This window comes from Paraburkholderia sp. 35.1, assembly GCF_050436525.1.
GTDB classification, from domain to species: Bacteria; Pseudomonadota; Gammaproteobacteria; order Burkholderiales; family Burkholderiaceae; genus Paraburkholderia; species Paraburkholderia tuberum.
On the sequence record NZ_JBNDMJ010000002.1, the window covers coordinates 1778538 to 1835388 of the forward strand.

General features: G+C 63.4%; 53 protein-coding genes (2 of these 53 only partly in view). 31 read left to right on the forward strand and 22 right to left on the reverse strand.

What is annotated here, in order from left to right:
• Window positions 1–107: the 5' portion of a hypothetical protein gene (locus OKW27_RS14195; RefSeq protein WP_429333854.1), read on the reverse strand. 130 nt of this gene lie to the left of the window's left edge; 107 of the gene's 237 nt are visible here — the first part of the coding sequence; the start codon lies at window positions 105–107; its stop codon lies off the left edge, out of view.
• 194 nt (window positions 108–301) lie between these two features.
• On the opposite strand from OKW27_RS14195, the gene OKW27_RS14200 reads away from it, so the two are divergent.
• From OKW27_RS14200 to OKW27_RS14220, 5 genes are all read left to right on the forward strand, one after another.
• Window positions 302–628 (forward strand): hypothetical protein, encoded by a 327-nt coding sequence (locus OKW27_RS14200; RefSeq protein WP_090810523.1) that lies wholly within the window; start codon window positions 302–304, stop codon window positions 626–628.
• Window positions 629–688: 60 nt separating this feature from the next.
• A complete protein-coding gene (locus OKW27_RS14205) occupies window positions 689–865 on the forward strand; it encodes a hypothetical protein (RefSeq protein WP_184060093.1) in 177 nt (58 codons plus the stop codon).
• A gap of 53 nt (window positions 866–918) precedes the next feature.
• Window positions 919–1464, forward strand: coding sequence for a cupin (locus tag OKW27_RS14210; protein ID WP_429333855.1), 546 nt, complete (start codon window positions 919–921; stop codon window positions 1462–1464).
• A 265-nt stretch (window positions 1465–1729) separates the two neighbouring features.
• The gene (gene tkt, locus OKW27_RS14215; RefSeq protein WP_429333856.1) at window positions 1730–3811 is read left to right on the forward strand and encodes a transketolase; all 2082 of its coding nucleotides are present in this window, start codon (window positions 1730–1732) and stop codon (window positions 3809–3811) included.
• Between the two features lie 162 nt (window positions 3812–3973).
• The gene (locus tag OKW27_RS14220; RefSeq protein WP_018425186.1) at window positions 3974–4432 is read left to right on the forward strand and encodes a ferritin-like domain-containing protein; all 459 of its coding nucleotides are present in this window, start codon (window positions 3974–3976) and stop codon (window positions 4430–4432) included.
• Here OKW27_RS14220 and OKW27_RS14225 read toward each other — a convergent pair.
• Window positions 4429–5493, reverse strand: a complete 1065-nt coding sequence (locus tag OKW27_RS14225; protein WP_429333857.1) for a DMT family transporter — start codon at window positions 5491–5493, stop codon at window positions 4429–4431. The two genes, OKW27_RS14220 and OKW27_RS14225, sit on opposite strands and share 4 nt — an antisense overlap.
• A 422-nt stretch (window positions 5494–5915) precedes the next feature.
• On the opposite strand from OKW27_RS14225, the gene OKW27_RS14230 reads away from it, so the two are divergent.
• Window positions 5916–6620 carry a LuxR C-terminal-related transcriptional regulator gene (locus tag OKW27_RS14230; RefSeq protein WP_429333858.1) on the forward strand — a complete coding sequence of 235 codons (705 nt, stop codon included), beginning with the start codon at window positions 5916–5918 and terminating at the stop codon, window positions 6618–6620.
• A 43-nt stretch (window positions 6621–6663) separates the two neighbouring features.
• Here the strand turns inward: OKW27_RS14230 and OKW27_RS14235 are convergent, their stop codons facing one another.
• Together OKW27_RS14235 and OKW27_RS14240 are read right to left on the reverse strand one after the other, a co-directional pair.
• Window positions 6664–8610 carry a hybrid sensor histidine kinase/response regulator gene (locus OKW27_RS14235; RefSeq protein WP_429333859.1) on the reverse strand — a complete coding sequence of 649 codons (1947 nt, stop codon included), beginning with the start codon at window positions 8608–8610 and terminating at the stop codon, window positions 6664–6666.
• Between the two features lie 69 nt (window positions 8611–8679).
• Window positions 8680–10629 (reverse strand): hybrid sensor histidine kinase/response regulator, encoded by a 1950-nt coding sequence (locus OKW27_RS14240; RefSeq protein ID WP_429333860.1) that lies wholly within the window; start codon window positions 10627–10629, stop codon window positions 8680–8682.
• Window positions 10630–11262: 633 nt separating this feature from the next.
• Here OKW27_RS14240 and OKW27_RS14245 point away from each other — a divergent pair.
• Window positions 11263–11616, forward strand: a complete 354-nt coding sequence (locus OKW27_RS14245; protein ID WP_090809904.1) for a DUF4148 domain-containing protein — start codon at window positions 11263–11265, stop codon at window positions 11614–11616.
• 262 nt (window positions 11617–11878) lie between these two features.
• Here the strand turns inward: OKW27_RS14245 and OKW27_RS14250 are convergent, their stop codons facing one another.
• A complete protein-coding gene (locus tag OKW27_RS14250; protein ID WP_429333861.1) occupies window positions 11879–12712 on the reverse strand; it encodes an oxidoreductase in 834 nt (277 codons plus the stop codon).
• 154 nt (window positions 12713–12866) lie between these two features.
• Between OKW27_RS14250 and OKW27_RS14255 the strand changes: the two genes are divergently transcribed.
• Entirely contained in the window at window positions 12867–13778 is a 912-nt protein-coding gene (locus tag OKW27_RS14255; RefSeq protein ID WP_260321133.1) for an AraC family transcriptional regulator, read from the forward strand.
• Window positions 13779–13938: 160 nt separating this feature from the next.
• Here OKW27_RS14255 and OKW27_RS14260 read toward each other — a convergent pair whose 3' ends face one another.
• From OKW27_RS14260 to OKW27_RS14280, 5 genes are all read right to left on the reverse strand, one after another.
• A complete protein-coding gene (locus OKW27_RS14260) occupies window positions 13939–14226 on the reverse strand; it encodes a hypothetical protein (RefSeq protein WP_090809909.1) in 288 nt (95 codons plus the stop codon).
• A gap of 228 nt (window positions 14227–14454) precedes the next feature.
• Window positions 14455–14883, reverse strand: coding sequence for a VOC family protein (locus OKW27_RS14265; RefSeq protein ID WP_429333862.1), 429 nt, complete (start codon window positions 14881–14883; stop codon window positions 14455–14457).
• Window positions 14884–15133: 250 nt separating this feature from the next.
• On the reverse strand, window positions 15134–16234 hold the full coding sequence (zapE, locus tag OKW27_RS14270; protein WP_429333863.1) for a cell division protein ZapE: 1101 nt from the start codon (window positions 16232–16234) through the stop codon (window positions 15134–15136).
• Window positions 16235–16485: 251 nt separating this feature from the next.
• On the reverse strand, window positions 16486–18321 hold the full coding sequence (locus OKW27_RS14275) for a thiamine pyrophosphate-requiring protein (RefSeq protein ID WP_090809915.1): 1836 nt from the start codon (window positions 18319–18321) through the stop codon (window positions 16486–16488).
• Window positions 18322–18417: 96 nt separating this feature from the next.
• Window positions 18418–19320: a YihY/virulence factor BrkB family protein gene (locus tag OKW27_RS14280; protein ID WP_090809917.1), complete on the reverse strand. Its 903-nt coding sequence runs from the start codon at window positions 19318–19320 to the stop codon at window positions 18418–18420.
• Window positions 19321–19479: 159 nt separating this feature from the next.
• Here OKW27_RS14280 and OKW27_RS14285 point away from each other — a divergent pair, with 159 nt between their 5' ends.
• The 8 genes from OKW27_RS14285 (at window position 19480) to OKW27_RS14320 (ending at window position 28683) form a co-directional block, all read left to right on the forward strand.
• Window positions 19480–20562: a ligase-associated DNA damage response exonuclease gene (locus OKW27_RS14285; protein WP_090809919.1), complete on the forward strand. Its 1083-nt coding sequence runs from the start codon at window positions 19480–19482 to the stop codon at window positions 20560–20562.
• Between the two features lie 10 nt (window positions 20563–20572).
• On the forward strand, window positions 20573–22246 hold the full coding sequence (locus OKW27_RS14290) for an ATP-dependent DNA ligase (protein ID WP_429333864.1): 1674 nt from the start codon (window positions 20573–20575) through the stop codon (window positions 22244–22246).
• A 443-nt stretch (window positions 22247–22689) separates the two neighbouring features.
• The gene (locus OKW27_RS14295) at window positions 22690–23166 is read left to right on the forward strand and encodes a response regulator (protein WP_018425151.1); all 477 of its coding nucleotides are present in this window, start codon (window positions 22690–22692) and stop codon (window positions 23164–23166) included.
• Between the two features lie 270 nt (window positions 23167–23436).
• Window positions 23437–24303, forward strand: a complete 867-nt coding sequence (locus tag OKW27_RS14300) for a glucose 1-dehydrogenase (protein ID WP_429333865.1) — start codon at window positions 23437–23439, stop codon at window positions 24301–24303.
• Window positions 24304–24390: 87 nt separating this feature from the next.
• Window positions 24391–24705: a hypothetical protein gene (locus OKW27_RS14305; RefSeq protein WP_429333866.1), complete on the forward strand. Its 315-nt coding sequence runs from the start codon at window positions 24391–24393 to the stop codon at window positions 24703–24705.
• A 155-nt stretch (window positions 24706–24860) separates the two neighbouring features.
• Complete coding sequence (locus tag OKW27_RS14310; protein ID WP_429333867.1) at window positions 24861–25421, forward strand: (2Fe-2S)-binding protein; 561 nt, start codon at window positions 24861–24863, stop codon at window positions 25419–25421.
• Entirely contained in the window at window positions 25418–26425 is a 1008-nt protein-coding gene (locus OKW27_RS14315) for an FAD binding domain-containing protein (RefSeq protein ID WP_429333868.1), read from the forward strand. The genes OKW27_RS14310 and OKW27_RS14315 overlap by 4 nt, the downstream gene beginning before the upstream one ends.
• Window positions 26422–28683 carry a xanthine dehydrogenase family protein molybdopterin-binding subunit gene (locus OKW27_RS14320; protein WP_429333869.1) on the forward strand — a complete coding sequence of 754 codons (2262 nt, stop codon included), beginning with the start codon at window positions 26422–26424 and terminating at the stop codon, window positions 28681–28683. Before OKW27_RS14315 ends, OKW27_RS14320 begins: the two co-directional genes overlap by 4 nt.
• 71 nt (window positions 28684–28754) lie before the next feature.
• On the opposite strand, the gene OKW27_RS14325 is transcribed toward OKW27_RS14320, so the two are convergent.
• A complete protein-coding gene (locus OKW27_RS14325) occupies window positions 28755–29177 on the reverse strand; it encodes a PRC-barrel domain-containing protein (RefSeq protein WP_090809933.1) in 423 nt (140 codons plus the stop codon).
• Window positions 29178–29471: 294 nt separating this feature from the next.
• Here OKW27_RS14325 and glgX point away from each other — a divergent pair, with 294 nt between their 5' ends.
• The 3 genes from glgX to OKW27_RS14340 all read left to right on the forward strand — a co-directional run bounded on the left by glgX (window position 29472) and on the right by OKW27_RS14340 (window position 34088).
• Window positions 29472–31685, forward strand: a complete 2214-nt coding sequence (gene glgX / locus OKW27_RS14330) for a glycogen debranching protein GlgX (protein WP_429333870.1) — start codon at window positions 29472–29474, stop codon at window positions 31683–31685.
• Between the two features lie 151 nt (window positions 31686–31836).
• Window positions 31837–32013, forward strand: coding sequence for a DUF2934 domain-containing protein (locus OKW27_RS14335; protein WP_090809937.1), 177 nt, complete (start codon window positions 31837–31839; stop codon window positions 32011–32013).
• A 95-nt stretch (window positions 32014–32108) separates the two neighbouring features.
• A complete protein-coding gene (locus OKW27_RS14340) occupies window positions 32109–34088 on the forward strand; it encodes an AI-2E family transporter (protein WP_429333871.1) in 1980 nt (659 codons plus the stop codon).
• Window positions 34089–34110: 22 nt separating this feature from the next.
• On the opposite strand, the gene OKW27_RS14345 is transcribed toward OKW27_RS14340, so the two are convergent.
• The 5 genes from OKW27_RS14345 to OKW27_RS14365 form a co-directional block, all read right to left on the reverse strand.
• Window positions 34111–35718 (reverse strand): efflux transporter outer membrane subunit, encoded by a 1608-nt coding sequence (locus OKW27_RS14345; RefSeq protein WP_429334598.1) that lies wholly within the window; start codon window positions 35716–35718, stop codon window positions 34111–34113.
• A gap of 70 nt (window positions 35719–35788) precedes the next feature.
• Window positions 35789–37402 carry a DHA2 family efflux MFS transporter permease subunit gene (locus OKW27_RS14350; protein WP_429333872.1) on the reverse strand — a complete coding sequence of 538 codons (1614 nt, stop codon included), beginning with the start codon at window positions 37400–37402 and terminating at the stop codon, window positions 35789–35791.
• Complete coding sequence (locus OKW27_RS14355; RefSeq protein WP_429333873.1) at window positions 37399–38628, reverse strand: HlyD family secretion protein; 1230 nt, start codon at window positions 38626–38628, stop codon at window positions 37399–37401. Before OKW27_RS14355 ends, OKW27_RS14350 begins: the two co-directional genes overlap by 4 nt.
• A gap of 138 nt (window positions 38629–38766) precedes the next feature.
• Entirely contained in the window at window positions 38767–38940 is a 174-nt protein-coding gene (locus tag OKW27_RS14360) for a hypothetical protein (RefSeq protein ID WP_018425138.1), read from the reverse strand.
• A gap of 39 nt (window positions 38941–38979) precedes the next feature.
• Window positions 38980–40590 (reverse strand): FAD-dependent oxidoreductase, encoded by a 1611-nt coding sequence (locus tag OKW27_RS14365; RefSeq protein WP_429333874.1) that lies wholly within the window; start codon window positions 40588–40590, stop codon window positions 38980–38982.
• A 251-nt stretch (window positions 40591–40841) separates the two neighbouring features.
• Here OKW27_RS14365 and OKW27_RS14370 point away from each other — a divergent pair, with 251 nt between their 5' ends.
• The 3 genes from OKW27_RS14370 (at window position 40842) to OKW27_RS14380 (ending at window position 44024) form a co-directional block, all read left to right on the forward strand.
• Window positions 40842–43001 carry a response regulator gene (locus OKW27_RS14370; protein ID WP_429333875.1) on the forward strand — a complete coding sequence of 720 codons (2160 nt, stop codon included), beginning with the start codon at window positions 40842–40844 and terminating at the stop codon, window positions 42999–43001.
• Window positions 43002–43152: 151 nt separating this feature from the next.
• Window positions 43153–43452 carry a hypothetical protein gene (locus OKW27_RS14375; RefSeq protein ID WP_429333876.1) on the forward strand — a complete coding sequence of 100 codons (300 nt, stop codon included), beginning with the start codon at window positions 43153–43155 and terminating at the stop codon, window positions 43450–43452.
• 179 nt (window positions 43453–43631) lie between these two features.
• Complete coding sequence (locus tag OKW27_RS14380) at window positions 43632–44024, forward strand: hypothetical protein (RefSeq protein ID WP_429333877.1); 393 nt, start codon at window positions 43632–43634, stop codon at window positions 44022–44024.
• A 202-nt stretch (window positions 44025–44226) separates the two neighbouring features.
• Here OKW27_RS14380 and OKW27_RS14385 read toward each other — a convergent pair whose 3' ends face one another.
• The 3 genes from OKW27_RS14385 to OKW27_RS14395 all read right to left on the reverse strand — a co-directional run bounded on the left by OKW27_RS14385 (window position 44227) and on the right by OKW27_RS14395 (window position 46099).
• Window positions 44227–45246: a class I fructose-bisphosphate aldolase gene (locus OKW27_RS14385; protein ID WP_429333878.1), complete on the reverse strand. Its 1020-nt coding sequence runs from the start codon at window positions 45244–45246 to the stop codon at window positions 44227–44229.
• Window positions 45247–45343: 97 nt separating this feature from the next.
• Window positions 45344–45763, reverse strand: coding sequence for a secondary thiamine-phosphate synthase enzyme YjbQ (locus OKW27_RS14390; RefSeq protein WP_090809953.1), 420 nt, complete (start codon window positions 45761–45763; stop codon window positions 45344–45346).
• A 15-nt stretch (window positions 45764–45778) separates the two neighbouring features.
• Window positions 45779–46099 (reverse strand): thioredoxin family protein, encoded by a 321-nt coding sequence (locus OKW27_RS14395; RefSeq protein WP_429333879.1) that lies wholly within the window; start codon window positions 46097–46099, stop codon window positions 45779–45781.
• Window positions 46100–46271: 172 nt separating this feature from the next.
• On the opposite strand from OKW27_RS14395, the gene OKW27_RS14400 reads away from it, so the two are divergent.
• The 7 genes from OKW27_RS14400 (at window position 46272) to OKW27_RS14430 (ending at window position 52568) form a co-directional block, all read left to right on the forward strand.
• Window positions 46272–46568, forward strand: a complete 297-nt coding sequence (locus OKW27_RS14400; RefSeq protein ID WP_187611384.1) for a DUF2628 domain-containing protein — start codon at window positions 46272–46274, stop codon at window positions 46566–46568.
• Between the two features lie 506 nt (window positions 46569–47074).
• Window positions 47075–47794: a peptidoglycan recognition protein family protein gene (locus tag OKW27_RS14405; RefSeq protein WP_429333880.1), complete on the forward strand. Its 720-nt coding sequence runs from the start codon at window positions 47075–47077 to the stop codon at window positions 47792–47794.
• 49 nt (window positions 47795–47843) lie between these two features.
• Window positions 47844–48164 carry a hypothetical protein gene (locus OKW27_RS14410; RefSeq protein WP_429333881.1) on the forward strand — a complete coding sequence of 107 codons (321 nt, stop codon included), beginning with the start codon at window positions 47844–47846 and terminating at the stop codon, window positions 48162–48164.
• 92 nt (window positions 48165–48256) lie between these two features.
• Window positions 48257–48865 (forward strand): hypothetical protein, encoded by a 609-nt coding sequence (locus OKW27_RS14415; RefSeq protein WP_429333882.1) that lies wholly within the window; start codon window positions 48257–48259, stop codon window positions 48863–48865.
• A 335-nt stretch (window positions 48866–49200) separates the two neighbouring features.
• Window positions 49201–50544, forward strand: coding sequence for a sugar efflux transporter (locus OKW27_RS14420; RefSeq protein ID WP_429333883.1), 1344 nt, complete (start codon window positions 49201–49203; stop codon window positions 50542–50544).
• A 216-nt stretch (window positions 50545–50760) separates the two neighbouring features.
• Window positions 50761–51795: a phosphogluconate dehydrogenase (NAD(+)-dependent, decarboxylating) gene (gene gnd / locus OKW27_RS14425; protein ID WP_429333884.1), complete on the forward strand. Its 1035-nt coding sequence runs from the start codon at window positions 50761–50763 to the stop codon at window positions 51793–51795.
• A 74-nt stretch (window positions 51796–51869) separates the two neighbouring features.
• Window positions 51870–52568 carry an HAD family hydrolase gene (locus tag OKW27_RS14430; RefSeq protein WP_429333885.1) on the forward strand — a complete coding sequence of 233 codons (699 nt, stop codon included), beginning with the start codon at window positions 51870–51872 and terminating at the stop codon, window positions 52566–52568.
• Window positions 52569–52619: 51 nt separating this feature from the next.
• On the opposite strand, the gene OKW27_RS14435 is transcribed toward OKW27_RS14430, so the two are convergent.
• Window positions 52620–53150 carry an ankyrin repeat domain-containing protein gene (locus OKW27_RS14435; RefSeq protein WP_090809966.1) on the reverse strand — a complete coding sequence of 177 codons (531 nt, stop codon included), beginning with the start codon at window positions 53148–53150 and terminating at the stop codon, window positions 52620–52622.
• 114 nt (window positions 53151–53264) lie between these two features.
• Window positions 53265–53393 carry a hypothetical protein gene (locus tag OKW27_RS14440; RefSeq protein WP_262419862.1) on the reverse strand — a complete coding sequence of 43 codons (129 nt, stop codon included), beginning with the start codon at window positions 53391–53393 and terminating at the stop codon, window positions 53265–53267.
• Window positions 53394–53613: 220 nt separating this feature from the next.
• Here OKW27_RS14440 and OKW27_RS14445 point away from each other — a divergent pair, with 220 nt between their 5' ends.
• Window positions 53614–56007 carry a phosphoketolase family protein gene (locus OKW27_RS14445; RefSeq protein WP_090809969.1) on the forward strand — a complete coding sequence of 798 codons (2394 nt, stop codon included), beginning with the start codon at window positions 53614–53616 and terminating at the stop codon, window positions 56005–56007.
• A 168-nt stretch (window positions 56008–56175) separates the two neighbouring features.
• Here the strand turns inward: OKW27_RS14445 and OKW27_RS14450 are convergent, their stop codons facing one another.
• Window positions 56176–56430 (reverse strand): BON domain-containing protein, encoded by a 255-nt coding sequence (locus tag OKW27_RS14450; protein ID WP_184035143.1) that lies wholly within the window; start codon window positions 56428–56430, stop codon window positions 56176–56178.
• 195 nt (window positions 56431–56625) lie between these two features.
• Between OKW27_RS14450 and OKW27_RS14455 the strand changes: the two genes are divergently transcribed.
• Window positions 56626–56851 carry the beginning of a YceH family protein gene (locus OKW27_RS14455; protein ID WP_429333886.1) on the forward strand. The gene runs 470 nt beyond the window's last position, so the window shows 226 of its 696 coding nt (coding positions 1–226); the start codon lies at window positions 56626–56628; its stop codon lies beyond the right edge, outside the window.

Sequence of the window (56851 nt, forward strand, 5' to 3'; positions counted from 1 at the left end):
ACGAGGCAGTTCTGGAACGCATCGGCGTCGCTCTTTTGCGCGAACGTGTACAGCGTGCGCTCGACCTGCACCTCGGTATCGGATATGCGAATTGTCGTAATGCTCATGAGGTTCTCCTTCGGGGGCGCTTTTTTACAAAGCGAACGTGCCGCGCTACTGCCTTCGAGCTCGCAATGGCCGTGCCTGTTGCGCTGCGCGCGGACTTCTCCGGCAAGGCTCGAATGTTGCTGCATGAACCAGGTGCCGTTCGAGATGGCGCGTAATGACGCGAATCGACGGCAGAACAAACGAGGAGGGCGCGATGCAAGATCCCCAATCGACCGACACCCCGCAGCAGAGCGCGACGCCGGGCGGCGAGCAGTCCGCGAGGCCAGATAACCGCGCCGCGCCCACGCTGTCCGACGAAGTCAAAGCCCGCAACAAGCCGAGCGGCACGCACTACGTCGAGCCGAGTCCGCTCGGCATCGAACCGGTCGTGCAGACCGGCGTGGACAAAGCGACCAATCCGCCACGGTCGAGCGAGCGGCCGCGCCAGGGCGCCGAAGTGCCGCTCGGCACCGGCGAGCACGCGGAGCCGCCGGGGGGCGGCGGGCGCGAGTCGCATCACAAGCAGCCGGGCGAGCAATGACGCGGCGCGTCGCGTGCCAGCCGTGCATCCAATCCGTCAACATCCAACCGGAGAAAGCGCATGCAACCGGACACTCCAACCCAATCGATGAACCCCGGCGACGAAGCGCCGCCCAACACGCCGGGCGCTGGCGAAGACCTGTGCGGCGCCTGCCACGGCACGGGCAAGGTCGAGGGCGCTCGCTGCGCGGTGTGCGGCGGCACGGGCAAGGTGCTGCAGGGCATCGGCGGAGGCTAGCCGGCTGCTCGTCCGCAGGTTCGCGGCAACCGCATCACAAGCCAGGAGCAACCATGTTCAACGAGTCCAGGCACGGCTTCGACGCCGCGCAGACCGAATACGAAGCGTTCATGCTGGAGTCGCACGACTGGGTGCCGAACAACAGCAAGCTGCCGGTCGTGCTGTACCGGCGCGCGCTGTCGCCCGGCAGCGGCAATCTGCCCGCCGCGTTCGAAATCCTCTTCGAGCGCAATGCATGGCCCGCGCAGTGGCGCAACAGCATCTTCGACTTCCATCACTTTCACGCGACCGCGCACGAGGTGCTCGGCGTGACAGACGCGAGCGCCGAGGTGATCGTCGGCGGGCCGGGCGGACGCGTGGTGACGGTGCACGCGGGCGACGTGCTGCTGCTGCCGGCCGGCACCGGCCATTGTCTGCAATCGTTCGAGCGGCATTTTCAGGTGGTGGCGGGCTATCCGTTAGGACAGCAATGGGACATTCGCCGCGAAGCGCTGACGCCGCAGGAACTCACCGAGATGCTGGCGTTGCCGTTTCCGCCGCTCGATCCGATCGACGGCAAGCACGGTCCCGTCATCGAGTTTTGGCTGCAGTCGGCCTGAACTTCGTCGTTCGCGAAGCAACCGACCTGCCGCGGCGTGGCGTGCAGAGTCGCGCGGTTAGGCGCATCATCTGTGGGCTTTGCCGCGATTTTCCCGCGCGCTTTCGGCGCTGACGCTGGCACGTGGGCGGTTCCACGTGCGGCTTCGCGTCCTTATCGACATGCCCGGACGCGCGCGATTCCATGTCGACACGATGCGCCGATCCATCCGCGCGCTCCGCGGCGCGCGTCGGCCGTCTCCCGAATTGCCGAACAAGGAGCGTCCCATGCAAAACGATTCCGCCCTCGATCAGTTGTGCATCAACACGATCCGCACGCTGTCGATGGACGCCGTGCAGAAAGCCAATTCCGGCCACCCCGGCACGCCGATGGCGCTCGCGCCGGTCGCCTATCACCTGTGGCAACACCACCTGCGTTACGACCCTGACGAGCCGCTGTGGCCGAATCGCGACCGCTTCGTGCTGTCGGCCGGGCATGCGTCGATGCTGCTGTATTCGCTGCTGCATCTGGCCAACGTGAAAGCCGTCGACGAACACGGTAAGCCGACCGGCGCGCCGGCCGTGTCGCTCGACGACATCGAGCATTTCCGCCAGATCGACAGCAATACGCCGGGCCACCCCGAGTACCGGATGACGACCGGCGTCGAGACCACCACGGGACCGCTTGGGCAAGGGCTCGGCAATAGCGTCGGCATGGCGATGGCCGCGCGCTGGTACGAGAGCCACTTCAATCGCGCGGACGCGCCGCTGTTCGACTACCGCGTGTACGCGATTTGCGGCGACGGCGACATGATGGAAGGCATCTCGCACGAAGCGGCCTCGCTCGCGGGGCATCTGAAGCTGTCGAACCTGATCTGGATTTACGACAGCAACCGCGTGACGATCGAAGGCCATACGGACCTCGCGTATAGCGACGATGTGGCAAGCCGCTTTCACGGCTACAACTGGCACACGCTGCACGTCGGCGATGCGAACGACACCGCCGCGCTGGAAAAGGCGCTGGTCGAAGCGAAGAGCGTGACCGACCGGCCGTCGCTGATCGTGGTCCACAGCATCATCGGTTGGGGGGCGCCGAACAAGCAGGACACCGCGTCCGCGCATGGCGAAGCGCTCGGCGTCGAGGAAGTCGCGCTCGCCAAGAAGTTCTACGGCTGGCCCGAGGACAAGTTCTTCTACGTGCCCGAGGGCGTGCACGAGCGCTTCGCGCAGGGCATCGGCGCGCGCGGCAAGGCGGCGCGCGAACAATGGCAGGCGAAGTTCGACAGCTACAAAAAGCAGTATGCGGAGCTCGCGCGCGAATTCGCGCAGATCGAGGCGCACGAATTGCCGCAGGGCTGGGACAGCGACATTCCGAGCTTCAACACGGACCCGAAGGGCATCGCGACACGCGAATCGTCGGGCAAGGTGCTCAATGCGATTGCCGCGCGTGTGCCGTGGATGATCGGCGGCGCGGCGGACCTGTCGCCGTCGACGAAAACCAACCTGAAGTTCGAAGGCGCCGGCAGCTTCCAGGCGAATAACTATGGCGGCCGCAATCTGCACTTCGGCATTCGCGAGCATGCGATGGGCGCGGTGGTCAACGGTCTTGCGCTGTCGAATCTGCGCGCGTACGGCTCGACGTTCCTGATCTTCAGCGACTACATGAAGCCGCCGATCCGCCTGTCCGCGATCATGGAAGTGCCGGCCATCTTTGTGTTCACGCACGATTCGATCGGGCTCGGCGAAGACGGTCCGACACATCAGCCGATCGAGCAGCTCGCGTCGCTGCGCGGGGTGCCCGGCCTCACGGTACTGCGTCCCGGCGACGCGAACGAAGCGGCCGAGGCCTGGCGCGTTGCGCTGACGCAGCCGCATCGACCGGCGTGCATCGTCTTGTCGCGCCAGCCGCTGCCGACGCTCGACCGGAGCCGCTATGCGCCCGCGAGCGGCGTCAGGCACGGCGCGTATGTGCTCGCCGATGCGCCCGACGGCAAGAAGCCCGAGGTGATCCTGATGGCGACCGGCAGCGAGCTATCGATCTGCGCCGACGTGTACGAGAAGCTGAAGAGCGAGGGCATCGCGGCGCGCGTCGTGTCGATGCCGTCGTGGGACATCTTCGAGCGCGAGGACAGCGCGTATCAGGAGTCGGTGCTGCCCGCGGACGTCGAGGCGCGCGTCGCGGTCGAGCAGGCTGCGTCGCTCGGCTGGGATCGGTATACAGGACGGCTCGGTGCGCAGGTCGTCATGCATACGTTCGGCGCGTCGGCGCCGATCGCGGATCTGAAGAAGAAATTCGGTTTCACGCCGGAAGTCGTGTATCAGGCGGCGAAGCAGCAGATCGAGCGGGTGAAGAAGGGGAAGGGCACTTGAGCGTGCGGCGCTCGACGACGTCGTGAACGCTTGATGCGAAAAGCGGTGGGCCGGCGGAATCTATCCGTTTCGATCAGGCGTGCGGCCACGGTTTGCGGCCGCTTGCCGGCCTACTCGGTCGCGAGGCCGGACGCCTCGCCACGCCATGAAAGGAGACTTCAAATGGCCGAGATCAATAAGGAAGACGTTGTTGCGGTGCTGAACCGGATTCTCGAATCCGAGTTGGCCGGCGTCGTCCGATATACGCACTATTCGTTCCTTGTTTTCGGATTCGGACGCATTCCGATCAGGTCGTGGTTGCGCGCGCAGGCCGATGAATCGTTGTTGCACGCACAGCAGGCCGGCGAATGGATCACGACTCTGGGTGCCTATCCGTCGCTTGCGATCGGTCCTCTGCTCGACTCGCACACCTTCGATATCTCTTCGATCCTCCGCGAGTCGTTGCAAGCCGAGAATCTTGCGTTGCAGTTGTATCGCGACCTGCTGGCGCTCGTCGAGGACCGCTCGGTTGCACTCGAGGAGTTCGCCCGTCAGATGATCCACGTCGAGGAGATGCACGCGGGCGAAGTCGACAAGATGCTGCGCCGCCCTGGGGAGATGACGACGTCGGAGGACAGCTAGTGCTGATGCCGATGATGGATATCGGGGAAATGCGCGTGCGAATGTGTAATGGGCAGATGCACGTGAAGGTGCGTGTGCGGCTCCTCACCAGCATAAGGAAACTCATGCGCGTGCTGATGGTGCTCGTCATGGCGATGCTGGTGCGCGTGTTCAAAAAACTCATGGCTGTGCTCATGCTCATGCCGCTCGCGCACATGTAGCCAGATACCCAGCGCCATCAGAGCGGCGGCAATCCAGAAAGACAGATTGGGTAGCGCGGGCCATATGATCAGCGAAAGCATGACACCGAAAAGCGGCGCAACGGAAAAGTACGCGCCTGTACGCGCCGTACCGAGATGGCGAAGTGCAATAACGAACAGCACGAGGCTGATGCCGTAACCGCCAAGCCCGGTCAGCATCGCTGCCGCCATGGTTCCTGCTGACGGAAGCGAAGCGCCCGCCGCGATCGCGATGCCGAGATTCACGGGACCGGCCACCATCCCTTTGAGACACGCGATCACCATCGCGTCGTTTGCCGATACCTTGCGCGTCAGGTTGTTGTCGATTGCCCAGCACAGACACGCGCCGACGATCAGTAACGCACCCACCGGCACGCCTGACTGTCCCGGATGCCACGACAGAAGCACGCCGCCCGCAACGATCGCCACCATCCCGAGAAAAACCTGAATGTCGACATTTTCCTGGAAGACCACCCAGGCAATCACTGCGGTCAACACACCCTCAAGGTTGAGCAATAACGAACTCGTTGCCGCTGGTGTGGTGGACAGGCCCAGCATCAGCAATGCGGGGCCGGCGACGCCACCCATCGCTATCGCCCCGATCAGCCAAGGCAACTCGTCTTTGGTGATACGGTGGTCCGCGGCGGACTGAAGCCCGCGCGATCGAAAGGCACGCCACGCGATGCCGACGCCAAGCCCCAGGCCGCTACCGAGATACAACAGTCCTGCGAGCATGAAGGGGCTGACTGAGCCGAGCAGCCCCTTGGCCAACGGTGTCGCGGCGCCGAACAGCGCCGCGGCGATTAAGGCGGTGAATATCGCGCCGTATCCTGATCTCACCACTCCAACCTCTTGTCCGCAGCAGAAGCGACAGTTTCCAAGGTACATCGGTCGTTCAACACCGCCTGGACGAAATGATAGGGGCATACGTCGACGCACTTCGCACGTGTTCGGAGCATCGAACTGTCGGCACGCCGCAGACATTTCGCCGCGAGGCTGTCCGTGCGCCACCACCACTCGCGAATCGCCTTCATGCCGGCGGCTGCCGCGCAAACCGATTCGATCGCGCAAAGCCGTGTGCCGCCCGGGGCGCGGCACGCGGCGCGAACATGGCACACCCTGTGCCCTAGAGATCGCGGGTCCGCATCACTCTGCAGTTCAAGATCTGCGGCCTCGCTCGATATGCTAAGCTGTCAGGCAGTACTCCGCACAAACGTAGCGCACGATCGATGCTTTTCTCGGATGTGTAAAGAGGAGAAGCGACCATGAAAATCCTATGGGTCGATGACCACGAAATTCTTTGCGTTGCTCTGTCCGAATATGTCCAAACACACGCGTCGGAGCTGAGCGCAGCCCCAATCGACATCACACCCGTCTTTACGCTTGCCAGCGCGCTTGAAGAAGTCAACAAGACACCGCCCCCGGACCTGGTATTCCTGGATCTTAATCTGGATGGTGAGAATCGTGGCGCCGCGACACTTGAGCATTTTCAGGCCGGAAATCCATCCAATGTTCCCGTGGTCATTTGCACAGGACTTGCTCCTGGAAACGATCATGAAGTTGAAATTTTGCGAATGTGCATGCGTGACTACGCCGCTCGAGGAATCCTGTTGAAAGGAGGCGCGCACAAAAAAATGTTCATTGGACTGAGCAGGATCTTAGGAGGTGAACTCTGGATTCCGGAAGAAGTCTTGCTCCGCTTTGCCTGCTCGACACAAGCGCCCTCAGCTAGCCGGAATCAGCATCATCTTGGGCTTTCTCCGCGAGAGTGGGATTTGGCGCGTTGCATTGCACGTGGCCTTTCAGGTAAACAGATCGCAAGAGAACTTGGCGTCTCCGAGGGACATGTCAGACAGGTTTCTTGTGCTATTTACGACAAACTTCAAGTCAGAAACCGCGTTGAAGCTGCACTTCGAGTCAATGCCGAGCTTACCCTTGGAAGGGGGGCAGCAGATACGCGACTGTCGTGAAGATCTCTGCTACACCGCTCTTCATGTTTCCCTGCCATCACTTTTAACCGCCTTCGGTGGACGTTTTTGGCTTATGTTCTGCAAGTGTGGTCAATAAGGTTCGTTCCGAAACCGGTTTCGACAAAAGCTTGATGCCACTGACGGCTACTTTTTTGAGCACAGCTGACGAGGTGTCGCCCGACCACAGGATCGCAGGGATCGAAGCGTCGGTAGCAGCGCGGACCGCCGTAATCGCCGCAATGCCGTTCTCGTTTTCCAGCCGGTAGTCGGAGAGGATGAAGTGCGGACCGCTTGCCAAAGCCTCAATGCGCAACTGCTCGATGACGTCGGATGACGATTCCCCCGCCACGACGTAGCAGCCATGCTCGATCAGGCGCATCGATATTTCTATTCTTAAGTCGCTGTTGTCCTCGATGATCGCCACGACCATATTGGTCAGGTCCGGGTCGCCGTCTTCAACCGTTTGAACCTCGCGCAACTCCGGCGGTATGAGTCCCATGAACGGGACCGTAACCGAAAAACGCGATCCACGTCCTGGTGTCGAGTCCACGTCCAGTTTGTGACCAAGAAGGTTCGCGAGACCCTGGACAATGGACAGACCCAGGCCGAACCCTTTTTCACGATTCCTCTCGGGATTATCGACCTGTACATAGCTTTTGAAGATATCCGCCTGTCGACCTTCAGGGATACCGATCCCGTTGTCCCAGACGCTTATCTTTATGCGGCTGCCTCGCCTCTGGCAACTCACCAGAACATGTCCCTTCTTGCCTCCCCGCTCGGAAGGCGTGTAACGGAGCCCATTGAGCACCATATTCCGGACGATCCTGTCCAACGCATGTCGATCCGTACGGACCAGATAGGGGCGACTATGGAGTCTTAACTTCAGCCCCTTTGCCTCAGCCAGCGGCTGCATATCCACGACTATGCCGCGCAAAAGGGAAGGCAGCGCCACCTCCTGAATTTCTACATTCCAGGTGCCGGACTCGAGGCGGCAGATATCCAGTGCCCCGTTAATCATCCCTTCCATCGCATCCACTTGCCTTTGCGCAATCGAGACGCCTTCGACCAGATCGGTCGATTTAACGCTCCGCTCGATGAAATTTAACTTCAGGCCGAGCGTGGTGAGCGGTTGACGCAGGTCATGGCTTATCGCAGCGATAAGCAGGTTCTTCTCCGCCGTTGCCGCTACAGCCTGAGATCGCGCCTCCTCGAGAATGATCTCTTTAACATATGCGCGCTTCTGAGCGTAAAAAATGAACCACGCGAGGAAACAATAGCCAATCAGTTGAGCCGTATAAAAGCCCAGCATTGCTGGCCGGTAAATAAATAGAGGTGGTCCCAAGCTAAATCCGAACGGGATAGCGCCGAGCACGAATGAACCTAAATTCGCACGAAGACTCGGTGCGAGCAGCAGCAAGGTAAATGTATGGCTGATTAGCGTGTACTCAAGGAAGCCAGAACTGGCCAATTTGACGTAGGGAGCATGGCCCGAGAAATCGGGTGGAGTTAGCCCAAAGCTACCTGCCGCCCACCAGAACGATGTCAGTGTGACGACTGCAGCCCACGTCCAGTGCATCTGCTCGACCGCGTCGACGCTGGCGTGCTTCGGGAGCGCCATGGTTTTTTTCAGCAAGTATGCTGCCATGGGAGTGGCTATCCCCCACAGTCCCAGGACCCAGACGACACGGAACCAACGGTAGCTATCCGACGTTTTGATCCACGATCCATATACGCACAACAGCGAGGCTCCGACCGACACTAGCACGGTCCAACATACCGCTCGACGGGACAGCGATTTCAATAACTCACGTTTGACATAGAGATTCTGCTCGGTACTGAGTGCCGCACCCGGTCCCAGAAAAGGATTCACAAGTTCAGCGAATACGCGGCGCTCGATTGTGTGAGCCGTTTCGCCCGCGCACAGTGATGTTCTGGCCCCGGGCTTTTCGCCCGCGTCGGAATCACGTCGTGTTTGAATACGGGACGCCATAACAGGCCTCCGAGAATCAAGTGCAGCTACGCTCCGTTGCGCTAGCTTTGTGTTCCCCTGCCATCTCTTTCACCCGCCTTCGGTCAATGTTTTTGGCTTATGTTCTGCAAGTATGGTCAATAAGGTCTGGTTAGAATCCGGTCCCGACAAAAGCTTGATGCCACTGACGGCTACTTTTTTGAGCACAGCTGACGAGGGGTCGCCCGACCACAGGATCGCAGGGATCGAGGCGTCGGTAGCAGCGCGGACCGCCGTAATCGCCGCAATGCCGTTCTCGTTTTCCAGCCGGTAGTCGGAGAGGATGAAGTGCGGACCGCTTGCCAAAGCCTCAATGCGCAACTGCTCGATGACGTCGGATGACGATTCCCCCGCCACGACGTAGCAGCCATGCTCGATCAGGCGCATCGATATTTCGATTCTTAAGTCGCTGTTGTCCTCGATGATCGCCACGACCATATTGGTCAGGTCCGGGTCACCGTCTTCAACCGTTTGAACCTCGCGCAACTCCGGCGGTATGAGTCCCATGAACGGGACCGTAACCGAAAAACGCGATCCCCGTGCTGGTGTCGAGTCCACGTCCAGTTTGTGACCAAGAAGGCTCGCGAGCCCCTGGACAATGGACAGACCCAGGCCGAACCCTTTTTCACGATTCCTCTCGGGATTATCGACCTGTACATAGCTTTTGAAGATATCCGCCTGTCGACCTTCAGGGATACCGATCCCGTTGTCCCAGACGCTTATCTTTATGCGGCTGCCTCGCCTCTGGCAACTCACCAGAACATGTCCCTTCTTGCCTCCCCGCTCGGAAGGCGTGTAACGGACCGCATTGATCACCATATTCCGGACGATCCTGTCCAACGCATGTCGATCCGTACGGACCAGATAGGGGCGACTACGGAGTCTTAACTTCAGCCCCTTTGCCTCAGCCAGCGGCTGCATATCCACGACTATGCCGCGTAAAAGGGAAGGCAGCGCCACCTCCTGAATTTCTACATTCCAGGTGCCGGACTCGAGGCGGCAGATATCCAGTGCCCCGTTAATCATCCCTTCCATTGCATCCACTTGCCTTTGCGCAATCGAGACGTCTTCAACCAGATTGGTCGATTTAATGCCCCGCTCGATGAAATCTAACTTCAGGCCGAGCGTGGTGAGCGGTTGACGCAGGTCATGGCTTATTGCGGCGATGAATTGGTTCTTCTCCGCCGTTGCCGCTACAGCCTGAGATCGCGCCTCCTCGAGAACAACCTCTTTTACACATGTGCGTTGCTGATCGTTGCAAATGAACCATGCGACGACACAATAGCCAATTATTTGAGCCGTATACCAGTCAAACATTCCTGGCCGGTTAATAAAGAACAGTGGTGCCATGTTAAATCCGAATGGGATAGTGCCAATCACGAGTGCGCCTAAAGCCGCACGAAGACTGGGTGCGAGCAGCAGCAACGTGAATGCCTGGCAGATCATCGTCAGTTCCAGAAAGCCATACCGGCCGAATCTAAAGTAATAACCATGGAGGACCACGAATTTGGGTGGGATGAGCCCAAAGCTGGCCGCCGCCCACCAGAAAGATGTCAGCATGACCAATGCAGCCCATGCCCAGTGCATCTGCTCGACCGCGTTGACGCTGGCGTGCTTCGGGAGCGTCATGGTCTTTTTCAGCAAGTATGCTGCCAAAGGAGCGGCTATCCCCCACAGTCCCAGGATCCAGACGACACGGAACAAGGGATAAATATCCGATGTTTCGATCCACGATCCAAATACGAACCAGAACGGGCTTCCGACCAGCAGTAGCGCGATCCAATATACCGATCGGCGGGACAGCGATTGCAATAACTCGCGTTTGACGAGGAGATTCTGCTCAGTACTGAGTGCTGCAACCGGTCCCACAAACAGATTCATAAATTCAGCGAATCTGCGGCGCTCGATTGTGTGAGCCGTTTCGCCCGCGCACAGTGATGTTCTGGCCCCGGGCTTTTCGCCCGCGTCGGAATCACGTGGTGTTCGAGTACAGGACGCCATAACAGGCCTCCGGGCATCAGGTGCAGCTACACGCCATTGTGCTAGCGGTCCGCCAGCAAGTCGATGGACAAGTGTTCTGTTTTTTGCCGAACAAAAGTTCGTGAGTCCACGCAGGTGGTCCCTACCGGAGATTTGTGCCCGCTGCCGAGCGTTGGGCGGAAGACCGTCAAAGCTGCTGAACGAGGGTAAGTATGAGGCTGATCTCTCGCGCTGCGCAGTACCAGTAACTCGCGGTTGTCCCGATCAAGCACGGTTCGCCAATTGCGATATTGGGTGCTCGCTCCGTGTGTGCCGCGTCGAACTGCATCCGTAACCAGGCGTGCGCCGTACGCTCAAGAAATCACTCTAACGAATAATCGTAAAGCGACGCCGAACATTTATTCTCCCGAAAAGGAACTTTTAATGCCGAACATCAAATTACCGACGTAACTACAACTGACACGATTACACGGCGCAATAATGCAACATAATTCGATACAAGGAGGGCGTCAATCACCGCACAATGGCCCGCGTTCTTCTCTTGTCGAATGCCCCCCATATCAACCACAACTTCCAGTTTGTCTGCAGAACTGGCTGCAGTGTGCTATTCGGTTTCCCGATTGTTAAGTTAGCCGTGAATCAAGGAGCTCCACGATGAAAACCCTTGCATGCCTTGTCCTCGCCAGCTGTGCGCTTGCCAGCCCAGTCGTCAGCTTCGCTCAGAGCACCGCGCCCGTCACCCGTGCGCAGGTGCGCGCGGATCTGATCCGTCTCGAGCAGGCCGGCTATCACATGGGCGACGGCGACCATACGAAGTATCCCGAGCAAATTCAGGCTGCTGAAGCGAAGATCGCTGCACAGGACAGCCAGCAGGCGGGCAACAGTGACGTTGGCGGTACGACGACCAACGGCACCGCAGCTTCCGGCAGTGTCGAGCATGTGTCGACGCCCTCGCCATCGTCGTGCGTCGGCCCCGCAAGTTATTGCAACCTTTTCTTCGGTAATTGACCGCAGATGGCTCGCCCGACACCGCCCCGACGATCCGGGTAACGTGCCTGGATCGTCTGGGGGCGTCCTCACCGGTGGCGTCCGAATCTTCGGACCCTGCGCAACGAATTCCAGGTGAAATGATGAACCCGCGGGCGATACATCGTCGGCCACATGGTGTTGACCTCGCTGCCAACGGACTTTCAGATCGGGCAAGCACCGCTTCGTTCGCACCCGACGCGGCGGGATACGGTTCTCGACAGCTTCTCAGCCTCGGCGCTCATCAGCCGTCCGTCGAAACGGTGGTAGCCTCCCACGCATCGATTTCCACGTTCAATGCCGACAACTTGTCTCGTACGAGCCCGAGTGCGTCGCTACCGAGCAAAAGACGCGTGGGCGGATGATCCCCTGCCATGGCGGCCAGCATTGCGCGCGCCGCTTTGCTGGGATCTCCCAACTGCTTGCCGCTTTTTTCCTCGCGGGCCTGGCGAATAGGATTGAAAATATCGTCGTAATCCGAAATCGAGCGGGGGGTCCGCGTCATCGAGCGACCTGCCCAGTCAGTGCGAAATGAGCCCGGCGCCACGGCCGTCACCGCAATACCGAAGGGCTTGACCTCTTTGCCAAGCGCCTCGGAGATGCCCTCCAACGCAAACTTACTCCCGCAGTAATAAGCGATTCCCGGCATCGTGATGTAGCCGCCCATCGATGTGATATTCAGAATGTGGCCGCGGCGGCGCTCACGCATGAACGGCAGGACGGCCTTCATCATGGCGACCGCACCAAATACATTCACATCGAACTGTCGGCGCATATCCGAGAGCGGCGATTCCTCCATGATGCCCTCGTGGCCGTAGCCGGCATTGTTGACCAGCACATCGATTGGTCCGACGCCAGTTTCGATTTCCGCCACGACGCCGTCGATCGCGTCGAAGTCGGTCACGTCGAGCACGCGTCCCCAGGCGGCATTCGCGGATACGGACTCGAATTCACGCTTTGCCTGGGCACTTCTCACCGTACCGACGACCTTGTGACCCACCGCCAGCGCTTCCTGTGCGAGCGCGCGGCCAAAGCCGCTGCTGACGCCGGTGATGAGCAGAGTTTTGCTGGTTGCCATTGAAGCTTCTCCCGAATGTCGATTGGAGAGTGCATGCTAATCTGACCAGCGAGGCAAATTAAGCCGAATTCCGCTGATTTTCTTGCATAAAACTATGAACACGATACGCGCTTTGGCCCAGCATCCAGCTCTATCCTCTCGAAGCCAGAAACGCATGATTGTCCTGCTACGCGCGTTGGCGCCCGACGAGGGCTACAACCTGACGGCACTGCCGAGCGTCCGCATCTTGCGGTCGAACCGGGCGCTATCGCGCACGCCCGTTCTGTACGATCCCGGTATCGTGATCGTCTGCCAGGGCCGCAAGCGAGGTTATTTCGGCGACCAGCTCTACCTGTACGACGAGCGTCACTACCTGGCCGTGTCCGTGCCCGTGCCGTTCAGCATGGAGACCGACGCAACCGAGGAGCGCCCACTGCTCGCGCTGTATCTGCACCTCGATTTCGCATTGGCCGCCGAACTTGCGGAGCGGATCGACCGCGAAGGCGTGGGGGAGTGCGCACCAGCACCTCAAAGCATGATGTCGACGCCGATGGATGACGCAATGCAAGCGTCCGTGCTGCGCTTCCTCGAGGCGATGCATCGGCCACTCGAATCCGCTGTGTTGGGCGCCGGGCTGCTGCGTGAACTGTATTTCCGGGTGCTCACCGGCGCCCAGGGAGGCTCGTTGCGCGAGGCTTTGGCGATGCGAGGACAGTTCGGCCAGATAGGGCGCTCGCTTCGCCTGATTCATGCAAGCTATGCGCAGCCCCTCGACGTGAGGCAACTGGCCGACGAAGCGGGTATGAGCATTCCGAGTTTCCACAGCCACTTCAAGGCAATTACGCAGGTGTCGCCGATGCAATATGTGAAGTCGACGCGCCTTCATCAGGCTCGCCTGTTAATGGTGCGCAAGGAACTAACCGCGGAGGCGGCGGGACACGCTGTGGGTTATGCGAGCCCGTCCCAGTTCAGCAGGGAATTCAGGCGTCTGTTTGGCTTGACGCCTGCCGCAGAGGCTAAGCGTATGCGCGAGAGCTTCGCGATCCCGGCAGTATTCGCTGATACGGCTTATGTCTCGTCCCACTGAATTTGCCGCGGTTCGGTTCGATCGGCCAGTCACACCAACTTTTTCTACCGTCGCGATCTGTGTTGCCAGGCGCGGCTATTCGGTCACGCTACGCCCGACGAAATTGAACCGCCTGGTCGCTTTGCGCTCATTTGCGCCCGGTTGCCAGCCTTGATTGCTGTCATTGGCCGGCTGGCGACTTTGTGGTTGGGGTCGCCAGCGAGTTGTTAACCCCGTAAGCGGGGGGGCGGGACGTCGAGCTACTGTTCGCGCTATTCGGCTGGCCCGAGGTCGGCGACCCGGCGCCGCTGTCCGTGTTGGTGGCACCAGGCGTGCCGTAGCCACTCGTTGCAGCGGCCGGCGACTGTGTGGTCGGAGTCGCCAGCGTGTTGTTGCTTTGTGCATATACGCCGCCCGACAGCGTGAGTGCGGCGACGGCCGCGATCAATGTGCTGCTTGCCTTGTTCATGACACGCTTCTCCTTGGTTGGACTGCGATTTCCACGCAAACGATGCTTTCGTACCGTTTCCGTCGCGGTCCCGTAATGCCAAGTTTAGGAAAGCGGTGGCTGATAGTTACGCGCATTATTCACAATGGTGAATATCGATTTTCGGCGCTAACCGGGTAACCTGACGCGCGCTGGTCCCCAATCTGAGGCTATCAGTCACCGCGCGCAAGACGGCCACTGCGGCCGCCATTATTTCTCTTCCCGCATCCACGGCGTAAACGTGATTCCGACCAGCAATCCTTCCGGCCCGATGAAGCGACTGACCGTCTGGCCCCACGGCTCATTCCGGTTCCTGACCAGCATCCGATACCCTTGCGATTCAAGTTCCGCCGTTGCCGCCTGGACGTCGTCGACATCAAACTCGATCCAGGCTTGCGGGATGGGTACGTCGCGAGGCCACGAATCCGTGCCGAAGCACGACTGGGAGGCGTGGGAGAGCGGCCACAAGGCGAAAGAGTTTGCGCCGTTCAGACCCTCCGTATGGAGATAGCCGCCGTTCTCTTCCTTGAAGGGGATACCGAAGGCCCGACCGTAGAGATCGCGGCTTGCCTGGGCTTCAATCACAATCGGGCCAAAACCTGCGATGAACAAGGCCGTGGCTTTTGGGATCTGTTCCATGGCTTCTCCTTTGCCGCGAAAGAGCGGCGCGATGAAGAACGAACATGTTTGCCCACGCCCATCGAACTGATCTGCCGGCGAGTTTTCCGGTACTGCGGGGCATGGCATGGTTGAGTGTAGGCTTGTTTCGGGTGGCCGGCGATGCATCGCCCGGCGCCGTGGCGCGTGCGTCGACGCGAAACGGCGTTGGCACGCTTTACCGTCGCTTTGCAAGAATTGCAGAAATGCGCGCGAGTGCCATGCCCGGCCATCAAGCCTTGGCGTTGATGCCGTCTTGCGCGTTGTCCTCGCCGCCTCGTTCAAGCGTGCTGCGATATGCGCGCGACTGCATCTCGGCAAGCCGGCTCAGCGTACGCGACAGATCATGCGCGCCTTCGAGACCGATCAACGCGGTCTCGATCGGCCGATCGGAGGCGATGAAGAGCGCACGCTTGCGGTCGTAGAAGATGTCGATCAGCCAGACGAGTCGCTGCAGCGTATGCGGCTGCCTCAGCGCTTCCGTATGCAGACGATCGACGATCAAGCCTTGCCATTGCTCGGCGAGATCGAGGTAGTCGAGGTGCGAGCGGCTTGCGACGCACAACTGCTCGAAGTCCGCCCACAGCAGCGCGCGGCCGGCTGCCCGCGCTTCGAGCGGCCGGCCCGCCGCGCTCAGCCTGACCGGCTCGATCGCAGCGTCGCGTTCATGGCTCGTGAAGATATCGCGCAACGCGGCCTCGCTCGATGCGTCGAGCGGCGCGAAAAAGCGCGGCACCTCGGCCGCTTCGCCGCCGAAGCGGTAATCGCGCACGCCGTCGAAATGGATCACCGTGAAGCCGCGTTTGATCTGCGCGATGGTCGGCAGAAAGCGCTCGTGAAACTCGGGGTCGGGCAACAGATCGTCCGGTGCGTAGTTCGACGTCAGCACGATACGCGTGCCCAGCTTGATCGCGGTGTCGAGAAAGCGGCCCATCAGGAACGCGTCGGCGATATCGTGCACATGGAATTCGTCGAAGCACAGCAGCTCGATACCGTCGAGCCATTGCCGCGACACGTCGCCGAGCCGGTCGTCGCCGCGCGGCGCGTGCACGAGCCGGCGGTTCATCTCGCGCAGGAACTCGTGGAAATGCAGGCGCCGTTTGCGGCATGGCGCAAGCTCGAACAGCGTATCGACGACGAGGCTCTTGCCGCGGCCCGGCAGTCCGTGACAGTAGACGCCTTGCGGCCCGAACGCGGCGGTGGACCATGCCTGCCGCGCGCGCTGCTGCGCGCCGACCAACCCGACGAGCGCGCCGATGGCCTCGCGCTGCCGTGCATCGGCAGAGATGCCGCGCGCGGTCAGTGCGCGCGCGATGCGGGTTTCGTCAAGCATGGGCAAGAGCGTCCATGCCTGATGACGCGAATGACGCGAGTGACGCGAATGATGCGACTTGCGCGAATGACGCAGTGTGGGCCGCCGCGAAAACGGCGAGGACGTGTGTGAGCATGAGATAACGGCCGACGTGATGGCCTGCGGCGAAGCAGACCCAATGAGCGCGTGCACGGAGCGCGCGCCATTTTACCAGCCACGTTCTGCGTCGAACGTTGGCGCGCACACGCGTCGTCGAGCCGCTACCGCGTCATTCACTTGTCGTGATGCCCCGGCAGCACGGCACCGAGCACCTGCTTCGCCGTTTCGACCACCACGTTGCCCTGATCGGGGTCGCCCTTCATCAACGTCTCGGCGAACGCTTTGGCCTGCGCGAGCGTGACGTGCGGCGGCAGCGGCGGCACGTTCGGATCGGCCTTCACCTCGATCACGACCGGACGATTCGACGCGAGCGCGTCGTCCCAGGCGGTGGCCATCTGATCGGGATTGTCGACATAGATGCCCTTCAGACCGATCAGCTCCGCGAAGCGGTGATACGGCACGGACGGAATGCTCTGCGAGGCCTCGAACTTCGGATCGCCTTCCATCACGCGCTGCTCCCATGTGACCTGATTCAGGTCGCCATTGTTGAGCACCATGCATATCCAGCGCGGATCGCTCCAGCCTTGCCAGTACTTCGCGACCGTGATCAGCTCGGCCATGTTGTTCATCTGCATCGCGCCGTCACCGACGAGCGCAATCACGGGCCGCTCGGGGTACGCGAACTTCGCGGCGATCGCATAGGGCACGGCCGCGCCCATCGACGCGAGCCCGCCCGACAGCGAGCACATCATGCCGCGCTGCACTTGCAGATCGCGTGCGTACCAGTTCGCAACCGAGCCCGAATCGCTGGTGACGATCGCGTTCGAGGGAATGCGCTTCGACAGCTCCCATACCGAGAGCTGCGGATTCAGGCCATCTTTCGCGGGTTCGTGCGCGCGTTTTTCCAGCGTCTTCCACCAGTCGGACACCCAGCCTTCGATGCGCTCGCGCCACAGCCGATCCTTCTTTTCCTCGAGCAGCGGCAGCAGCGCGCGCAGCGTCTCGGCGCTATCGCCGACGAGGTTCACTTCCATCGGATAACGCAGGCTCAGCATGTCGGCCTTGATGTCGATCTGCACGCCGCGCGCGTCGCCTTCCTTCGGCAGAAATTCCGAGTAGGGGAAGCCCGAGCCGATCATCAGCAAGGTATCGCAATGGGTCATCATGTCGTAGCTCGGCTTCGTGCCGAGCAGGCCGATCGAACCGGTCACCCACGGCAGATCGTCGGGCAGCGCGGCCTTGCCGAGCAGCGCCTTGGCGACGCCGGCGCCGAGTTTCTCGGCGATCGCAATCACTTCGTCGGTCGCGTGCAGCGCGCCCGCGCCGACCAGGATCGCGACCTTGCGGCCCGCGTTCAGCACGTCGGCCGCCTGGCGCAACTGCTCGTCGCTCGGCACGACGCGCGGGCGCGCGTAACCGATGCCCGAATGCAGCGTGCCGTGCTTGCGCCCCGGCGGCTCGTAGGGGATGTCCTGCAGATCGTTCGGCAGTATCAGCGCCGTGACCGCGCGCTCGGCGAGCGCGATGCGCACCGCGCGATCGACCAGGTGGCGGACCTGCGCGGGCATCGTCGCAAAGCCGACGAACGAGCCGGCCACGTCCTTGAACATCGCGGGCAGATCGAGCTCCTGCTGATAGTGTCCGCCGATCGCCGCGCGCGCCTGCTGACCGGTAATCGCCAGCACCGGCATGTGATCCATGCGCGCGTCGTACAGCCCCGTCAGCAGATGCGATGCGCCCGGCCCCGAGGTGGCGATGCACACGCCCAACTCGCCGGTGAATTTCGCATGCGCGGAGGCCATGAACGCGGCCATTTCTTCGTGACGGACCTGGATGAATTCGATCGGGCCCGGCTGATCCGTGCTTTTGTGGCGTTTCTTCGCTTCGCTCTGCGCGCGGTTCAACGCGCCGAACACGCCGTTGATGCCGTCGCCTGGATAGCCGTAGATACGCCGCACGCCCCATGCATGCAGCCGCCCGATGATGAAATCGCCGACGGTTTCAGCCATGATCCTTACTCCTCGATAGCCAGTCGATGCCGCCCTGCGAAATGGGCGGCCGTCGTCGGTATCGGCGAGCAAGGGTTGTTCCTTGCGAATGGCTTGCTACCCGGTCTTGATCCTCGGCTGCGGCGCGTCGAGCGGTTCGTGGCCGAAGCGCTCGTATTGCGATATCACCTGCGCGCCGAACAGCAGCAGTGTCGCGAGCCATTCGAAGCTGAGCAGGATCACGATCGCCATCGTCAACGAGCCATAGACGACGCTGACCTGCGACAGCGTGGCGAAATACCAGACCAGCACGTGCCGCGTGATCTCCCACAACGCGCCGGCCACCACGCCGCCGATCAGCGCGTGTTTGAGCGACGGCCGTCCCACCGGCATCACCAGATACACCGAGGTCAGCACGAAGATTTCGCCGGCGAGCCCGAACAGATACAGCATCACTCGCGAGAAGCCCTGCAACGATACGTGCAGGCCGAACAGTCTGAGTCCTTCGGCGCCGATCGTGTCGAGCGCGCTCGACACGAACGTGACGATCAGCAGTCCCACGCCGAGAAACAGGATGTAGCAGTACGGCAGCAGCGCCGAGATCAGGAAGTGGCGCCGCTTCACGACGACCCGATGCACGAAGATCAGCGACATCGCGTTTTCGAGCACGGTGAACGCGAGCGAGCTGAAGAAGATCATCGTCAGCAGCAGCACCCAGCCGATTACCGCGCGATGCAGCAGGAAGTTCGACAGCTCACGCACGAGCGCGGCCGATTGTCCGGGCACGAGCCAGCGCAGCAGATGCGCAAGCGCGTCGAGCACCAGTTGCTGCGGCACCACGCGCGACAACACGATGACGATCAGGATCAGCAGCGGCACGATGGACAGCAACGCGTAGTACGCGACCGCGCCCGCGAGCAGCAGCCCCTGGTTCGCGCGAAACGCTTTCAGCGTTTGCAGCAGGAAGCGCCAGGGATGTCTGGCGATATACAGCGCTTGCTGGTCGAGCAGGATCGGCATGAGGCCTCGCGGTGCGCGCCGGGCACTGCCGGATGGCAGCCGCTCTCGACACGCCTGTGTGCTTTATATACCGTAAGCAGAAACGGAGCCATCAATGGCGCGGCATATAGTTTGCTTGGCCGCGTTCGCAAGATCGCGTTCCCTTGCCGAGGACAGCCGATGGATCAGCCGCCGCGTCAGACCGACACCGCGCCGCAAGCCAACGATCTGGTGATCGCGCGGCCGGAGGGACTGTATTGCCCGCCCGGCGATTTTTACATCGATCCGTGGCGGCCGGTCGAACGCGCGGTGATCACCCATGCGCATTCCGACCACGCGCGTTTCGGTCATCAGCGCTACCTGGCCGCGCGCGCGGGCGCGAGCGTGCTGCTATCGCGGCTGCCCGGCATCGCGCTGCACACGCTCGACTACGGCGAGCCGCTGACGATTGGCGCGGCGCGCGTGTCGCTGCATCCGGCCGGGCACGTGCTCGGCTCGGCGCAGGTGCGGATCGAATACGCGGGCCGCGTGTGGGTGGCGTCGGGCGACTACAAGCTCGAAGCCGATCCGACCTGCGCCGCGTTCGAACCGGTGCGCTGCGATACGTTCATCACCGAATCGACCTTCGGTCTGCCGATCTATCGCTGGGATACGCCGCAAAGCGTGTTCGATTCGATCGATTCATGGTGGCGTCACAACGCCTCCGAAGGGCGCGCGTCGGTGCTGTTCTGCTATTCATTCGGCAAGGCGCAACGCGTGCTCGCGAGTGTCGATGCGGCGATCGGGCCGATCTTCTGCCACGGCGCGCTCGAGCCGCTCAATCGCGCGTATCGCGACGCGGGCGTGCGTCTGCCGGCGCTCGGTCTGGTCGGCGAGATTGCAGCGAAAGACAAGGGCGTATTCAAACAGGCGCTGATCGTCGCGCCGCCGTCCGCGCAGAACAGCGCGTGGCTCAAGCGCTTCGGCGACTACAGCGATGCGTTCGCGTCGGGCTGGATGCGCCTGCGCGGCGCGCGTCGCCGGCGCGGCGTCGATCGTGGCTTCGTGCTGTCGGATCACGCGGACTGGCCGGGTTTGCAAACGGCGATACGCGAGAGCGGCGCCTCCCGCGTGATCGTCACGCATGGCTCGATCGAACCGATGGTGCGCTGGCTCAACGAGCAGGGCCTGCACGCCAGCGCGTTCGAAACGCAATACGGCGACGATACCGTCGAAGCCGACGCGGCCGGCGCCGACGAAGCGCCGGCGACGAGCGAATCATGACGGGCACCGTATGAAACGCTTCGCGGCTCTCTACACCGCGCTCGATGCGACCACGTCGACGCACGACAAGCTCGCGGCGCTGACGAGTTATTTCTCGGTGGCCGACCCCGAAGACGCGGCATGGGCGTCGTATTTCCTCGCGGGCGGCAAGCCGCGTCAACTCGTGCCGACGCGTTTGCTGACCGAAATCGCGCGCGAGCGCGCCGGCTTGCCCGAGTGGCTGTTCGAGGAGTCGTATCACGCGGTGGGCGATCTGGCCGAGACCATCGCGCATATCCTGCCGCCCGCGTCGCGCAACTCCGAGCTGGGTCTCACGCAATGGATCGAGCAACGCATGCTGCCGCTGCGCGGCCTGCCGCCCGACGAGTTGCGCAGGCGTCTGCTCGGCTACTGGGACGAACTCGACTGGGGCGGTCGTTTCCTGCTGACCAAGCTGATCGGCGGCGGCTTTCGTGTCGGCGTCGCGCGGCAACTGGTGGTGCGTGCGCTCGCTGAAGTGGCCGGCGTCGATCACAAGCGGATCGCGCAACGAATGGTCGGCTGGACCGATTCGCAACAGAAGCCCGATGCGGCGCGCTATCTGCGTCTGATCGCGCCGGAGACCGACGACGATCCGCAAGCGCACGCGCCTGAACACGATAGCGACCTCGGCCTGCCGTATCCGTTCTTTCTCGCGCATCCCTTGCAGACCGATCCGGCGACGCTCGGCGATCCCGCGCACTGGCTGATCGAGTGGAAGTGGGACGGCATACGCGCGCAACTCGTCAAACGCGGCGGCCGCGTGTGGTTGTGGTCGCGCGGCGAGGATCTGATTACCGATCGTTTTCCCGAAGTCGCGGCATTGGGCGAGTCATTACCCGATGGCTACGTGATCGATGGCGAGATTCTCGCGTGGGAGCCCGGCGCGGCAGCGCCATTGCCGTTCGCGCGGCTGCAACCGCGCATCGCGCGCAAGACGCTGACGCGCAAGATACTCGCGGATTCGCCCGCCGCGCTGCTCGCATACGATCTGCTCGAAGCACACGGACGGGACCAGCGCATGAACCCGCTCGCTGAACGGCGTGCACGCCTCGATGCGCTGGCCAGCTCCGTCGATGGCACGCTCGCGCGTGGTCTGCTGCGCGTATCGCCGCTCGTCCTTGCAGCGGACTGGACCGCGCTCGCGGCGTTGCGCGACGAGAGCCGCGCGCGCGGCGTCGAAGGCTTGATGCTCAAGGAGCGCGAGTCGATGTACGGCGTCGGTCGTACCAAGGCGTCGGGCACGTGGTGGAAATGGAAGATCGAGCCTTATGCGGTGGACGCTGTACTTGTTTACGCGCAGCGCGGTCATGGCCGTCGCGCGAGTCTTTACACGGACTACACTTTCGCGGTGTGGGACGAGGCCGACGGCGTGCGCATGTTGGTGCCGTTCGCGAAGGCCTATTCAGGGCTCACGGATGAAGAGATGCGTCGGGTCGATGCGATCGTGCGCAAGACCACCGTCGATAAATTCGGCCCCGTGCGCAGCGTGACGCCGACGCTCGTGTTCGAGATCGGCTTCGAAGGGATACAAGCGAGTTCGCGTCACAAGTCCGGCGTGGCCGTGCGTTTTCCACGCATGCTGCGCTGGCGCACGGACAAACACATCGACGACGCCGATACGCTCGCGATGCTGAAAGGGTTTATCGATAATCGTGCGGGATAACCCGCAGAGCACAAACCCCTAACATGTCGAGCATTTTTTTATCGGCATCGTCGCTTATTCTTTTGATAAGACCGCGTCATCGATTCGCGCCATAAGTGCGATTGCGGCTTGCATTGCGTGGACCCCTCAATCCGTTGAAATACCGATATCGTGCGACGCCTCTGAACGAGACGGATCGCACAAGGACAGTGCGTCGATCGATGTTGCGCAGCGCGCACATCGCAGGCGCCGTCATTCAAACGCCGTGATGAATGGGCACGCTGAATCCCGCATTCCAGGTGATTGCAACGTCGGAATGCGCGACCAGGCGTGCTGGCCGCGGCATCGTCCGAGCGAAGCGGAAATAACAAAAAACCGGTCGTAGTCCGGCGGACGCAACGGGATCGAATCTTGCACGGGTGGCGCGGATGCCCTTCAGGGCCAATGTAAAAGGGCGAGAAAAAATGACTGTGTTCAACGACAACGTGGACAGCAGCGACGACGTGCTCGTATGGCGACCAATCCGCTATGCGATGGCCGCGCATCGTCGCGTGCTGGTAGTCGACGATTACCGGGAAGCGGCCGATGCGCTGCAAATGCTACTGATGGCCGACGGCTTCGAATGCCGCGCGCTCGACGATCCGTTTGCCGTGTGCGAGACCGCGCGCGAATGGCAGCCGTTCGCGGTGGTGCTCGACATCAAGATGCCTGGACTCGACGGGCTCGAACTCGCGCGGCGGCTGCGCGCGCATCCGCAGACTTCACACATGCTGCTGGTCGCGTGTACCGCGTTTGCGTCGCGCGACGATCGCGCGCTCGCGAAGGCCGCCGGCTTCGACGCGCATTGCGCCAAACCGTTGACACCCGAGCGTCTGCTGCGCGTGCTCGAATCGGCGGCGGCGTTGCATGCGGCGGAGCCATCATCTGAATCACGTTGTTAGCGAAAACTCACTGACAGTTCTGTTATTTCTGCACGGTCGTCGGCAGAAAATCGCACTCGTCGCTCTGCGAATCCGTTTGTCATCAATCTGCCATCTGTCCGCCACCGTTCTGTCCAACGCAGTTTCTTAAGCCATGCGTGCCCCTGCGCTGCCCGGCGCACAGGAGTTTCCTCTCGCTATTGCATGCAGGCCCACTCGTTGCTGAAAGACCGATGACGCGGCGCGTTCGTGCGCGCCGCCCATGGTCATTCGCACCGAGGGAGATCCGACATGAGCGACACGCAACGTCCGGCACCGCCGTTTCCTGAACAGCAGCAGGATCAGAGGCCCGGCCGGACGGCCGACATGAACCCGCAACCGGATCACGGCGAGAAAACCTATGAAGGATCGGGGCGTCTCGCAGGCAAGGCGGCGATCGTGACCGGCGGCGACAGCGGCATCGGCCGCGCGGTCGCGATCGCGTTCGCGCGCGAAGGTGCGGATGTGCTGATCGCCTATCTCGACGAAGACGACGATGCGCGCGAGACCGCGCGCTGGGTCGAGGACGCGGGTCGCAAGGCGGTGCTGGTCGGCGGCGATATCCGCGATCGCACGCATTGCGATGCGATCGTCGACAAGGCGATCGAGGCATTCGGCCGGCTCGACGTGGTGGTCAACAACGCCGCGTATCAGATGAGCTATCCGTCGCTCGATGCGATCAGCGACGAAGAATGGGACAGGACCTTCGATACCAACATCGGCGCGATGTTCAGAATCACGCGCGCGGCGGTGCGCCATATGAAGCCGGGCGGCGCGATCATCAATACTTCGTCGATCAATGCCGATCATCCGAATCCTCGCCTGATCGCGTACGCGACCACCAAGGGCGCGATCCAGAACTTCACCGGTGGCCTCGCGCAATTGCTCGCGGAAAAGGGCATTCGCGCGAACTGCGTGGCGCCGGGACCGATCTGGACGCCGTTGATTCCATCGACGATGCCGGCCGACAAGGTCGAGCAGTTCGGCAAGCAGGTGCCGATGAAGCGCCCCGGCCAACCGGCCGAACTGGCCGCCGCGTACGTGATGCTCGCGTCGGATGAAGCGAGCTACATCTCGGGCGCGACGATTGCGGTAACCGGCGGCGCGCCGATTATTTAGGTTGTCGAACTGATGGCGGCATGGCCGCCTGCGCTCACGTACGAGGTTCGCGCAGTGGGTTTTCATAACGTCATAAGGGAGAGTGCCATGAAGATCGATGTATCCGTCAAACTGGCTGCCGCGCTCGTTTCAGGCTGCTTCGCGCTAGGCTTTGCGCAGGCGGGCTTCGCGCAGACCGGTACCAATCCGTCCATGCAAAACCGCAAGTCTGCCGCGCAACCCGGCGCAAGCCTGGAAGAATCGCGCACGCCGGACACGACCAGCGCGAACAATGCGAACGGCAATGTCGGCGAATCGGGGGGCGCCACCAATGGCGTCGCCGGCGGCGGCAATGGGAAAACCACCAACAGGCGCTTCAAAGGCGCGACGCCGCCGCGCGCGGGTAGTGGGGCGGGGCAATAAGCGATCCGTCGAGCGCGTCGGCCTGCCTCGCGACGCGCCGGACGCCGCGGCGGCATCGCGCTCGCGCGCTGTCGCCGCTTTGCATTGGTTTGAGTTGCGTTGAGTTCCGTCGCGTGTCGCATTGCTTGCGCGATGCCTTGTGAGGAGGAAATCCGATGGCTACCCCCGATGCTGAAACCGCCCGGGCCGACGCGCCCGCGTCGCATGCATTGACGTTCGAGATCAACGGCGAGACGCGGCGCTTCGACGTCGAAGCGTGGACCTCGCTGCTCGATCTGCTGCGCGAGCATGCGCACCTGAGCGGCACCAAGAAGGGCTGCGATCACGGTCAATGCGGCGCTTGTACGGCGATCGTCAATGGCCAGCGGATCAATACCTGCCTCGCACTCGCGGTCGTGTACGACGGCGCATCGATCACGACGATCGAAGGTCTCGCGAACGGCGACACGTTGCATCCGCTGCAGCAGGCGTTCATCGATCACGACGCGTTCCAGTGCGGCTACTGTACGCCCGGACAAATCTGCTCGGCGTACGCGATGCTCGAAGAAGGACATGCGCGCTGCGCGGACGATGTGCGCGAGCAGATGAGCGGCAATCTGTGCCGTTGCGGCGCGTATCCGAACATCGTCGCGGCGATTCTCGACGCTGCGCATTTCGGTGACGATGACGCAAGGCAAGACAGTGCGGTCGCGAATAAATCTGGAGCGCGGCCATGAACCGCTTCTCGTACACGCGCGCCGATGCGGTGCAGGATGCGCTCGAACGGCATCGTTCGGACAGGGGCGCCGCGTTCATCGCGGGCGGCACGAATCTCGTCGACCTGCTGCGCGAAGACGTGGCGCGCCCGGCTTTGCTCGTCGACATCAACCGTTTGCCGCTCAGGCAGATCGAAGCGTCGGCGCAAGGCGGCCTGAAGATCGGCGCGCTCGTCACCAATAGCGCGCTCGCGTATGACGATACTGTCGCGACACGCTACCCGCTGCTCGCGAAAGCGATCCTGGCGGGCGCGTCGCCGCAGATTCGCAACGTCGCGACGGTCGGCGGCAATCTGCTGCAACGCACGCGCTGCTACTACTTCTACGACGTGGGCACGCCGTGCAACAAGCGCGAACCCGGCAGCGGCTGTCCGGCGCTGCACGGCGTGAACCGCATTCACGCGATCCTCGGTGCCAGCGAGCACTGCATCGCCGTGCATCCGTCCGATATGTGCGTCGCGTTGGCGGCGCTCGGCGCCACTGTGCATCTGATCGGCAACGACGGCGCACGCACGCTGCCGTTCGCGGATTTTCACCGGCTGCCCGGCGGTACGCCGCAGATCGACACCAACCTGCGCGACGACGAACTCGTGACCGCGATCGAACTGCCGCCGCAAGGTTTTGCCGCGCATCACGCGTACGTGAAGGTGCGCGACCGCGCATCGTATGCGTTCGCGCTGGTGTCGGCCGCGGTCGGTGTCGAGCTCGATGACGAGTCGCGGATCGTCGACGCGCGTTGCGCGCTCGGCGGGGTCGCGCACAAGCCGTGGCGCGATCCCGCCGCCGAAGCCGCACTGCGCGGCGAGACGTTGAACGCGCGAAGGTTGCGCGATTTCGCGGCGACGCTGCTGCGCGGTGCGCGCGCTCAGCGCGACAACGCGTTCAAGATCGAACTCGCGGCGCGCGTGATCGTGCGCGCCTTCGGCGAGGCCACACAACGTTCGTTCGAGGAGGCCGCGCGATGAACCGTGCCGAAACCTTGCCGTCGACAGGCAGCCCGAAGCCTGCCACCGCCGTGCCGCATTCGCGTGTGGACGGGCCCGTCAAAGTGACCGGCGCCGCGCAATATGCCGCCGAGTTCTGCGTCGAGGGGCTCGTGTATGGCGTCGTCGTGTCGGGCACGATCGCGACAGGCAAGATCGTGTCGATCGATACCTCGGCCGCCGAGGCGCTGTCCGGCGTGCTGCTCGTGCTCACGCATCGCAAGCGCCCGGCGCTGCCGTCGGACGTCGACGCGTTCAAGGACATGGTCGCGCCCGGCGGCACGCCATTGAGGCCGCTGTGGGACGAGCGCGTGTGGTACAGCGGGCAGCCGGTCGCGCTGGTGGTCGCGCAATCGCTGGAACTGGCGCGCTACGCGGCGTCGCTGGTGCAGGTGCGTTACGAGGCCGGCTCGCACCAGACCGATATCGAAGCAGCGTTGACGAGCGCCGTGCCGCCGTCGGCCGAGAAGGGCGGCTTCGATCCGCCTCCGCCCGAGCGTGGCGACCCACGCAAGGCCTTGGCCGATGCCAAGGCGCGCGTGGACGCTTTCTACACGACACCACCGGAGTATCACAATCCGATGGAAATGCACGGATGCACCGTGGTGCCCGATGCGCAAGGACGCTTGACCGTCTATGAAAAGACTCAGGGCGTCGTCAATACGAAGGGCTATCTGACGCGTGTGTTCGGTTTGAAAGACGACGAAGTGCAGGTGGTGTCGCCGTTCGTCGGCGGCGCGTTCGGCTCCGGCTTGCGGCCGCAATATCATCTGGCGCTCGCGGTGATGGCCGCGCGCGAACTGAAGAAACCCGTGCGCGTCACGCTGACGCGGCAGCAGATGTTCACCTTCGCGCATCGTCCGCAAACGGTGCAGCGCGTCGCGCTCGGCGCGTCGGCGGATGGCCGCCTGCAGGCGGTGATCCACGAGGCCGTGTCGGAAACCTCGCGCTACGAGGACTACTGCGACGTGGTGGTCAACTGGGCGGGGCAGCTGTATCGATGCGACAACGTGTCGATGGGCTACAGGGTCGCGAAGCTCGACGTGCCGACACCGGCCGACATGCGCGCGCCCGGCGCGACACAAGGGCTCTTTGCGCTCGAAGTCGCGATGGACGAACTGGCCGAGGCATTGCGGATGGACCCGCTCGAATTGAGGCTCGTCAACTATGCGGAGCGCGACGCGAACAAGAATCTGCCGTTTTCGAGCAAGGCGCTGCGCGACTGCTATCGCGATGGCGCGGCCCGCTTCGGCTGGGCGGGGCGGCCGCTCGAGGCGCGCGCACGCCGCGACGGCAACGAGTTGATCGGCTGGGGCATGGCGACCGGTGTGTGGGACGCGATGCAGAACGAAGCGGCCGCACGCGCGGTGTTGACGCCCGATGGCCGCGTCAGCGTGTCGAGTTCGACCGCCGATATCGGCACCGGAACCTACACCGCGATGACGCAGATCGCCGCCGATGCGCTCGGCGTGCCGCTCGGCGACGTCAGCTTCGAACTCGGCGACACCCGGCTGCCGAAGGCGCCGATCGAGGGCGGATCGTGGACGGTGTCGTCGGTGGGCAGCGCAGTCGATGCCGCGTGTACGCGCCTGCACAACCGTCTGGTTGAACTGGCGCGCGAACATGGTGGGGCACGGTTCGCGTTGGCGACTCGCGAACACGTGCGGCGCGAGCGCAACCGGCTCGTGTGCGGCCCACACGCGGACGACTCGATCGCGATTGCGACGCTGTTGCAGCGCGCCGGGCTGGACGAACTCGAAGAGCAGGCCAGCGTGAAGCCGCACGAAAAGCAGCAGGCGTATTCGATGGGCACGCATTCGGCGGTGTTCGCCGAAGTGCGCGTCGACGCAGCGCTCGGCACTGTGCGGGTGACGCGCGTGGTCAGCGCGGTCGCGGCGGGACGCATCGTCAATCCGAAGACGGCGGGCAATCAGGTCGCGGGCGGCGTCGTGTGGGGCATCAGCATGGCGCTGCACGAGCACGGCCAGTTCGATCACGCGCTAGGACGCCAGATGAATCACAACCTCGCCGAATATCACATGCCGGTGAATGCCGACATTCACGAGATCGACGTGCTGTTCGTCGACGAGCGCGATGACATCGTCAATCCGCTCGGCGTCAAAGGTGTCGGCGAAATCGGCGTGGTGGGCGTGGCCGCGGCAGTGTGCAACGCGATCTGGCATGCGACCGGCAAACGCATCCGCGATTTGCCCATTACACCCGACAAGCTGCTCGGCTGACTACGCCCCTGAACGCATGTGCATGGACGGCCCGTTGCCGCGTCGATCGATTCGACGCGGCAACGCCGCGCTCAATTCGCGTACTTGAACTCCGGCAACGCCTCGAGCGATTTCTTCGTCGCCTCGGGCAGCACGACACGCCGGTTGTCGATCTGCAGATCGTTGAACGGCACGGCGACCAGATGCTTGCCCATGCCGAGAAAGCCGCCGACCGACAGGATCGCATACGTGGTGCGCTCGGTGCCCGGCGACACGATCAGATCATCGAGCGTGCCGATGTTGTCCTTGTTGCGGTTGTACACGTCCGCGCCCGATAGCTTCGACGCGCGATAGCCGCTCGCGAGCTGCACGACGTCCGTGCGTTTTTCGGTGATCGCCTGCGGCGCGCCTTGCGCGAACGCGCTGCCGCACGTGCCTAACGCGGAAATCAGCGTAATGGCGGCGAGAAGCGATGCGGAAGCGGCCAGCGGTGTGATCTGCGGGTTGCGCATCATCTGTGTTCTCCCGGTTTGGTGTGGTGGCGTTTCGACGGCGCGCAATGCGTGCGCCTTGCCGGTATGCTGCAAATCTCATGCCGCGACTTTGAGCTGAGGGAAAGCGAGGCGCATCAGGCCCATAAGTTGCTGCACGCACCGGCCCGCTGCTTGCGCGCGGTGCAATGTCCGGCGCGCGGGCCTCGAATGCCTACACTGGAACAATGAGCAGCAAAGAACACGTGGAAAGGCAGTTGAAAAAAACACATGCATGACCCTGAGATACCAACCTCCTTGCAGCCACTGAGAACACCTATGTCTTCCCCAGCCAGCTACTCGACACGCATTGCCGAAGGCACGCCTTTTCCGCTCGGCGCGACATGGAACGGCAGTGGCGTCAACTTCGCGTTGTTCTCCGCGCACGCAACCAAAGTCGAACTGTGTCTGTTCGATGAAACTGGCCAATACGAATTCGAACGGATCGAGCTGCCCGAATACACCGACGAGGTATGGCATGTGTTCGTACCGAATCTGAAACCGGGTGCCGTCTATGGATATCGCGTGCATGGTCCCTACGAGCCCGAAAACGGGCATCGCTTCAATCCGAACAAGCTGCTGCTCGATCCATATGCGAAGGCGCACATCGGCGAGCTTATATGGGCGCCGGAAATCTTCGGCTATACGCTCGGCTCGGAAGAACTCGACCTGTCATTCGATGAACGCGATAGCGCGCCTTTCGTGCCGAAGTGCAAGGTGGTCGACGCGAATTTTTCGTGGAGCCATCCGGAGCGCAACGCGCTGCCGTGGGAGCGCGTGATTCTCTACGAGACGCACGTGCGCGGCTACACGAAACGTCATCCGCGGGTGCCCGAGCATTTGCGCGGCACGTTCGCGGGTCTGGCGCAGCAGCCGGTGCTCGACCATATCCGCAGCCTTGGCGTGACCTCGGTCGAGCTGATGCCGATCCAGACTTTCGTCAACGACAGCCATCTGCTCGACAAGGGTCTCACGAACTACTGGGGTTACAACACGATCGGCTTCTTCGCGGCCGATCCGCGCTTTTTCGCGTCATCGACCGAGTCGGTCGGCGAATTCAAGGAGATGGTCGACCGCTTTCACCAGGCCGATCTCGAAGTGATACTCGACGTCGTGTACAACCACACGGCCGAAGGCAACGAACGCGGCCCGACGGTCTCGTTCAAGGGCATCGACAACGCGTCGTACTACCGGCTGATGCCCGACGAGCCGCGCTACTACATCAACGACACCGGCACCGGCAATACGCTGAACCTGTCGCATCCGCGCGTGCTGCAGATGGTGACCGACAGCCTGCGCTACTGGGTCACCGAAATGAAAGTGGACGGCTTCCGCTTCGATCTCGCGACGATCCTCGGCCGCGAAGATCACGGCTTCGACGAGGGCGGCGGCTTTCTCGACAGCTGCCGCCAGGACCCGGTCCTCTCCAGCATCCGGCTGATCGCCGAGCCGTGGGATTGCGGCCCCGGCGGCTATCAGGTGGGCGGTTTTCCGCCGGGCTGGGCCGAATGGAACGATCGCTTCCGCGACACCGCGCGGGCGTACTGGAAGGGTGACGAGGGCAGCGCCGCCGATCTCGCGACGCGCGTCACCGCGTCGGGCGACAAGTTCAATCATCGCGGCCGGCGGCCGTGGGCGAGCGTGAACTTCATCGCCGCGCACGACGGCTTCACGCTGAACGATCTGGTCTCGTACAACGACAAGCACAACGAGGCAAACGGCGAGGACAACCGCGACGGCCATTCGGACAACAAGTCGTGGAACATGGGCGCCGAAGGACCGACCGACGACGCCGACATCCGCCAGCAACGCGAGCGCCAGAAGCGCAATCTGCTCGCGACGCTGCTGCTGTCGCAGGGCACGCCGATGATCCTCGCCGGCGACGAATTCGGCCGCACGCAGCAGGGTAACAACAACGCGTATTGCCAGGACAACGAGATCAGCTGGGTCGATTGGGATGCGATCGACGACGACGGCCGCGCGCTGACCGAGTTCGTGCGCAATCTGACCACGTTGCGCCACCGTTTGCCGGTGCTGAGGCGCGGCCGTTTTCTGACTGGCGAATACAACGAGACGCTCGACGTGACCGACACGCGCTGGCTATCGCCGGACGGCACCGACATCACGGGCGAGCAGTGGGCCGATCCGGCGATGCGCTGCTTCGGCCTCGTGATCGACGGACGTGCGCAGGCGAGCGGCATTCGCCGTCTCGCGTCCGACGCGACCTTGCTGCTGGTGCTGAACGCGTATCACGACGTCGTCAACTTCACGCTGCCCGACATTCCCGAGGGCGATTTTTGGACCTGCCTCGTCGACACCAACATGCCGGTGCGCGCCGAGCTGCCGCAATTCAGCGCGGGCGATGCCTACCAGGTGACCGGCCGCTCGCTGCTGCTGTTCGCGCTCGAAGCGCCGAGCCGCGCGACGCAGCGCGTGTTCGACCGCCTCGAAGTGCAGTTGACTTCCGACGAAGGCGACTCCGCGCCAGGCTAGTCCCGGCTGGCGAGCGACGCCAGCCCCGTTGCAAAAGCGGGCCGCAGCACAGGTACAAGGTTTGCTCCTTCTGTCGTTGGCGATACGCACGCGTCTGCGACCTTCGCCACGGCAGGCGTGCGCACGCAAACGGCCAAGCTGGAGTGAACAAATGGAACAGGAACCAAGCGTCGACGAGCAGATCCGCACGCGCGCCTACTATCTGTGGGAGCAGGCGGCCGAGCCGAAGGGCACGCCCGAGCAATACTGGGAGCAGGCCCGCAGTGAGATCGAGAAGGAGGCACCACCGGTCGAGAGCGGGCCGGTGTCGGGCGATTCGCTGAAATAGACATTCCTCAACGGTATTGAGTAATAAGACTCCGAGCCGGCGAACCGCGTCCGGCTCAGGGACCGTTTTTCCATGCCCGATTTTCGCTCCGCAACATGAACGACACACCCGAGCCGCGCGGCACGAGCGCCGCCGCGCGCATTCAGGCGGCCTCCACCGCCTTCGGTATCGAGGGGCTCGTCACGTTCGGCGTCGGCGTGATCGCGGTCGCATGCCTGTACGTCGCGAGCGCGGTGATGATTCCGATCACTCTCGCGATCCTGTTGAGCTTTCTCGTCGCACCGCTCGCCGATGCGCTGTCCCGGCTCAAACTCGGCCATGTCGCGTCGGTGTGCGCGGCGGTCCTGATCTCGGTGTCGGTCATCGCGCTGCTGTGCGCGGTAATCGCCACACAGTTGACCGATCTCGCGGCCGGCATGCCGCGCTATCAGGCGACCATCCAGCACAAGATCGACACCGTGCGCAGTCTGACGATCGGCAAGCTGAACCGTTTCGCGAGCGAAGCGGGGCAGGCATTGCAGCGCGCGACGATCGAGCCACCGCAGCCGCGAGCGCCGAACGGCGCGGCGGCCGCGGCGAGTCCGCAGGCGTCGACGGCGGTGCCGGTGGAAGTGCGCGAGCCGGTGCCGACGCCGTTCGAGCTCGCGCGACGCGTGCTGTCGCCGGCCATCAGTCCGTTGGCAACCGCGTTCATCGTTTTCGTCGTCACGATCGTGATCCTGCTGCAACGCGACGACCTGCGCGATCGCGCGATCCGGCTGTTCGGCTCGCGCGACCTGCACCGCACGACCACGGTGATGGACGAGACCGCGCGGCGCCTGAGCCGCTACTTCGTGTCGCAACTCGGTGTCAACACCGGCGTCGGCGTCGTGATCGGGACGGGGCTGTTTCTGATCGGCGTGCCGAGCCCGATCCTGTGGGGCATTCTCGCGGCGCTGCTGCGGCTCGTGCCCTACGTCGGCATCTGGATCGCGGCGATACTGCCCACCGCGCTCGCCGCCGCGGTCAGTCCCGGCTGGGCGATGGCGATCTGGTCGCTGGTGCTGTTCGTGGTCGCGGAGCTGGCGGTGGGGCAGGTGGTCGAGCCGCTGCTGTATGGGCGCAGCACCGGCCTGTCGCCGTTTTCGGTGGTGGTCGCGGCGATCTTCTGGAGCTGGATCTGGGGGCCGATCGGGCTGATCCTGTCGACACCGTTGACGCTGTGTCTGCTGGTGCTCGGCCGGCACGTGCGGCGTCTCGAATTTCTCGACGTGCTGCTCGGCGATCAGCCCGCGCTGACGCCGGTCGAAAACTTCTATCAACGCGCGCTCGCCGGCGATCCGGATGACGCGATCGAGCAGGCCGAAGTGCTATTGCGCGACTGCTCGCTGTCTGCCTATTACGACAAAGTCGCGATCCAGGGCTTGCGGCTCGCGGCCAACGACGTGACGCGCGGCAGCGTGACGAGCGCGCAACTCGCGCGCATCGAGTCGACGACCAACGACCTGGTCGACGGCCTCGACGGCTACGAGGATCGCGAGCCGGCGCCGCTCGCGACGCAGGCGAAGCCGGGCGCAGTGGGGCCGCTGGCACCTTCCGACGAAACGCAGGCCGCGCGGGCGATGCCACGATCGGTCGACGCCGCGCCCGTGTTCGCCTCGCATGCGCCGACGAGCCGCGTGTTGTGCCTGCCGGGCCGTGGCCCGCTCGATGCGCTCGCGACGATCATTCTGCTGCAGTTGCTCGGCAAGCACGGCTTCGCGGCGCGCTCGCTGCCGCACGAGGCGGTGTCGCGCGCGTCGATCGACAGCCTCGTGGCGGACGACGTGGGCATCGTCTGCCTTCTGTATCTGCAGATCGACGGCATTCCGTCGCATCTGCGCAATCTGATCCGGCGCATCCGCACGCGCTTGCCGAAGGTGTCGATCGTGGTCGGCCTTTGGACACCCGAGGATACGCAGCAGTGGAGCGCGGAACAGCAGGAATCGCTGGAAGCGGAGTGCGCCGTGACGTCGTTGCAGCAGATGCTGGCCGCGTGCGGTCGCCTCGATGCGACGCGAACGGTGATCGCGGAGCCCCAGTTCGAGCATGGCTGAAGCCTTGCGGCAGCGTGGCTGGTTATCCGCCGCCGCCTGCCGGCGTCGCCGCGCCCGTTTCTCCCGCCGCATCGGCATCGCTCTGCCAGCCGCCGCCTAGCGCCTTGTACAGCGCCACCAGGTCGGTGCTGACCTGGGTCGTGCCCTGAGCGTATTGCTCTCGTGCCTGCGCGAGCTGCCGCTGCGCATCGAGCACGTTGATGAAGCTCGTCAGGCCCTTGCGATAGCTATCGCGCGACAGATCGAACGAGGTCTGCTGCGCGGTGACGCTGTCCGCGAGCGCATCGCGCCGCGCCTGATCGGTGCGATAGACGACCAGCGCGTTGTCGACGTCCCTCAGCGCGCTCAGCACGGTCTTGCGGTAATCGAGCGCGGCTTCGGCCTGTTGGGCCTTCGACATGCGCAGATTGGCTACCAGCGCGCCGCCCTGGAAAATCGGCAGAGACACGGTGGGCCCGAACGAATAGAACAGGTGCGACCAGCGCGCGAGATCGCGGGCATTCGTCGCGCGCATGCCGGCCTGGCCGGTCAGCGACACCTCGGGGTAGAACTGCGCGACCGCGACGCCGACACTGGCCGTTGCCGCATGCAGATTCGCCTCGGCGCGGCGGATGTCGGGCCGGCGCCGCGCGAGCGTCGACGGCAAGCCTATCGGCACGACGGGCGGCACCGGCGGCACGGTTTGCGGCGTGCTCAGCTGCGCTTCGAGCGCGCCGGGCGGCTCGCCGATCAGATACGCGAGCGCGTTGAGCGACTGGGCGATCTGCTGATCGTATTGCGGCAACTGCGTTTTCGTTTGCGCGAGCTGCGCCCGCGCGCTTTGCACGTCGAGCTCGCTCGCGAGTCCGACCTTCGCCTTGTTCTGCGTCAACTCAACGGTCTCGGCTTGCTGCTCGACGAGGCTCATCGCGATGTTGTGCAAGGTTTGCGCGCCGCGCAGCTGCATATAGGTCTGCGCGACCTCGGCTTCGAGCGAAAGCAACGCGTCGTTGCGGCTCTCGTACGCGGCCTCGGTTTGCGCGTTCGCGGCCTCGACCGAGCGACGCACCCGGCCGAACAGATCGAGCTCCCAGGTTGCGTCGAAGCCGACCTGCCACAGATTGATCGGCGCGCTCAGTTGGTCGAGCAGGTTGTTCGCGCCTTTTTGCAACGCGGCGCCCGCGCCCGGTGCGATCGCATTGACGGGCGAATTGGGCGCGCCGAGCTGATCGACCTTGTCGTAGGCGCCGTTCTCCTGCAGAAAACCTTTGAGGCCAAGCTGCTCGCGCTGATAGCTGCCGGTCGCGCGCAGATTCGGCAGACCCTGCGCGGCCGCCGATTGGACCTGGGTGCGCGCTTCGACGATGCGCAGCACCGCTTGCTGCAAGTCCAGATTGCCGAGCGCGGCGCGCGTGATCAGCGCGTCGAGCGTCTGATCGTTGAAACTGCGCCACCAGCGCGGGTCGGGATCGGTGTCGAGGGTGGGCACCGAAGCGACGTTGGGCCTCGTTGCGGAGGCGCCGCTAGCGGACGCGTCGCTCGCGGCGGCATTCGCCGCGGTGCGCTGCGTATCGTGCCACTGCGCCGGCACGTCGGCGTGCGGCGCATGAAAGTCGGGGCCGACCGTGCAGGACGCGAGCAGCGCGGACATGGCGACGACGACACAGGCAATCAAACACGTGGCGGGTTCGGGAACGCCGCGCTTCAAACCAGGCTTCACTTCAATGTCCTCCGCCGCCGGACGCCTTGGCCGGTGAAAAGAAAATCGTGATCGGAATGCAAAGCGTGCAGAAAATCGCGAGGAACGCGAACACGTCGACATAGGCAAGGAACGTCGCCTGCGAGATGTACGTGGTGTACAGATGACCGTTCGCCGTTTGCAGCGCCTGAGAAAGCGGCATGCCATTGATGTCCGCGATCGTCCGCGCGTTGCGTTGCAACGTATCGTTGTAATTCTGTGAAAGCGGCGACATGAACTCCGATAGATGCGCCATGCGAGCCTGCGTGCGCTCGCGAACCATCGCGGTCGACAGCGAGATGCCGATCGAACCCGCGACGTTGCGGAACATCGTGAACAGCGCGGACGCGTCGTCGTTCAGTCGCGGCGGTACCGTCAGATACGCAAGCGTCGTGATCGGCACGAACAGGAAGCCGATCGCCAGCGACTGCGCGCTGCGCATCTTCACCAGCGTGAAGTAGTCGATGTCCGGCACCAGCATGTGCGAATACGCGAGCGCGCACGCGAGCAGCCCGAAGCCGGTGGCCACCAGAAAACGCGTCTGCACGTACGGCATCATTTTGCTGATCAGTGGAATTTCCATCGTGATCAGCACAGCGCCAGGCGACAGCACGAGGCCCGCGAGCATCGCCGTATAGCCGAGCTGCTGTTGCGCGAGCTGTGGCACGAGCACCGCGCTGCCATACAGAATCGTCGCGAACGCGGCGATCGTCACGCAGCCGAGCGCGAAGTTACGGTCCTTCAGACAGCGCAGATCGACGACCGGCTTCTTCGTGTACAGCAGCCAGTACGTCGCACCGACGATGCCCGACACCGCGAGCACCGCGAACGTGCGAATGAAGTTCGACGAAAACCAGTCGTCGTCCTCGCCGCGATCGAGCATCACCTGCAGGCAGCCGAGGCCGATCGCGATCAAAAGGATGCCCACGTAATCCACCGACACGCGCAGATCGCCCTTGCGTTTCCACGGCGGATCCTCGACCAGTTGCATCACCGCGAGCGAGGTCAGCACGCCGAACGGCACGTTCACGAGGAACACCCAGCGCCACGAAAAGTTGTCGGTGATCCAGCCGCCGAGCGTGGGTCCCAGCACCGGCGCGACGACGATCGCGACCGCCGAGATCGAAAACGCGCGGCCGCGCTGCTGCGGCGGGAACGTGTCGAGAATGATCGATTGCTGGTTCGGTTGCAGTCCGCCGCCGAAAAAGCCCTGCAAACAGCGGAAGATGATCAGCTGCCACAGATTGGTCGCGATGCCGCATAGAAACGAGCACACGGTGAACGCAATGATGCAGACGAGGAAATAGCGCTTGCGCCCGAGCAGCCGACCGAAGAAACCCGAGATCGGCAGCACGATGCCGTTGGCGACCAGATATGAGGTCAGCGTCCACGTCGCTTCGTCGTAACTGGCAGACATCGTGCCCGCGATGTGCGGCAGCGCGACGTTGACGATGGTCGTGTCGAGCACTTCCATGAACGCGGCGAGCGTGACGACGATCGCGATCAGCCACGGATTCGCGGATGGCTTCCAGTTCGACGCCTCGCCGGGCGACGCCTCGCCGGGCGACGCCTCGCCGGGCGCGTCGGACGCCGTCATTTGAGGTACACCTTCGGCGTGACCGACAAGCCCAGCCCGAGCGGATGATCGCGCGGCAGACCTTCGTCGATGATGATCTTGACCGGTACCCGCTGCACGATCTTCACGAAGTTGCCGGTTGCGTTTTCGGTCGGGAACGCCGAGAAGCGCGAGCCGCTGCCGAGTTGCACGCTATCCACATGGCCGCGCAGATCGAGCTTCGGATACGCGTCGACGTCGACGTCGACCTTGTCGCCGGGGCGGATGCGTTCGAGCTGCGACTCCTTGAAGTTCGCGGTCACCCACACCTGCGGCGTGACGATCGAGAACAGCGACACGCCCTCGGTCAGGAAGCTGCCGAGCTGCACGTTGCGCCGCGTGATCCAGCCATCCGACGGCGCGCGCACCTCGCAGTACGACAGATTCAGCTTCGCCTGTTCGAGCTGTGCCTCAGCCTGATGCACCTGCTGGCGGCGTTCGTCGACGGCGGCCTCGGCCTCGCGCAACTGCTGCGGCACGAGGCTCGCGGTCCGCTGCTGCGCGCGCGCCTGCTCGAGGCTCGCGTTGGCCGACTGGCGCTGTGCGTCGGCGGTATCGACGTTCTGCTGCGTGGTCGCGCGCGGATCGACCGTGTGCTGACGCTGCCAGGAGGCTTGCGCCTCGCGCAGATTCGCTTCCGCCGACGAGGTTTGCGCCTTCGCCTCGCGGTACTGCGCCGGATACTGCACGCGCGCGATGTCGAGCTGCACCTGCGCGGCGTTCAATTGCGCCTTTGCAAGACCAAGCTGCGCCTTCGCCTGATCGACCTGCGCCTGGTAGTCTCGCTTGTCGATCACGAGCAGCAGGTCGCCCTTGTGCACGAACTGGTTGTCGTCGACCGCCAGCGTCACCACGTAGCCGGAGACTTTCGGCGCCATCGTGATCGCGTTGCCATCGGTGTAGGCGTCGTCGGTCGTCACCTCGTTGCGCGTCGCGAACCACCAGACGAAGCCGACGATGCCAATCAGGATCACGACCGCGCCGAGGATGATCAGTGGCTTCTTGCCGGGCGTCTTTTTCTGCTGACCGTCGTCGCCGTTGTCCTTGTCGTTGTTGCCGTTGCCATGTTTGCCGTCAGCGCGGCCCTGGTCGCCGCGTTTGCCGACGCCATCGCGTTCGTCGTTGCCGTCGCGGCGATCATCGCCGTGCGGCGCATCACGCCCGAATGCTTCCTGCCCGGCGCTGGCCGAGCCGGTCTCGTCTGACATGGTGAGTCGTTTCCGTCGTTCCAGTGGGTTGAGAATGGGGGAGTGCAATAGATGCCATCCGCGGCCGCCGCGAACACAGTGATGGGCGAGGCCGCGGGCGCTCGGGAAGCGCGGGCAGCGCGAACCGCTGCCACGCGGCTATTGACCGGCGGGCTTGTCGTGCCCGGCCTTTGCCTTGTCCTGCTCCGGCTCGATCCTCGTGGTGCCGCCCGTCGACGGCGGGTCGCTAGCCGGGAAGCTGTCTTCGACCTGCTTGTCGATCTGCTTTTCGCTCTTTTCCGAGTGAGGATGTTTTTCCTTGTGTGTCGTCATGGTGACTCCTTAGTCAAGGTTGAGCGGCAACACGATGGGTCACGACGCCGCCGCTTCCGGCGCGCCGATGATCGCGAGCGCGTCGGCCCGCGACAGGCCGCCGCGCATCGCGTCGGAAAGCCGCGCGGTCAGCGCTTCGCGCTCGCAGGCGAACACCGCGTCGACGCGGCCGTTGCGCACGTACAGCGCGATGAACTGGTGATGATCGAAGTCGCCATCGACGACGATCTCATCCCACTCGCTCGCGTGGCCGAGGTATTCGAAGTTCTTGCCGTAGTGATAGGTCCAGAAGAACGGCACGTCGGCATAGCGATTGCGCAAACCGCACATGTTCTGCGCGGCGATGCGCGCATGCTGCTGCGCGACGCGCCAATGCTCGATACGCACCGGCTCCTGGTTCTCATGCAGCGTGAACACGGCGATATCGCCGGCCGCATACAGACCGCACGCGGCGTTCATACCGGCATTGACGACCACGCCGCCGTCCTTCTGCAACGGCAGTCCTTCGACAAACCCCGTAGCCGGCGCAACCCCCGTGCCCAGCAGCACGACATCGGCCGCGATGGCCTCGCCGCCGGCGAGCATCACCGTATGCACATTGCCTTCCTCGCCCTCGAGCGAGGCGACCTTGGCGTCGAGATAAAACTTCACGCCATTGCTTTCGTGCAGCGCGCGAAACATCTGGCCCGCGCGCTCGCCGAACTGCTTCGCGAATGGCACCTTGTCGCGCGAAATCACGGTGACGGGCACGCCGTGCTTGCGCAACGCGGACGCGACTTCGAGGCCGATGAAGCTGCTGCCGAGAATCGCGACGCGGGTTTGCGATGCATCGTCGCCGAGCGCGTCGATCAACGCGGCGGCATCGTCGAGGTGTCGAAGCACATGCACGCCGCCGAGTTCGCAGCCGGGCATGTCGGGCACTTTCGGCACGCTGCCGGTCGCGAGCAGCGCGGTGTCGTATTTCAGCGGCTCGATGCTCTGCTCGCTACCACCCGCGCCGGCTTCGAAATGGATCGTGTGCGCAGGCACGTCGAGCCGCGCGACCTTCGCGACGATGCGCTCGATGCCGTGCGTGTGCAGCCAGTCGGGCGGCAGCAGCGGCGGCACGTCGGCCGGCGTCATTTCAAACGAGGGGACGAATTTGCTCAGCGAGGTGCGGTCATAGGGCGCGTGCGCTTCGTCGCCGATCAGCGTGATGCGGCCCTCGAAGCCGAACTCGCGTAGCGCGGCACAGGCAGCGGCGCCGGCCGCGCCCGCGCCGATTACCACGTAGTGCTTGTCTTGCGCGGTGGCATCGGGCGGGGATGTGCGCGCCGCCGGTGCCGGCGCTGCGATTTTTTCCGCCGACACGAGCACGTCGTCGCCCTCGAGCGTGACCGGGTAGCGATCGAGCGGCAGCAGCGCGGGCGGCTCGAGCACGTTGCCGGTCGAGACGTCGAACGTACCCTTGTGCCATGGGCAGATGATGCGGCCGTGGCACAGCGCGCCCTCTTCGAGCGGGCCCCCGGCATGCGGGCAATCAGGCGAGTACGCCCGCACGGTGTCGCCATCGCGCACCAGCAGAATCGGCGTGCCGTCCACGATCACGCGCAGCGCGCGGTCCGCTGGCAATTCCGAGAGCCGCGCGACGCGGCGGGCAGTCGTGGACATGGTGAGGCCTCGCGCAAGAAAGAACTCGCGCAGCGCACGCAAACGCGTCGCGAGCGGTGACGGAAGTACGCTTGCCACCAAGCAGCGATAAGGCAGCAATCGTCGTGCCCGGACGCGTCGGCGGAGTGATGCCGTGAAGCTGCTTGGGAAGATAGGCCGAGTTGCGGTAAATTTCGAGACAGGGGAATTAGCGCGCGAACAGCGGCGTGCGAATTCACAGGCAATGCCTTCCCTGACCGTATGCAACTTTGATGGAGCAGGTGACCGTGCAGCGTGCAGAACGTGTCGCAGTCGATGTGCCGATGCCGTCACGCAACTTCGCGGCGACGCAGCGCATGCTGCTGATCTTGCTGGCCGTGTCGATCGTGTTTCCGTTGGCCTGCCTCGTGGGCTACGGCTACTTCGACTACCAGCGCCGCATCTCCGATGCGAACGATGCGCTCGACCGCCTCGCGCGCGTGGCGCAGGAGCAGGCCGTCAAGGTGCTGGATTTGAACCGGCAGATGGCCTCGCGCGTGATCGAGCTGCTCGGCAATTCCGACGACGCGCAGATCCGCGCGCGCGAGCGCGAATTGCACGAGCGTCTGCAGAGCATCGGCGGCGACTTTCCGCAGGTGGCGTCGATCTCGCTGCTCGGTGTGAACGGCCAGTTACTTGCGTCGAGCCTCGCGTATCCGGCGCCGGCAGTGACGAGCGGCATGCGCGACGACTTTCTCGCCGCGAAGGCGATGCGTCCCCAGCCGTATTTCTCGCTGCCGATGGTCGGCGCGCTGTCGAAGGTCGACGTGTTCACGACCGCGATCGGCCGCACGGGTACGGACGGTCAGTTTCTCGGCGTGGTCACGGTGGCGCTGCGCAGCGAATATTTTTCGCGCTTCTATCGCGAGCTGACCAACGGCGATCCGTCGCTCGCGCTCGCGCTGTACCGGCAGGACGGCAATCTGCTGGTGCACTATCCGCCATGGCCGGCCGGCGCGCGGCCGTCGATGCACAGCGCGTTCATGTCCGCGTTGCGCGACAAACAGCTGTTCGGGCACCTGCATCTGAATTCGACCGTCGATGGTGTCGAGCGGCTGCTCGCGTTTCGCCGCGTCGGCGACTATCCGTTGTATGTGATGAGCGCGTACGCGATGTCATCGATCGTGGCGGCGTGGCGCACGCACTTCATGTTGATCGCGGCGCTGACGGCGGTGCCCTGCATCGCGATCTGGGGGCTCGTGCTGTATTCGCTGCGTCAGCTCGAGGCGGAGCGGCGCGCGTGGGAGCGCTGGCAGGGCGAGGTCGCGATGCGTCTGTCGGCCGAGGCGTCGAGCCGGCAACTGCAGCGCATGGGCGCGCTCGGCAATCTGGTCGCGAATGTCGCGCACGATTTCAACAACCTGCTGATGGTGGTGTCGGCGAACACCGAGCTCGCGCGCCTCAAGCATTACAACGATCTCGAGAAGGAAGTGCATGCGGTCGAGCGTGCCACGGCCACGGCCGAAGCGCTGACGCGGCGTCTGTTGAGCGTCGCGCGCAAGCAGCCGCTGAAGCAGGAGCCCGTCGAGCTTGCGCGCTGGCTGCCGGCCGCCGTGCCGCTGATCAACGCGGCGCTCGGCGACACGATCGAACTGGCGTTGCGCATGCCGGAGAACCTGTGGCAGGTGCTCGTCGATCCGACCGATCTCGAGTTCGCGATCGTGAACATCGCGATGAACGCGCGCGATGCGATGCCGCGCGGCGGGCGCTTCGTGATCCGCTGCCAGAACAATCGGCTGGTCAGCGGCGATACGCTGCTGCCGGACGGCGAGTACGTGCTGATCGCCTGTTCCGACGACGGCGAAGGGATGCCCGAATCGGTCGCGCGACGCGCGTTCGAGCCGCTGTTCACGACCAAGCTGCGCGGCTCGGGCACCGGCCTCGGGCTCGCCCAGGTACTGTCGATGTCCGAGCAGGCTGGTGGCACCGCGAAGATCGACAGCGTGCTGGGCAGCGGCACGACGGTGCGGATGTTTTTGCCGCGCTATCGTGAGGGCGCCGCGCTGGCCGGCGCCGATGCGCGCCAGCCGCTGCCGACCGCGGCCGGGGCCGTGCTGCTCGTCGAGGACAACGAGGACGTCGCGGCCGGCGTGACCGCGGTGCTCGAAACCTTCGGCTGCGAGGTGCATCACGAGCCGACCGCCGACCAGGCGTTCGACGTGCTGAGCGCCGGCGAGCGCTTCGAGCTCGTGCTGTCGGACATCCAGATGCCGGGCAAGCTGAACGGTATCGACCTGGCGGAGAAGATCCGCAGCGCGTGGCCGTCGCAGAAGATCGCGCTGATGACCGGTTACGCCGACGAGCTCGACCGCGCGCGTCGGCTCGGCATTGCGATACTCGCGAAGCCGTTCAATATCGACGAACTGCATGCGCTGGTGGCTTGCGGCACCTGAAGCCGCGGCACCGTTCGTCTATCGCGTCCATGGGCTTTTCCTGGCGTGCTGTGCTGCGGCACAGCCCTTGCTGAAAAGAGCGCGAGGTTTGCGCGTGCGGTCACCGCGCGCCCACTTTCTTTCGACACTCTCGACACCCAGGAGAATCGCCATGAAAATCAGACACGCAGTGCTCGTTTCCACCTTGCTCGCGGCTTCGTCGCTCGCAATGGCCCAAGGCGCCGGCGCCGGCGGTGGCGCAGGCGGCGGCGGCGGCGGGGGGCCGGCCGGCAACGACCCGAACACCAACGCCGCGACCTCGACACGCGAGGGCGGCGATGCGGGCGCGACCGGGGAGACCACGCCTTCGACTCACCATCACATGAAGAAGCATTCGAAGTCGAAGAAGCCCATGACGGACTCGACGAATACGCCGGGCGCCGACGCGAGCAGCGATACGAAGGGGCAGTAAGCGCAGCGTGTCAAGGCAGAAGGGCGGCAGGCGTCGCGCGTCGGGTGTGACCCGGCGTGTCGGCTCCGGCCGTTTTTCTGTGCGCCGCAGTCCCCGCCAGAGCCCGGCACTGTCGGCAAGGGGGGGAGGGTTTTATGAGATGGTGCCATGTTGCACAATCGTGCCTCGTCAATTTGACGATGCAGTTTGGCTCCCTAAGACCGGTAGCCAATTTCAAAGGTGCGATCAGGCACGTTGGGGAGTGGTCGTTACACGTCCAATGCAACTGGAAAATAGAACAGGCTGGCAGTGCGATTGCAACGCAAGATGATCTTTTCGGTCCCGATGAAAAGGCACACCGTTCGGCTCAGCGTATTGACGATTTGCTGGTCAAACAGGGCCCTGCCATTGTGAAAGGCGTATCGGGAAGCGAAGAAGGCGGTGCAGACATTTTACTGTCCGGTGGCTTGCGGCTTGTCACCAGCCCGAACAGTGCGCCTGACGAAGAAGACTGGCGCTTTTTTGACCCAACCTCCGATGCGAAGCACTTTATCATCGAGGGCGGCAAGGTTGATCCCTGGTCTTTATCGTGACGAACGTCCCCAGGAAAAGGCAAATCTCGGCGTTGGATTACCTGCAAAGCCCGTAACAATCGCTGACCGTCAATTCGTACTGTCGGCTGTGATATGTGCGGGATGGATGTTATGCGCGGACGCGATCCAGAAGCCTTTTTCCACAGCTCCCGGATAGCCTGCGCCCGCGCCTGGGTTCAATCCCTGGGTTCAATCCCTGGGTTCAATCCTTTTCCATCGCCGCGTCGTACTTGCCGAGCGCGGCCGCGCCGTTCAGGCGCGCGCGCTTGAGCAACGCCTGCTGCGCTTCCTTCACGTTGGCCGGCTGTCCGCGCCACGCATTCAACGGCGGCTCCTGCAACGCGCGCCCGTACGAAAAGCTCAGATTCCACGGCAGCGCGCCGAGCCGGTTCATCGCACTGAGATTGGCGGTGGCCTCCTCGGGCGACTGTCCGCCCGACAGGAACACGAGACCGGGAACCGAAGAGGGCACCGTACGCATCAGCACGCGCACGGTCGCCGCCGCGATATGCGCCGTGCTCGACTGCTGCTGATGCTCGGAGCCGGCCAGCACCATGCTCGGCTTCAGCACGATATGTTCGAGCACCACGCGATGCCGATGCAGCGCATGAAACACCTCGTGCAACACGGCCTCGGTGACTTCGGCGCAACGCTCGATCGTGTGCTCGCCGTCCATCAGCACCTCGGGTTCGACGATCGGCACGATGCCGGCTTCCTGGCTGATCGCCGCGTAGCGCGCGAGCGAATCGGCGTTCGCCTCGATCGCGAGCCGGCTCGGCAGGCTCGCCGTGATGGTGTAGACCGCGCGCCATTTCGCGAAGCGCGCGCCTTGCCGTTTGTAATCGACGAAGCGTTTGGCGAGACCGTCGAGGCCCTCGGTGATCTCGTCGCCGGGAGCGAGCGCAAGCGGCACCTTGCCGAGGTCGACCTTGATGCCGGGCACGATGCCATTTGCCGAGGCGACCTGCGGGAACGGCGTGCCGTCGTCGGCTTTCTGGCCGAGCGTTTCTTCGTAGAGGATCACGCCGCTCACGAACTCGCCGAGACCGGGCGTCGTCAGGAGCAGGTTGCGATACGCGCGACGGTTTTCCTCGCTCGATTCGAGACCGATCGTCTTGAAGCGTTTGGCGATGGTCGGGCCGCTTTCGTCGGCGGCGAGAAGACCCTTGCCCGGTTGAACCATCGCCTTGACGGTGGCTTGCAGCTCGCTACGGGTGTCCATGAGGTGTGCTCCCTTGGGTAGGCTCCGTTCGATGCGGTGTGCAAAGAAGTGCCGGTGACAGTTTCCTTTGCGTGACGAGTGGGTGCGAAAGCGGACTTCATTCGCCGAGCAGATGCAACACGATATCGCGCGGCTGCGGGTGACGCCGATGTTCGAACAGATACAGCCCCTGCCATGTGCCGAGCACCATCCTTCCATGCTCGACGGGCACGCACAACTGCACCTGGGTGAGCGCCGTGCGCAGATGCGCGGGCATGTCGTCGGGGCCTTCGGTGTCGTGCTCGTAGCGCGTGTCGTCCTCGGGCGCGAGGGTCTCGAAGTAGCGCTGCAGATCTCGCCGCACGGACGGATCGGCATTCTCCTGAATCAGCAGCGACGCCGACGTGTGCCGGCAAAACAGCGTCAGCAGACCGGTACGGATGTCCGTCTCGTCGACGAAGCGGCGCGCGTCGTCGGTAAATTCGACGAGGCCGCGGCCGCGGGCCTGGACACTCAGATGATGGATGACCTGGCGCATGACGGAGCTCGAATCTCAGAGCGACGCGAACGCGTCGTCGATATCCTCGGCGCTGCGTGGCCGCACCACGCGCGCGATCTCGGCGCCGTCGCGTATCAGCACGAGCGTCGGCCACAGTTTGACCTTGAACGAGCGGCCGAGCGGGCGGCCCGGGCCGTCCTCGATCTTCAGATGCCGCAAGCCCGTGTGCGGCGCGAGCGCCTGGCGGATCGATGCCTGCGCGCTTTGGCAATAGCCGCACCAGTCGGTGCCGAATTCGACGACGGTGACGCCGGGCAGCGAGTCCAACTCGGCGCGGGTCGGTCCTTTCGGGGAATAAGCTGTCGGCGAGGTCATGCGTGCTCCGCTGCTGATCGTGATCTGCCAAGGGTAGCAGCTATGCCGCGGATCGTCAGCGCAGCGGCCGTATGCTGCCGATGCGCGCGGTGTCGCCGCGGCATGTTAAAAAGCGGTGCGCGCGTGCTCGACCGATCGACGCGCCGCGTCATCGCACAGAACCTCGCAAAACATGAACACACGAATCTATCTGCAACATCCGCAACACAAAGACGCTATCGCGGTCGCGACCGGCTTCAGCTGGGGCGCGTGCCTGCTCGGCTTCATCTGGGCGCTGTCGAAGAGAATGTGGTTCGCCGCGTTCGTGATGCTAGGCATCAACGTGATCCTGCTCGGCATCGGGCTGTGGGGCGAGACGGCCGATCTGATCGGCTTCGTGCTGTCGATCGTGTTCGCCTTCGCATGCGGCGCGTATGGCAACCGGTGGCACCGCTGGACGCTCGAACAGCGCGGCTACGTCGTGGTGTGATGCGTTCGCGCTGGAGCGGGGATTGCTGCGCGCAGGAATGTGATCGAAGCTGAGTTCAATCCGTCATGGAGGCGTTTTATGCTCATTGCATCGGCAATCGCAGGTCTTTCCGCTGATTGGCTTTCGACGCGCCGGCCTTGCCCTCACGCTGCGGCAACTGGCCGAGCATTGCGAATGTGCGGCCCACGAACACATTCAGGCTCGTCGCTCGATTGACCCGTCCCGCCGAACGCATGACGCTGCGGCTTGAACGATGACGACGAAAGCGACTGTTGGCACTTGCTTATCCTACCGTCGCGAACGACTCGCGCTGCTGTCTGGTTGTCTGCCCTAACAACGGATTACGCCGAGCGGGCAGCAACGCTAGACATCGCTATGCACCCGGATAATTGACCATTGCTAACAAAAACCAGAATCCGTTTGATTGCGTCAGAATTTCCTTCCGTGCTAGCGTGATCCCCACGCATCCCTCATGCACGCAAACTTAATGCCTCAGAAACCTAATAATGGCTGATTATAATAGCAGCAACTACTGGACCTCCTCAACTACAGAAAAACGTGACAGCAAGCAAAACGCCATTGCAATATCGGTCGATGACCGCGCCGCGACCCGGCAGGCGATTATCAATATGCTTGCGCGAAAAGGCTACAGGCTGATTGAGCGTTCAGCGTGGCACGCAAAGCCCCCGCGTGGCGCGATGCGCGAAAGTCATTGGGACTATCAGGATATTGTGATACACCACGCGGGCCGCAGCTATTCTTGTGGCGCACCTTCTATTGAAGAAATGCAGCGCTTACAGGCGGAGGACATGCGCAGAAGCCCGCCTTTTGGCGATGCAGGATACCACTACGCGGTTTCATGTCAGGGCGAGATATATGAGGCCCGCGATATTCGGTTTGTTGGTGAGCATGTGGCTGCAAGCAATTCGGGAAAAATCGGTATTGTGTTTCTATCCGATTTGGTTGAGGCAGGTGAGGCCTATGAACAGGAATACCGCAACCTATCGATATTTGATAAGCTCAAAAATATTCGCGGGATTCTAACCGACCAGACTATTTCAGGGCATGATAAGCCAACCCCGACTCAGATTCAAGCTGCCACAGCTTTGTGTGGCGTCTTAAAAGATTTTTTAATATTTCAAGACTGGGTGGACACAGGGAATATCAAAGATTGGCAACGAATATTGGACGGGCCTGTCCTGGCAAGCTTGGAATGGATGTTGTGAAATTGCTGCGTTCGAGATTATCGCTATCTGTGCCGGGGGGCGATCTGCCATGAAAAAGAAAGTTTTTGTGGGTGTTTTCGTTATGATTTTTGGATTGGGGATACTCATCTTCAATGTATTTGTAGGATATTACAATTCATATGTCGATCATAATGAGCATGAGATCTATTTTTTAAAGAAATTTCCAACTTTAAGACGGGAATTTGTCAACCCATTTGCAAATGAAGGCGATGCCCCTTCCGTGGATGAACTATCAACCAATGCTCGCAGAGAGCTTTCCGATTTTTGCAAATATGCATACGGTCTGACTTTCAATGACTCAAAGTCCCTTGAGGCTTGTAGGGCGCAGATTCTTCGAGAAAATCTGTAACCGAATTCAAAGCTTTCCTATAGGTGATCGAGCACAAGCTTTTTTTCGGTTGCACTCGACTCATCTGAGGGCGAAATAGCGCAGGAGATTACATGGGAATTTTTTATGCGGCCGTGGACGGAGATCCGCTGACGAGTCACGAGGACAGTCACGTTATTGCGCGCGAAGGCTATCGCGCCGCCACGATAAAAGGGGATGACGGCAAAACCCGAAGTGTGGTCTACATTGGCGATAGCGCCTGGTGTGGTGCATGCCAAAGCACAGGGGTCATCGTCGGCGGCGCGGGGATCAGTGAGAATCGCCGCATGATTGATCTGGCCGGGGGGGCTCGCCGCCAGGCTGTCGGTGGAGATGCGATTCACTGCAACTGCTCGACCCCGCCGCGCATCATTGCGATTCACGGAACGCGATGGTCGATCACTGACGACGCACAGCTTAAAGCAACGAGCACTCAGAAGCACTCCACCCCGCCAGCACCGCTTGTCGAGCCAACGCATACGCGCTGGTTCGCCATCGTCGACAGCGTAACCGATGAGCCTTTATCTGGCCGTGAATTCATCGCGAACGTTGATGGTGTCAGACAGGCCGGCAGGACCGATAGCAACGGTTACGCACGGATTACGACCAATGACGAGAAGCCCGTCGATATTCATGTGGTTTTCCATTCTCCCGCACGCAAACTCAATGCATCGGGAACCTGACAATTAACTGGTGCTTTTGAACAACTATCACACCGAGTTCGATCCGACCTACGACTACAAGGCGCAGGCGCAGCAAATGCGCGCAACTGAGGGCAAGTAGCGGCGAGCGTGCCAGCAGTTTGCCGCTAACGGCACGCATCGGCACGGCGCGGCGCGAGTCGCCGGATGCATCCACACGCTTCTCACGGATTTGGGACAGCGATTAGCGGGTTTACGCGAGCCGCGCTCCAGGTCGATAATGCCCCGGTCGTTCCGGCCCCCTGCCTGCGACGCCTAACGTGCCTTCGAGCGCTTCGCTGCGTATCGAGGCCCGCTCCACCTGACCCACCGTCCCCGTGTTGAAAACTGCGCGTTTTTTCGACCTGCTTCGCATTCCTGGCTTCAAGCCGCTCGCCGCCGCCACCCTGATGCTCGGTGTGGCGATGTCCTTCACCGCACCGTATCTGTCTCTGTTCGGCATCGAACGCGCCGGCATGACGCCGTTCCGGCTCGGCGTATTCATGACGCTGATCGCCGCGAGCGGCGTGCTCGCGAGCACGGCGGCGGGGCGCTGGAGCGACCGGAGCGGGCGGCATCGACCGTTATTGCTGGCGGCGCTCATCGCAGCCGCGCTCGGCTACCTGTGTCTGTGCGTGGTGCGCGATTACCGGCTGCTGCTCGTGGTCGGCATCGTGTTCATCGGCGCGGGCGGTTCGGCGATTTCGATGGTGTTCTCGTTCAGCCGCGCGGCGCTGCCGGTGCCCGACCCTGCCGAGCGCGTGTTCGCGAGCGCGACGCTGCGTACGATCCTCTCGGCCGCATGGGTGTTCGGGCCGGCGGTCGGCGCGCTGGTGCTCGCCGCGACGAGCTTCACCGGACTCTTCCTGTTCGCGGCCGCCAGCTTCGCGACCTGCGGCTTCATCGTCTGGCGCATGCAGGAGCCGCAGAGCCATCTCGGCGATCACACGGTCGAGGACACCGCGTCGGAGCCGTCCGCGTCGATCACGGTGCCGCCGCTGAGGCAGCCCGGCGAGGACGCGCACGAAACACTGCCGGTCGCGTCGGCGAACGACATCCTGCGCTCGGTGACCGCGCTGACCTTGCTCGGCCTCGCCGCGAACGCGACGATGATCGTACTGCCGCTGTACATCGTGCACGGGCTCAACGGCACGCATCTCGACGTGTCGGTGATGCTCGGTCTCGGCGCGCTGACCGAGATCCCGATGATGCTCGCGCTCGGCGCGAAGTCGTCGTCGCTGCACAAGCCGAACTGGCTTGCCGCGTGCGCGGCCGTGCATGCGGTGTACTTCGTCGCGATGTCGCTGGCCGGCAACGTCAGCGTGCTGATCCCGATGCAGATGCTGAACGCGTTCGTGGTCGCCGTGACCTCGTGCCTCGGCATGACCTACGTGCAGGATCTGATGCCGCATTCGCCCGGGCGTGCGACCGCGCTGTTCTTCAATGCGGCGCGGGTCGGCTCGATCCTGTCGGGCGTGCTGTCGGGGCTGCTCGTGCAGGCGTTCAGCTATCGCGGCACGTTCCTGTTCTGCGGACTGCTGGCGCTGGGCGCGCTGGTGCTGTTCGCGGTGCCCGGCTATCGCTATCCGCTGATGTGGCGCGCGGTCAAGCGCGTCGCGGCCGAGCAATACGCGAAGCTGGCCGCCCGCCGCGGCAGCCGCGTGCCCGAGCGTAGCGAATGACACGTGAGCCCGCCGCGTTCGCTTTCGCGCGGATGCGGCGCGCCTCCAGTTGCGTGGAACTTTGAGCCGCGCTGCGCCTCTGCAAAAAAGTGCGGCTTGCTTCGGTACATGCGGCGTAGCTCGCGACACAGCGCCTATGCTTAAGGGCAGCCACGCCGCCGCAACACGATGACCGGAAAATCGGGCAGCGCAACGCAGCATCTTTAGGAGCGAACCATGCAGCTAGGCATGATTGGATTGGGACGAATGGGCGCCGACATGGTGCGGCGCCTGACCAGGGGAGCTCAGCAGTGCATCGTCTACGACGTGCAGCCGGCGGCGGTCGACAGGCTGAAGCAGGAAGGCGTGGCCGGCGCGAGCTCGCTCGAAGACCTCGTCGCGAAGCTCGACAAGCCGCGCGCCGTGTGGCTGATGGTGCCCGCCGCCGTGGTCGACGCGACGCTCGACAAGCTCGTGCCGCTGCTCGAGCCGGGCGATGTCGTGATCGACGGCGGCAACTCCTACTACCACGACGACATCCGCCGCGGCCAGCAACTCGGCGCGCGCCAGCTTCACTACGTGGACGTCGGCACGAGCGGCGGCGTCGCGGGGCGCGAGCGCGGCTACTGCCTGATGATCGGCGGCGAGGCTGAGGTCGTCAAACGGCTCGAACCGATCTTCTCGACGTTGGCGCCCGGCGCGGGCACGCAGAGCACGACACCGGGCCGCGCGGCGGGCGCGAGCACCGCTGAGCAGGGCTTTCTGCATTGCGGCCCGCAAGGCGCGGGGCATTTCGTCAAGATGGTTCATAACGGCATCGAGTATGGGCTGATGGCCGCCTACGCCGAGGGTCTGAACGTGCTGCGCCACGCCGACGCCGGCCGGCACGCGCGCGAGGCCGATGCGGAGACGTCGCCGCTGCGCCGTCCCGAGCTGTATCAGTACGATCTGAATCTCGCGGATATCGCCGAGGTCTGGCGGCGCGGCAGCGTGATCGGCTCGTGGCTGCTCGACCTGATCGCCGGCTCGCTCGCCAGCGACACCGAACTGAAAGGCTACGCGGGCCGCGTATCGGATTCGGGCGAGGGGCGCTGGACCGTCACGGCGGCCATCGACGAAGGTGTGCCGACGCCGGTGCTCAGCGCGGCGCTGTTCGCGCGCTTCAGTTCACGCGGAGAAGCCGATTTCGCGAATCGCGTGCTGTCGGCGATGCGGCACGATTTCGGCGGCCACGCGGAAAAACCCGTTGCGCCGGACGGCGGGCTGAAGTAGCCGAGGCCATCCACGCGTGCGCTATCACGCCGACCCGCCGAACCGTCCCGCCGAACTTGCCACAAGGAACCCCGATGCCAGTCAGCTCCGCCACGCCGCACGACGTCGTGTTTCTGTTCGATTGCGACAACACGCTGCTCGACAACGATCACGTGCTGCAGGATCTACGCGCGCACATGATGGGCCAGTTCGGCGAAGAGAACAGTGCGCGCTATTGGGAAATCTTCGAAAACCTGCGCACCGAACTCGGTTACGCCGACTACCTCGGCGCGCTGCAGCGCTACCGGACCGAGCATCCACGCGACACGCGCCTGCTGTTGATGTCGTCGTTCCTGATCGAGTATCCGTTTGCGAACCGGCTCTATCCGGGTGCGCTCGACGCGCTGCGGCATCTCGGCAAGCACGGGCCGACGGTGATCCTGTCGGATGGCGACGTCGTGTTCCAGCCGCGCAAGATTTCGCGCTCGGGCCTGTGGGACGAAGTCGACGGGCGCGTGCTGATCTACATCCACAAGGAGTTGATGCTCGACCAGGTGATGGAATGCTATCCGGCGCGCCATTACGTGATGGTCGACGACAAGCTGCGAATTCTGAGCGCGATGAAGAAGGCATGGGGCGCGGAGCTGACCACCGTGTTTCCGCGCCAGGGACACTATGCGTTCGATGCGAAGCAGATCGCGAGCAATCCGCCCGCGGACGTGACGGTCGGGCGGATCGGCGAGTTGGCGGAGCTCGACGTGGACACGCTGTTGCGTAGCGCGAAGGACAACTAGGCGGCGCCGCGCGCGTGGTGCGGGCGCCGTTTCATGGGTGACATCGCGGGCTCACGCGCCCAGCGCTTTCAGGCGCGCCTGGGTATCGGCCGCGCCCATCCGTGCGGCGGCATCGGCCGCGCTGACGCCGTTCGCGTCGCGCGCATGCGGGTCCGCGCCGTGCGCGAGCAGCAGATCGACGATCGCGGTGCGGTTGAACATCGCCGCGATCATCAGCGCGGTACGGCCATCGGGCGATGCGCCTTCGACGTCGGCGCCATGCGCGAGCAAGGTTTCGATCACCTTGTCGAAGCCCTTGAACGCGGCGCCCGCGATCGGCGTCTGGCCCGCGTCGTTGCGCAGGTTCGCATCCGCGCCCCGGTCGAGCAGCGTGCGCACCGCGTCGGCGTGGCCGTGGTAGCTCGCGAGCATCAGCAGGCTGTCGCCGCGCTCGTTGCGCAAATTCGGCGGCACGCCTTTCTCGATGACGGCCGCGAGCATCGTCGCATCGCCGCGCCGCGCGAGGTCGAAGACTTCGCGCGCGAGCGCCTGCAATTCGGGATCGGGTTGCGATGCGGGCGGGTTGTCGGTGTGGTCGGTCAAGGCACTCTCCTTGCGATGAATGAGCGGCGCATTGCCAATGCCGCGCCCGGTCTTTCAGCGAGCATACACATTCCGTGGCGCTCGCGTTCGCACGCTGGCAGCCGCGCCGCTGTGCTAGACGTGGCTGAACAGCTTGACCAGCAGCCCGAATATGCCGATCGGTATGGCGACAGCCAGGAATGTGAACACGAGCGTAAGGACCAGGACCACGAGCACTTTGAGCGCACTGGGAGATGTCGACATGGCGGCGATTGACCTGGGGCAGAAAATCACGAAAAGAAAGCAGACAGCGCAAGGAGTTGCACCACGAATGCCACACTCAGCGCGACATACTGGGAGGGGTGGAAAGCATTCGCCCCCGTTTGAGCAGCTTAGTACATTCGACTCGCACCGCCCGGCTTCGTTTCGAGTGCGCCGCATCATCCGCCAACCAGCCTGACAGTTCTTTTCGAGGAGTGACGCCATGGCCGAAGCAACCTCGCATCCCACCCCACCGCAAGTTCTGGACCCCGATACGCTGCGCAACCTCGATCGCTACTGGCGCGCATGCAATTACCTGTCGGTCGGCATGATCTATCTGCGCGACAACCCGTTGCTGCGCAAACCGCTGAAGCCCGAGCACATCAAGAACCGGCTGCTCGGCCACTGGGGCTCCGACGCCGGTCAGAGCTTCGTGCTCGTGCATCTGAACCGGCTGATCCGCAAACACGATCTCGACGTGATCTTTCTGTCCGGCCCCGGTCACGGCGCCCCCGCGAGCCTCGCGAACTGCTACCTGGAAGGCCACTACTCGGAAATTTATCCGGACCGCAGCGAGGACGAAGCCGGTATGCGGCGCTTTTTTCGGCAATTCTCGTTCCCGGGCGGCATCGGTTCGCATTGCACGCCCGAAACGCCGGGCTCGATTCACGAAGGGGGCGAACTCGGCTACAGCCTGTCGCACGGCTACGGCGCCGCGTTCGACAACCCCGAGCTGATCGTCACCGTGATGATCGGCGACGGCGAAGCGGAAACCGGCCCGCTCGCCACGTCGTGGCATTCGAACAAATTCCTGAACCCGATCCGCGACGGCGCGGTGCTGCCGGTGCTGCATCTGAACGGCTACAAGATCGCCAACCCGACGCTGCTCGCGCGCATTCCGCGTGAGGAGCTCGAAGCATTGATGGTCGGCTACGGGCACAAGCCGTATTTCGTCGAAGGCGACGATCCCGACACGATGCATCAGCAGATGGCCGCGACGCTCGAACAATGCATCGGCGAAATTCGCGCGATCCAGCAGCATGCGCGGCAGAACAACGACACGACGCGGCCGCGCTGGCCGATGATCGTGCTGCGCTCGCCGAAGGGCTGGACCGGGCCAAAGGAAGTCGACGGTCACAAGGTGGAAGGCTCGTGGCGCTCGCATCAGGTGCCGGTGGCCGATGCGGTGAGCAATCGCAAGAGTCTGCAGATCGTCGAGGATTGGCTGCGCAGCTACGGTCCCGAAACGCTGTTCGATGCGAACGGCCGGCTCGTCGAAGAACTGCGCGCGCTCGCGCCCGAGGGCGCGCGCCGCATCAGCGCGAATCCGCACGCGAACGGCGGACTGTTGTGCAAGATGCTCGACATGCCGCCGTTCCGCGACTACGCGGTGGCCGTGAAGAAACCGGCGGCGGCGTATACGTCGCCGACCGCGGTGCTCGGCACGTTCCTGCGCGACGTGATGCGCAACAACATGTCGAACTTCCGGCTGTTCGGTCCCGACGAAACTTCGAGCAACAAGCTGCACGCAGTCTATGAAGCGTCGGGCAAGACCTGGCTCGCCGCGCTCGAACCGGGCGACGCCGACGGCGGCGAACTGTCGCCCGATGGCCGCGTGATGGAAATGCTCAGCGAGCACACGCTCGAAGGCTGGTTGGAAGGCTATGCGCTGACCGGCCGTCACGGACTCTTCGCGACCTACGAAGCGTTCGTGCACGTGATCGACTCGATGTTCAACCAGCACGCGAAGTGGCTCGAAAAAGCCAAGCGCGAGCTCGGCTGGCGGCAGCCGGTGCCGTCGCTCAATCTGCTGATCACGTCGATCGTGTGGCGCCAGGATCACAACGGTTTCACGCACCAGGACCCCGGTTTTCTCGACGTGGTCACCAACAAGAGCCCGGACGTCGTGCGCATCTATCTGCCGCCTGACGCGAACTGTCTGCTGAGCGTTGCCGATCACTGCCTGCGCTCGCGCGACTACGTGAACGTGATCGTGTCCGACAAGCAGCCGCACCTGGACTATCTCGACATGGACGCGGCCGTCACGCATTGCACCAAGGGCATCGGCATCTGGGACTGGGCGTCGACCGATCAGGGCGTCGAGCCGGACGTCGTGATCGCGTGCGCGGGCGACATCGCGACGATGGAAGCGCTCGCCGCCGTGCAGATCCTGAAGGAGCGCTGCCCGACGCTGAAGATCCGCTTCGTCAACGTGGTCGATCTGTTCCGCCTGATGCCCGAGCATGCGCATCCGCATGGACTGTCCGACCGCGATTTCGATTCGCTGTTTACGACCAGCAAGCCGGTGATCTTCAACTTCCACTCGTATGCGGCGCTCGTGCACAAGCTCACGTACAACCGTCAGAATCACGGAAACATGCACGTGCATGGCTATAACGAGAAGGGCAACATCAATACCCCGCTCGAACTCGCGATCATCAACGGCGTCGACCGCTTCACGCTGGCGATCGATGCGATCGATCGCGTGCCGTCGCTGCGCGGCGTCGGCGATCATACGAAGGAGTGGCTACGCGGGCAGATCATCGAGCATCTCGCGTATGCGCACGAGGAAGGGATCGACAAGGAGGAAATCCGCAACTGGACGTGGAAAGGCTGAGAGAGGAGGCGCCCATGCACGACCACGATCAGGAACGGACGATCCTCGTGCTGAACAGCGGGTCGTCATCGCTGAAGTGCGGGCTGTTCGCCCACTCGGCCCACGACGAAACACTGTTGCTCGAAGGCGCGGCTGCAAGCGGGCGGGAGCTGACTCGCCTGACTGAGGTCAGCCCTTGCGGACGACGGTCCGGTCCGCGACTGAGGTGACGCCGAACAGACGCGTGACGTCTTCGAGCATCGCGGCGCGCTGTGCTTCGCGCTGAAGCTCGCCCGACAGCGTGATGCGCCCCCGCGCGACCTTCACGCGCACGGCGCGCGGCGGCACGGCCGAATCCCACGCGAGACGGCGCGCTGCTTCGGCGGCGATCTGCGCGTCGGTCAGGCGGGCAGATTCGCTCGATCTCGAGCTTGTGGACCGCATGGCGTCTCCGCGAAACAGAATGTCGATCAACTCACACTAGCAGATGTGGCGGGTTTTGCCGGCGTGCGCGCTTCGCCGGCAGCGTAGATTCGCTCGCCGCGCCGGGCTCGCCGCGTTTATCATAGTGCCCACCTGACAGAACGCGCCGTCCAGCCGCGAACGGCGCGCGCATCTTCCACGAGACCTCGCAATCCCATGAATTCGACTCCCGACGCTCCTTCCCGACCCTCGCTGCGCGCGCTGACTGCGCTCGAAGGACGTGTTCTCGGCGTGCTCGTCGAAAAACAGCACACGGTACCCGACAGTTATCCGTTGTCGCTGAACGCGCTGACGCTCGGCTGCAATCAGAAGACCGGCCGCGCGCCGGTGATGAGCGCGACCGAGGCCGAGGTGCTGACCGCCGTCGACGGCCTGAAACGCC

Excerpts from the sequence above, each read along its gene's own strand:
- zapE (WP_429333863.1), bottom strand. The coding sequence starts at position 16,234 with ATGCTTGACGAAACCCGCATCGCGCGCGCACTGACCGCGCGCGGCATC.
- OKW27_RS14280 (WP_090809917.1), bottom strand. The coding sequence starts at position 19,320 with ATGCCGATCCTGCTCGACCAGCAAGCGCTGTATATCGCCAGACATCCC.
- OKW27_RS14275 (WP_090809915.1), bottom strand. The coding sequence starts at position 18,321 with ATGGCTGAAACCGTCGGCGATTTCATCATCGGGCGGCTGCATGCATGG.
- gnd (WP_429333884.1), top strand. The coding sequence starts at position 50,761 with ATGCAGCTAGGCATGATTGGATTGGGACGAATGGGCGCCGACATGGTG.
- OKW27_RS14285 (WP_090809919.1), top strand. The coding sequence starts at position 19,480 with ATGGATCAGCCGCCGCGTCAGACCGACACCGCGCCGCAAGCCAACGAT.
- OKW27_RS14255 (WP_260321133.1), top strand. The coding sequence starts at position 12,867 with ATGATTGTCCTGCTACGCGCGTTGGCGCCCGACGAGGGCTACAACCTG.
- OKW27_RS14205 (WP_184060093.1), top strand. The coding sequence starts at position 689 with ATGCAACCGGACACTCCAACCCAATCGATGAACCCCGGCGACGAAGCG.
- OKW27_RS14295 (WP_018425151.1), top strand. The coding sequence starts at position 22,690 with ATGACTGTGTTCAACGACAACGTGGACAGCAGCGACGACGTGCTCGTA.
- OKW27_RS14235 (WP_429333859.1), bottom strand. The coding sequence starts at position 8,610 with ATGGCGTCCCGTATTCAAACACGACGTGATTCCGACGCGGGCGAAAAG.
- OKW27_RS14355 (WP_429333873.1), bottom strand. The coding sequence starts at position 38,628 with ATGTCAGACGAGACCGGCTCGGCCAGCGCCGGGCAGGAAGCATTCGGG.
- OKW27_RS14400 (WP_187611384.1), top strand. The coding sequence starts at position 46,272 with ATGAACACACGAATCTATCTGCAACATCCGCAACACAAAGACGCTATC.
- OKW27_RS14245 (WP_090809904.1), top strand. The coding sequence starts at position 11,263 with ATGAAAACCCTTGCATGCCTTGTCCTCGCCAGCTGTGCGCTTGCCAGC.
- OKW27_RS14340 (WP_429333871.1), top strand. The coding sequence starts at position 32,109 with ATGAACGACACACCCGAGCCGCGCGGCACGAGCGCCGCCGCGCGCATT.
- OKW27_RS14395 (WP_429333879.1), bottom strand. The coding sequence starts at position 46,099 with ATGACCTCGCCGACAGCTTATTCCCCGAAAGGACCGACCCGCGCCGAG.
- glgX (WP_429333870.1), top strand. The coding sequence starts at position 29,472 with ATGTCTTCCCCAGCCAGCTACTCGACACGCATTGCCGAAGGCACGCCT.
- OKW27_RS14360 (WP_018425138.1), bottom strand. The coding sequence starts at position 38,940 with ATGACGACACACAAGGAAAAACATCCTCACTCGGAAAAGAGCGAAAAG.
- OKW27_RS14390 (WP_090809953.1), bottom strand. The coding sequence starts at position 45,763 with ATGCGCCAGGTCATCCATCATCTGAGTGTCCAGGCCCGCGGCCGCGGC.
- OKW27_RS14315 (WP_429333868.1), top strand. The coding sequence starts at position 25,418 with ATGAACCGCTTCTCGTACACGCGCGCCGATGCGGTGCAGGATGCGCTC.
- OKW27_RS14405 (WP_429333880.1), top strand. The coding sequence starts at position 47,075 with ATGGCTGATTATAATAGCAGCAACTACTGGACCTCCTCAACTACAGAA.
- OKW27_RS14375 (WP_429333876.1), top strand. The coding sequence starts at position 43,153 with ATGAAAATCAGACACGCAGTGCTCGTTTCCACCTTGCTCGCGGCTTCG.
- OKW27_RS14380 (WP_429333877.1), top strand. The coding sequence starts at position 43,632 with ATGCAGTTTGGCTCCCTAAGACCGGTAGCCAATTTCAAAGGTGCGATC.
- OKW27_RS14350 (WP_429333872.1), bottom strand. The coding sequence starts at position 37,402 with ATGACGGCGTCCGACGCGCCCGGCGAGGCGTCGCCCGGCGAGGCGTCG.
- OKW27_RS14320 (WP_429333869.1), top strand. The coding sequence starts at position 26,422 with ATGAACCGTGCCGAAACCTTGCCGTCGACAGGCAGCCCGAAGCCTGCC.
- OKW27_RS14220 (WP_018425186.1), top strand. The coding sequence starts at position 3,974 with ATGGCCGAGATCAATAAGGAAGACGTTGTTGCGGTGCTGAACCGGATT.
- OKW27_RS14290 (WP_429333864.1), top strand. The coding sequence starts at position 20,573 with ATGAAACGCTTCGCGGCTCTCTACACCGCGCTCGATGCGACCACGTCG.
- OKW27_RS14325 (WP_090809933.1), bottom strand. The coding sequence starts at position 29,177 with ATGATGCGCAACCCGCAGATCACACCGCTGGCCGCTTCCGCATCGCTT.
- OKW27_RS14260 (WP_090809909.1), bottom strand. The coding sequence starts at position 14,226 with ATGAACAAGGCAAGCAGCACATTGATCGCGGCCGTCGCCGCACTCACG.
- OKW27_RS14300 (WP_429333865.1), top strand. The coding sequence starts at position 23,437 with ATGAGCGACACGCAACGTCCGGCACCGCCGTTTCCTGAACAGCAGCAG.
- OKW27_RS14365 (WP_429333874.1), bottom strand. The coding sequence starts at position 40,590 with ATGTCCACGACTGCCCGCCGCGTCGCGCGGCTCTCGGAATTGCCAGCG.
- OKW27_RS14440 (WP_262419862.1), bottom strand. The coding sequence starts at position 53,393 with ATGTCGACATCTCCCAGTGCGCTCAAAGTGCTCGTGGTCCTGGTCCTT.
- OKW27_RS14200 (WP_090810523.1), top strand. The coding sequence starts at position 302 with ATGCAAGATCCCCAATCGACCGACACCCCGCAGCAGAGCGCGACGCCG.
- OKW27_RS14250 (WP_429333861.1), bottom strand. The coding sequence starts at position 12,712 with ATGGCAACCAGCAAAACTCTGCTCATCACCGGCGTCAGCAGCGGCTTT.
- OKW27_RS14445 (WP_090809969.1), top strand. The coding sequence starts at position 53,614 with ATGGCCGAAGCAACCTCGCATCCCACCCCACCGCAAGTTCTGGACCCC.
- OKW27_RS14265 (WP_429333862.1), bottom strand. The coding sequence starts at position 14,883 with ATGGAACAGATCCCAAAAGCCACGGCCTTGTTCATCGCAGGTTTTGGC.
- OKW27_RS14210 (WP_429333855.1), top strand. The coding sequence starts at position 919 with ATGTTCAACGAGTCCAGGCACGGCTTCGACGCCGCGCAGACCGAATAC.
- OKW27_RS14335 (WP_090809937.1), top strand. The coding sequence starts at position 31,837 with ATGGAACAGGAACCAAGCGTCGACGAGCAGATCCGCACGCGCGCCTAC.
- OKW27_RS14370 (WP_429333875.1), top strand. The coding sequence starts at position 40,842 with ATGGAGCAGGTGACCGTGCAGCGTGCAGAACGTGTCGCAGTCGATGTG.
- tkt (WP_429333856.1), top strand. The coding sequence starts at position 1,730 with ATGCAAAACGATTCCGCCCTCGATCAGTTGTGCATCAACACGATCCGC.
- OKW27_RS14410 (WP_429333881.1), top strand. The coding sequence starts at position 47,844 with ATGAAAAAGAAAGTTTTTGTGGGTGTTTTCGTTATGATTTTTGGATTG.
- OKW27_RS14230 (WP_429333858.1), top strand. The coding sequence starts at position 5,916 with ATGAAAATCCTATGGGTCGATGACCACGAAATTCTTTGCGTTGCTCTG.
- OKW27_RS14385 (WP_429333878.1), bottom strand. The coding sequence starts at position 45,246 with ATGGACACCCGTAGCGAGCTGCAAGCCACCGTCAAGGCGATGGTTCAA.
- OKW27_RS14305 (WP_429333866.1), top strand. The coding sequence starts at position 24,391 with ATGAAGATCGATGTATCCGTCAAACTGGCTGCCGCGCTCGTTTCAGGC.
- OKW27_RS14450 (WP_184035143.1), bottom strand. The coding sequence starts at position 56,430 with ATGCGGTCCACAAGCTCGAGATCGAGCGAATCTGCCCGCCTGACCGAC.
- OKW27_RS14310 (WP_429333867.1), top strand. The coding sequence starts at position 24,861 with ATGGCTACCCCCGATGCTGAAACCGCCCGGGCCGACGCGCCCGCGTCG.
- OKW27_RS14415 (WP_429333882.1), top strand. The coding sequence starts at position 48,257 with ATGGGAATTTTTTATGCGGCCGTGGACGGAGATCCGCTGACGAGTCAC.
- OKW27_RS14345 (WP_429334598.1), bottom strand. The coding sequence starts at position 35,718 with ATGTCCGCGCTGCTCGCGTCCTGCACGGTCGGCCCCGACTTTCATGCG.
- OKW27_RS14430 (WP_429333885.1), top strand. The coding sequence starts at position 51,870 with ATGCCAGTCAGCTCCGCCACGCCGCACGACGTCGTGTTTCTGTTCGAT.
- OKW27_RS14240 (WP_429333860.1), bottom strand. The coding sequence starts at position 10,629 with ATGGCGTCCTGTACTCGAACACCACGTGATTCCGACGCGGGCGAAAAG.